General features: G+C 67.0%; 52 protein-coding genes (1 of these 52 running past the window's edge). 22 read left to right on the forward strand and 30 right to left on the reverse strand.

Translation table 11 applies throughout. The features are described from left to right. Both RBT54_RS06475 and RBT54_RS06480 read right to left on the reverse strand, forming a co-directional pair. Positions 1-274: class I tRNA ligase family protein (locus RBT54_RS06475; protein ID WP_320365340.1), on the reverse strand; the 274-nt coding region annotated here is incomplete at its 3' end. An 86-nt stretch (positions 275-360) separates the two neighbouring features. Then, the gene (locus RBT54_RS06480) at positions 361-1,290 is read right to left on the reverse strand and encodes a LysR family transcriptional regulator (protein WP_320365342.1); all 930 of its coding nucleotides are present in this window, start codon (positions 1,288-1,290) and stop codon (positions 361-363) included. A 312-nt stretch (positions 1,291-1,602) separates the two neighbouring features. On the opposite strand from RBT54_RS06480, the gene dctP reads away from it, so the two are divergent. From dctP to RBT54_RS06495, 3 genes are all read left to right on the forward strand, one after another. Continuing rightward, positions 1,603-2,697 (forward strand): TRAP transporter substrate-binding protein DctP, encoded by a 1,095-nt coding sequence (gene dctP, locus RBT54_RS06485; RefSeq protein WP_320365344.1) that lies wholly within the window; start codon positions 1,603-1,605, stop codon positions 2,695-2,697. 63 nt (positions 2,698-2,760) lie between these two features. Beyond that, entirely contained in the window at positions 2,761-3,402 is a 642-nt protein-coding gene (locus RBT54_RS06490; RefSeq protein ID WP_320365346.1) for a TRAP transporter small permease subunit, read from the forward strand. A gap of 1 nt (position 3,403) precedes the next feature. Continuing rightward, the gene (locus tag RBT54_RS06495) at positions 3,404-4,936 is read left to right on the forward strand and encodes a TRAP transporter large permease subunit (RefSeq protein ID WP_320365348.1); all 1,533 of its coding nucleotides are present in this window, start codon (positions 3,404-3,406) and stop codon (positions 4,934-4,936) included. 10 nt (positions 4,937-4,946) lie between these two features. On the opposite strand, the gene RBT54_RS06500 is transcribed toward RBT54_RS06495, so the two are convergent. From RBT54_RS06500 to RBT54_RS06510, 3 genes are read right to left on the reverse strand one after another with little or no spacing between them, the layout of a single operon-like run. Continuing rightward, positions 4,947-5,558, reverse strand: coding sequence for a hypothetical protein (locus tag RBT54_RS06500; RefSeq protein ID WP_320365350.1), 612 nt, complete (start codon positions 5,556-5,558; stop codon positions 4,947-4,949). A gap of 16 nt (positions 5,559-5,574) precedes the next feature. Next, positions 5,575-6,015, reverse strand: coding sequence for a DNA polymerase III subunit chi (locus tag RBT54_RS06505; protein ID WP_320365352.1), 441 nt, complete (start codon positions 6,013-6,015; stop codon positions 5,575-5,577). 31 nt (positions 6,016-6,046) lie between these two features. Further along, complete coding sequence (locus RBT54_RS06510) at positions 6,047-7,552, reverse strand: leucyl aminopeptidase (RefSeq protein WP_320365354.1); 1,506 nt, start codon at positions 7,550-7,552, stop codon at positions 6,047-6,049. Between the two features lie 139 nt (positions 7,553-7,691). Between RBT54_RS06510 and lptF the strand changes: the two genes are divergently transcribed. Further along, complete coding sequence (gene lptF, locus RBT54_RS06515; RefSeq protein WP_320365356.1) at positions 7,692-8,774, forward strand: LPS export ABC transporter permease LptF; 1,083 nt, start codon at positions 7,692-7,694, stop codon at positions 8,772-8,774. Next, on the forward strand, positions 8,771-9,847 hold the full coding sequence (gene lptG, locus RBT54_RS06520) for an LPS export ABC transporter permease LptG (protein WP_320365358.1): 1,077 nt from the start codon (positions 8,771-8,773) through the stop codon (positions 9,845-9,847). Before lptF ends, lptG begins: the two co-directional genes overlap by 4 nt. Positions 9,848-10,067: 220 nt before the next feature. Here lptG and rplS read toward each other — a convergent pair whose 3' ends face one another. The 4 genes from rplS to rpsP form a co-directional block, all read right to left on the reverse strand. Then, the gene (gene rplS / locus RBT54_RS06525; protein ID WP_320365360.1) at positions 10,068-10,469 is read right to left on the reverse strand and encodes a 50S ribosomal protein L19; all 402 of its coding nucleotides are present in this window, start codon (positions 10,467-10,469) and stop codon (positions 10,068-10,070) included. A gap of 98 nt (positions 10,470-10,567) precedes the next feature. After that, positions 10,568-11,338: a tRNA (guanosine(37)-N1)-methyltransferase TrmD gene (gene trmD, locus RBT54_RS06530; protein ID WP_320365583.1), complete on the reverse strand. Its 771-nt coding sequence runs from the start codon at positions 11,336-11,338 to the stop codon at positions 10,568-10,570. A 97-nt stretch (positions 11,339-11,435) separates the two neighbouring features. Further along, positions 11,436-11,954, reverse strand: coding sequence for a ribosome maturation factor RimM (gene rimM / locus RBT54_RS06535; RefSeq protein WP_320365362.1), 519 nt, complete (start codon positions 11,952-11,954; stop codon positions 11,436-11,438). Positions 11,955-11,982: 28 nt separating this feature from the next. Further along, complete coding sequence (gene rpsP, locus RBT54_RS06540; RefSeq protein ID WP_320365364.1) at positions 11,983-12,234, reverse strand: 30S ribosomal protein S16; 252 nt, start codon at positions 12,232-12,234, stop codon at positions 11,983-11,985. A gap of 227 nt (positions 12,235-12,461) precedes the next feature. Between rpsP and RBT54_RS06545 the strand changes: the two genes are divergently transcribed. The 3 genes from RBT54_RS06545 to RBT54_RS06555 all read left to right on the forward strand — a co-directional run bounded on the left by RBT54_RS06545 (position 12,462) and on the right by RBT54_RS06555 (position 15,069). Beyond that, entirely contained in the window at positions 12,462-14,003 is a 1,542-nt protein-coding gene (locus RBT54_RS06545; protein WP_320365366.1) for a hypothetical protein, read from the forward strand. A 116-nt stretch (positions 14,004-14,119) separates the two neighbouring features. Continuing rightward, positions 14,120-14,719 carry an NAD(P)H:quinone oxidoreductase gene (gene wrbA, locus RBT54_RS06550; protein ID WP_320365368.1) on the forward strand — a complete coding sequence of 200 codons (600 nt, stop codon included), beginning with the start codon at positions 14,120-14,122 and terminating at the stop codon, positions 14,717-14,719. Further along, positions 14,716-15,069 carry a DUF2069 domain-containing protein gene (locus RBT54_RS06555; RefSeq protein ID WP_320365370.1) on the forward strand — a complete coding sequence of 118 codons (354 nt, stop codon included), beginning with the start codon at positions 14,716-14,718 and terminating at the stop codon, positions 15,067-15,069. Before wrbA ends, RBT54_RS06555 begins: the two co-directional genes overlap by 4 nt. Before the next feature lie 63 nt (positions 15,070-15,132). Here the strand turns inward: RBT54_RS06555 and RBT54_RS06560 are convergent, their stop codons facing one another. From RBT54_RS06560 to RBT54_RS06580, 5 genes are all read right to left on the reverse strand, one after another. Then, positions 15,133-16,668, reverse strand: a complete 1,536-nt coding sequence (locus RBT54_RS06560; protein WP_320365371.1) for a 2-isopropylmalate synthase — start codon at positions 16,666-16,668, stop codon at positions 15,133-15,135. Beyond that, positions 16,665-17,477 carry a CDP-diacylglycerol--serine O-phosphatidyltransferase gene (gene pssA / locus RBT54_RS06565; protein ID WP_320365585.1) on the reverse strand — a complete coding sequence of 271 codons (813 nt, stop codon included), beginning with the start codon at positions 17,475-17,477 and terminating at the stop codon, positions 16,665-16,667. The genes RBT54_RS06560 and pssA overlap by 4 nt, the downstream gene beginning before the upstream one ends. 186 nt (positions 17,478-17,663) lie before the next feature. Then, positions 17,664-18,680 carry a ketol-acid reductoisomerase gene (ilvC, locus tag RBT54_RS06570; protein WP_320365373.1) on the reverse strand — a complete coding sequence of 339 codons (1,017 nt, stop codon included), beginning with the start codon at positions 18,678-18,680 and terminating at the stop codon, positions 17,664-17,666. A gap of 58 nt (positions 18,681-18,738) precedes the next feature. Next, positions 18,739-19,230: an acetolactate synthase small subunit gene (gene ilvN / locus RBT54_RS06575; protein ID WP_320365375.1), complete on the reverse strand. Its 492-nt coding sequence runs from the start codon at positions 19,228-19,230 to the stop codon at positions 18,739-18,741. Between the two features lie 31 nt (positions 19,231-19,261). Continuing rightward, a complete protein-coding gene (locus tag RBT54_RS06580) occupies positions 19,262-20,974 on the reverse strand; it encodes an acetolactate synthase 3 catalytic subunit (RefSeq protein ID WP_320365377.1) in 1,713 nt (570 codons plus the stop codon). A 117-nt stretch (positions 20,975-21,091) separates the two neighbouring features. Between RBT54_RS06580 and RBT54_RS06585 the strand changes: the two genes are divergently transcribed. The 4 genes from RBT54_RS06585 (at position 21,092) to pepN (ending at position 27,127) form a co-directional block, all read left to right on the forward strand. Next, a complete protein-coding gene (locus tag RBT54_RS06585; protein ID WP_320365379.1) occupies positions 21,092-21,619 on the forward strand; it encodes an RDD family protein in 528 nt (175 codons plus the stop codon). A gap of 155 nt (positions 21,620-21,774) precedes the next feature. After that, complete coding sequence (locus tag RBT54_RS06590; protein ID WP_320365381.1) at positions 21,775-23,496, forward strand: cation:proton antiporter family protein; 1,722 nt, start codon at positions 21,775-21,777, stop codon at positions 23,494-23,496. Continuing rightward, positions 23,493-24,389 (forward strand): universal stress protein, encoded by an 897-nt coding sequence (locus tag RBT54_RS06595; protein ID WP_320365383.1) that lies wholly within the window; start codon positions 23,493-23,495, stop codon positions 24,387-24,389. Before RBT54_RS06590 ends, RBT54_RS06595 begins: the two co-directional genes overlap by 4 nt. Positions 24,390-24,442: 53 nt before the next feature. After that, positions 24,443-27,127, forward strand: coding sequence for an aminopeptidase N (gene pepN / locus RBT54_RS06600; RefSeq protein WP_320365384.1), 2,685 nt, complete (start codon positions 24,443-24,445; stop codon positions 27,125-27,127). Between the two features lie 195 nt (positions 27,128-27,322). Here the strand turns inward: pepN and RBT54_RS06605 are convergent, their stop codons facing one another. The 10 genes from RBT54_RS06605 to RBT54_RS06650 all read right to left on the reverse strand — a co-directional run bounded on the left by RBT54_RS06605 (position 27,323) and on the right by RBT54_RS06650 (position 35,299). Next, positions 27,323-27,769: a CBS domain-containing protein gene (locus tag RBT54_RS06605; protein ID WP_320365386.1), complete on the reverse strand. Its 447-nt coding sequence runs from the start codon at positions 27,767-27,769 to the stop codon at positions 27,323-27,325. Between the two features lie 129 nt (positions 27,770-27,898). Then, on the reverse strand, positions 27,899-28,726 hold the full coding sequence (panC, locus tag RBT54_RS06610) for a pantoate--beta-alanine ligase (RefSeq protein WP_320365388.1): 828 nt from the start codon (positions 28,724-28,726) through the stop codon (positions 27,899-27,901). Between the two features lie 49 nt (positions 28,727-28,775). Beyond that, complete coding sequence (gene panB, locus RBT54_RS06615; RefSeq protein WP_320365390.1) at positions 28,776-29,591, reverse strand: 3-methyl-2-oxobutanoate hydroxymethyltransferase; 816 nt, start codon at positions 29,589-29,591, stop codon at positions 28,776-28,778. Positions 29,592-29,682: 91 nt separating this feature from the next. Next, complete coding sequence (locus tag RBT54_RS06620) at positions 29,683-30,321, reverse strand: deoxynucleoside kinase (RefSeq protein WP_320365391.1); 639 nt, start codon at positions 30,319-30,321, stop codon at positions 29,683-29,685. 31 nt (positions 30,322-30,352) lie between these two features. After that, a complete protein-coding gene (locus tag RBT54_RS06625) occupies positions 30,353-30,736 on the reverse strand; it encodes a DMT family protein (protein ID WP_320365393.1) in 384 nt (127 codons plus the stop codon). A 54-nt stretch (positions 30,737-30,790) separates the two neighbouring features. Further along, positions 30,791-31,306: a 2-amino-4-hydroxy-6-hydroxymethyldihydropteridine diphosphokinase gene (folK, locus tag RBT54_RS06630; protein ID WP_320365395.1), complete on the reverse strand. Its 516-nt coding sequence runs from the start codon at positions 31,304-31,306 to the stop codon at positions 30,791-30,793. A gap of 5 nt (positions 31,307-31,311) precedes the next feature. Continuing rightward, positions 31,312-32,685: a polynucleotide adenylyltransferase PcnB gene (gene pcnB / locus RBT54_RS06635; RefSeq protein ID WP_320365397.1), complete on the reverse strand. Its 1,374-nt coding sequence runs from the start codon at positions 32,683-32,685 to the stop codon at positions 31,312-31,314. A 144-nt stretch (positions 32,686-32,829) separates the two neighbouring features. Then, entirely contained in the window at positions 32,830-33,492 is a 663-nt protein-coding gene (locus tag RBT54_RS06640; RefSeq protein WP_320365399.1) for an HAD-IB family hydrolase, read from the reverse strand. Between the two features lie 14 nt (positions 33,493-33,506). Beyond that, positions 33,507-34,199 (reverse strand): DnaA regulatory inactivator Hda, encoded by a 693-nt coding sequence (gene hda, locus RBT54_RS06645; protein WP_320365401.1) that lies wholly within the window; start codon positions 34,197-34,199, stop codon positions 33,507-33,509. Beyond that, entirely contained in the window at positions 34,196-35,299 is a 1,104-nt protein-coding gene (locus tag RBT54_RS06650; RefSeq protein ID WP_320365403.1) for an AI-2E family transporter, read from the reverse strand. The genes hda and RBT54_RS06650 overlap by 4 nt, the downstream gene beginning before the upstream one ends. Positions 35,300-35,474: 175 nt before the next feature. Between RBT54_RS06650 and purM the strand changes: the two genes are divergently transcribed. The 4 genes from purM (at position 35,475) to RBT54_RS06670 (ending at position 39,503) form a co-directional block, all read left to right on the forward strand. Next, entirely contained in the window at positions 35,475-36,542 is a 1,068-nt protein-coding gene (gene purM, locus RBT54_RS06655) for a phosphoribosylformylglycinamidine cyclo-ligase (RefSeq protein ID WP_320365405.1), read from the forward strand. A 96-nt stretch (positions 36,543-36,638) separates the two neighbouring features. Beyond that, positions 36,639-37,007, forward strand: coding sequence for a DUF2784 domain-containing protein (locus RBT54_RS06660; RefSeq protein ID WP_320365407.1), 369 nt, complete (start codon positions 36,639-36,641; stop codon positions 37,005-37,007). A 62-nt stretch (positions 37,008-37,069) separates the two neighbouring features. Further along, entirely contained in the window at positions 37,070-38,989 is a 1,920-nt protein-coding gene (locus RBT54_RS06665) for an ATP-binding protein (protein ID WP_320365410.1), read from the forward strand. 31 nt (positions 38,990-39,020) lie between these two features. After that, the gene (locus tag RBT54_RS06670) at positions 39,021-39,503 is read left to right on the forward strand and encodes a hypothetical protein (protein ID WP_320365411.1); all 483 of its coding nucleotides are present in this window, start codon (positions 39,021-39,023) and stop codon (positions 39,501-39,503) included. A 27-nt stretch (positions 39,504-39,530) separates the two neighbouring features. On the opposite strand, the gene RBT54_RS06675 is transcribed toward RBT54_RS06670, so the two are convergent. Further along, on the reverse strand, positions 39,531-40,367 hold the full coding sequence (locus RBT54_RS06675; protein WP_320365412.1) for a Mut7-C RNAse domain-containing protein: 837 nt from the start codon (positions 40,365-40,367) through the stop codon (positions 39,531-39,533). Positions 40,368-40,487: 120 nt separating this feature from the next. Here RBT54_RS06675 and RBT54_RS06680 point away from each other — a divergent pair, with 120 nt between their 5' ends. From RBT54_RS06680 to RBT54_RS06700, 5 genes are all read left to right on the forward strand, one after another. Further along, positions 40,488-43,112 carry a GDYXXLXY domain-containing protein gene (locus RBT54_RS06680; RefSeq protein ID WP_320365414.1) on the forward strand — a complete coding sequence of 875 codons (2,625 nt, stop codon included), beginning with the start codon at positions 40,488-40,490 and terminating at the stop codon, positions 43,110-43,112. Between the two features lie 45 nt (positions 43,113-43,157). Continuing rightward, positions 43,158-43,415 carry a hypothetical protein gene (locus RBT54_RS06685; protein ID WP_320365416.1) on the forward strand — a complete coding sequence of 86 codons (258 nt, stop codon included), beginning with the start codon at positions 43,158-43,160 and terminating at the stop codon, positions 43,413-43,415. Between the two features lie 61 nt (positions 43,416-43,476). After that, a complete protein-coding gene (locus tag RBT54_RS06690) occupies positions 43,477-43,902 on the forward strand; it encodes a VOC family protein (protein WP_320365418.1) in 426 nt (141 codons plus the stop codon). Positions 43,903-44,014: 112 nt separating this feature from the next. Continuing rightward, a complete protein-coding gene (locus tag RBT54_RS06695) occupies positions 44,015-45,145 on the forward strand; it encodes an efflux RND transporter periplasmic adaptor subunit (protein ID WP_320365420.1) in 1,131 nt (376 codons plus the stop codon). Positions 45,146-45,148: 3 nt separating this feature from the next. After that, positions 45,149-48,223, forward strand: a complete 3,075-nt coding sequence (locus RBT54_RS06700) for an efflux RND transporter permease subunit (protein ID WP_320365422.1) — start codon at positions 45,149-45,151, stop codon at positions 48,221-48,223. A 95-nt stretch (positions 48,224-48,318) separates the two neighbouring features. On the opposite strand, the gene RBT54_RS06705 is transcribed toward RBT54_RS06700, so the two are convergent. The 4 genes from RBT54_RS06705 to RBT54_RS06720 form a co-directional block, all read right to left on the reverse strand. Next, a complete protein-coding gene (locus RBT54_RS06705) occupies positions 48,319-48,537 on the reverse strand; it encodes a YdcH family protein (RefSeq protein WP_320365424.1) in 219 nt (72 codons plus the stop codon). 201 nt (positions 48,538-48,738) lie between these two features. Beyond that, entirely contained in the window at positions 48,739-49,284 is a 546-nt protein-coding gene (locus RBT54_RS06710) for a DUF1415 domain-containing protein (protein WP_320365426.1), read from the reverse strand. A 42-nt stretch (positions 49,285-49,326) separates the two neighbouring features. Beyond that, entirely contained in the window at positions 49,327-50,277 is a 951-nt protein-coding gene (gene miaA, locus RBT54_RS06715) for a tRNA (adenosine(37)-N6)-dimethylallyltransferase MiaA (RefSeq protein WP_413788428.1), read from the reverse strand. A 523-nt stretch (positions 50,278-50,800) separates the two neighbouring features. Beyond that, a complete protein-coding gene (locus RBT54_RS06720) occupies positions 50,801-52,570 on the reverse strand; it encodes a diguanylate cyclase domain-containing protein (RefSeq protein ID WP_320365430.1) in 1,770 nt (589 codons plus the stop codon). A gap of 205 nt (positions 52,571-52,775) precedes the next feature. Here RBT54_RS06720 and RBT54_RS06725 point away from each other — a divergent pair, with 205 nt between their 5' ends. Then, on the forward strand, positions 52,776-53,354 hold the full coding sequence (locus RBT54_RS06725) for a YqaA family protein (protein ID WP_320365432.1): 579 nt from the start codon (positions 52,776-52,778) through the stop codon (positions 53,352-53,354). A gap of 40 nt (positions 53,355-53,394) precedes the next feature. Here the strand turns inward: RBT54_RS06725 and mutL are convergent, their stop codons facing one another. After that, positions 53,395-54,971: the 3' portion of a DNA mismatch repair endonuclease MutL gene (mutL, locus tag RBT54_RS06730; protein ID WP_320365434.1), read on the reverse strand. The gene runs 265 nt beyond the window's last position; the window shows 1,577 of its 1,842 coding nt (coding positions 266-1,842); its start codon lies off the right edge, out of view; it ends in the stop codon at positions 53,395-53,397.

A 54,971-nucleotide genomic window follows, 5' to 3' on the forward strand; every position in this document is an offset into this window, starting at 1 on the left:
CGATCTGGGTGGCGATGCCGGCGTGGTCGGTGCCCGGCTGCCACAGCGTGTTGTCGCCGCGCATGCGGTGGTAGCGCGTGAGCGCGTCCATGAGCGTCTGGTTGAAGCCGTGCCCCATGTGCAGCGTGCCGGTGACGTTGGGCGGCGGCAGCAGGATGCAGAAGGCGTTGGGGTTCGACGTGTCGAGCCCGGCGTCGAAGTAACCGCGGGATTCCCATTCCGGGTACCAGCGACGTTCGATGTCTGCGGGCTCGAAGCTTTTGGCCAGTTCCATGGTGTTGTACGCGCTTTAAGGCAAAGCGCGGATTATAGCGGATGCGCCGGTGCGGCCCGCGCGCACCGCCACGGGAAAGCCTGCGCTCAGCCGCTCGCCAGCGTTTCCCAGTCGCGCGTGGGCCACTGCGGGTCGCCGAACTGGGTCTGCAGGAACGAGATCCAGGCCTGCACCTTGGTCGGAACAAGGCGCGGCGAGGGATACACCGCGTGCATCTGCTGCACGGGCAGGGTGTGCTCGGGCAGCAGCGGGACGAGCGCTTCACGCGCGATTGCAGCCCTGGCGAGATACGCGGGCAGGGTGGCGATGCCCATGCCGGCGAGTGTGGCCGCGAGGATCGAGTCGACGTCGTTGGTGCGTAGCGGGCCGCGGACCGGGACTGCGACCGGACGGGCGTCCGCGCCGAGGTAGTGCCAGCGCTGATCGCCCTGGACGCTGCTGTACACGAGGCAGTCGTGGGTGGCAAGTGCCTCTGGTGTGGCGGGCATGCCCTGGCGCGCCAGGTAGCTCGGGCTGGCCACGGTGACCCAGGGGTTGAGCCCGAGCTGGCGGCTACCGAGCGCCGAGTCGGCCAGTCGCCCCATGCGAACCGCGACGTCGATGCCATGCTCGAGCAGATTCAGGGTGTGGTCGTCGAGCTGGAGGTCGAAGCGCACACCCGGGTTGCGCGTCATGAACTCGCGTGCCAGCGGCAGGACGACGTGGCGCCCCAGGCCAGCCGGGCACGCGACGCGCAGGGGGCCGGAGATGTCCTCACCCAGGTTGGTGACCAGGCGATCCGCCGCTTCCAGTTCGCGCTCGATGATCTTGCAGCGCTCGTAGTACAGCGCGCCGGCCTCGGTCAGCCGCATGCCGCGCGTGTTGCGGTTGAGCAGACGCACGCCTAGGCGCGACTCGAGCGCTGCGATGTGCTTGGTCACGGTGGGTTGCGAGAGTTTCGTGTCGCGCGCTGTGCGCGAGAAGCTGCCGCTTTCGACGAGGCGGATGAAAAGTTGCAGGCCAGTCAGTTTGTCCATGGCAGCGGTTCGGGAAATGCCGGATTATTAATTCGTATAGAGAATAAGCGATATTCCTTATGCGATGTTCTCGCGATTTCTGAATAAGGGCAAGATTCACCGGCGCCGATGCCCCAGGATGCGCGACGTTGGTGCGGGTTTTCCCGTATTTGAGCCGTTTTAACGATCTCGAGCATGTCCGTTCAAGGTCTGGCGAGACTGTCTCCGGCTTGGGGGCGGGCCTCGACGAGAACGGGTTTAGTTCTTGATTGCTGCGCTGCAGGAATAAGTCAGGGCTGCATGAGATTCACCACAAAAAGGGAAGGAGACACGATGAGCAAGACATTCACGCGACGCGACCTGCTCAAGACCACGGCCGCCAGCGCGCTCGTGAGCGCATCATTCATCGGTAACGCGCACGCGCAGGCGGGCACGACCTGGAAGGTGCAGTCGGTCTGGGATGCGGGTACGACCGGCTACCGGCTGTTCGAAGCCTGGTGTAACGGGTTCAAGGAGAAGTCGGGTGGCGAACTCACCATCCAGCCCTTCCCGGCGAAGGCGGTGGCGGCGGACAACAATTCCCTGTTCGACGCGGTGCGCAGCGGCGTACTGCAGGGCATGAACCCATTCACCCTCTACTGGGCGGGCAAGATCCCGGCCACCGTGTTCCTGTCCTCCTACCCGATGGGGCCGGATCAGCCGGCGCAGTGGGACACGATGTACTACGGTCTCGGCATGCTCGAGATGGCGCGCGAGATCTACGCCAAGCAGGGTCTGTACTTCGTCGGCCCCATCCATCACGACGCCAACATCATCCACTCCAAGGTGCCGATCCGCTCGGTCGATGACCTCAAGGGCAAGAAGATCCGCCTGCCGGGCGGCATGGTGGCGGAGGTTTTCCAGGCCTTCGGCTGCTCGACCGTGGCGCTGCCCGGATCGGACATCTTCCCGGCGCTCGAGAAGGGCACGATCGACGCCGCCGACTACGTGGGCCCGGCGGTGAACTACGACCTCGGCTTTCACCAGGTCACCAAGTACATCCTGTTCGGGCCCCCGGGCACGATGAGCGTGTATCAGCCGGTCGATCTGATGGATCTCACCGTCAACATGGGCGCCTGGCGCCGCCTCAACCCGAAGATGCAGCAACTGGTGGAGGATCAGGTCAGAACCTACTCGGTGACGCACTTCGTGGAGATCCAGAAGGCGAACATGGCGGCGATGACCAAGTTCCGCGAGGCGGGCTGCGAGGTGTCGCGCATGGGGCCGGACGATATCGAGAAGTTCCGCAAGGCGGCGATTCCGATCTGGTTCAACTGGGCGAAGAAGGATCCGGACGCAGCGCGCGTGTTCAAGATGCAACTCGAGTTCATGAAGAACGACTTGATGGGCTATGTGACCGACGAAGACCTCAAGGGCCAGTCGCTCTGATCTTGAGCGCTACCGGGTCGGCCCGCGTGGGGCCGGCCCGCTTCATTTGCGGAGCGGGACAAGATGTACGAGCTCAAGGGTTTCGGTTTCGTCATGCCTCATTGGGCGTACTGGGGCTGGCTGGCGGTGATGCCGCTGTTGCTGATCGCGGCTGCGCGCGCGAAAGGCGTGCTGCCGGTGGTCAAGCACGAGGAAGACGCCAGCGTTTTCGAGCGGACTGTCGACTGGCTGAGCGATCGCACCGGCATGTTCGTGGCGCTCTGGAGCGTGAACGCGGTGCTCGCCTACACCTACGAGGTGACGATGCGCTATGCGTTCAATCAGCCCACCATCTGGGTTCACGAAAGCAGCTACCTGCTGTTCGGGATGCAGTACGTGATCGCCGGCGCCTACGGTCTCCTGCATGGCTCGCACGTGCGTGTCGATGTGATCTACACCAAGCTCTCGAAGCGTGCGCGCAGCGCGGTCGACGTGATCACCTCGGTGTTCTTCTTTGCCTTTGTGCTGGTGATGATCTCGACCGGTTGGCGCTTCTTCGCCGATAGCTACAACATGAGCGAGCGCTCGCTGGAGACCTGGCAGGTGCAGTACTGGCCGGTGAAAGGCACTTTGCTGCTCGGCGCGGTGCTGATCCTGCTCGCCGGCATTTCCCATCTGATCAAGGATATCCGCCGCTTCGAGCGCGCCTGTCAGGAGCACCACTGAGATGCAGAGCACTGTTGCTGAGCGGGTGACGGGGAGCAGCTCCGCCTATCGCTACACCGTGTACGGCGTTGCCCTGGTGCTCGCCCTGGTGATGATGGTGGAGGCCGTGAATATCGCCTTCTACGACCCCTGGGGTGAGGACTACTTCCTGTTCCGGCTGCAGGGCGTGCTCGGCGCCGTCGACATGGGGCCGCTGACCTGGATCATGTTCGGGTCCTTGTTCGTGCTGCTGATGGCCGGCCTGCCGCTGGCTTTCGTCGCCGGCGGCCTGGGGGTGGTGTTCCTCTATCTGGTGGGGGACTCGGACATGCTCAACATGGTGCCGAGCCGCATCTTCCCGATGATGACGAACCCCGACCTGGCGGCGATCCCGCTCTTCATCTTCATGGCCACCATGCTTGAGCGCGCCGGCCTGATCGAGGAAATGTTCGACGCGGTGTACCAGTGGATGGGCGGTCTGCGCGGTGGCCTGGCGGTGGCGACCATTCTCGCGTCGACCATCCTCGCGGCAATGGTCGGCGTGGTTGGCGCAGCGATCGTCACCATGGGCATCATCGCGCTGCCGGCGATGCTCAAGCGCCACTACGACGAGCAGATCGCATTGGGTTCGATCATGGCCGGTGGCGCGCTCGGTGTCCTGATCCCGCCCTCGATCCTTGCCATCCTGTATGCGGTGGTGGCCCAGCAGTCGGTGGGGGAGCTTTACGCCGGTAGCGTCTTGCCCGGGCTGATGCTGTCGGGTCTGTACATCGCCTACGTGTTGCTGCGCGCTTTCCTGAACCCGGCGGTGGGTCCGGCGGTGCCGGTTTCCGAGCGCATCGATCTGGGCGCCAAGATCAGGCTGCTGCGCGGGCTGATCGCACCCATCTCGCTCGTGGTCATCGTGCTCGGATTGCTGTTCACCGGCATCGCGACGCCGGTGGAGGCCGCTGGCCTGGGCTCCTTCGGCGCGATGATCGTCGCCCTTCTGCACCGGCGGCTGACGCTGCAGGGGTTGTTCGGCGCCAGCCTGTCGACCGTCAAGGCGACGGCGATGGTGTTGTGGATCATCTTCGGCGCGTCGATCTTCGTCGGCCTCTACATCCTCAAAGGCGGTCAGACCTTCATAACCGAAACCCTGCTCGGAACCGGCCTGTCGCCGTATGGCATCCTGCTGCTGATGATGGTGCTGCTGGTGATCCTGGGCATGTTCCTGGATTGGGTGGGCATCCTGCTGCTGGCAGTGCCGATCTTCGTGCCGATCATCAAGCAGCTCACCTTCGACGGCCTGTTCGGCCTGCCCGGGCCGAGCTCGGACCAGGTGCTGGTGTGGTTTGGCGTGCTCTATCTGGTGAACATGCAGATGAGCTTCCTCAGCCCGCCCTTCGGCTATGCGCTGTTCTACATCCGTGGCGTGGCGCCGGCGTCGATCAGCATGGCGACGATCTTTCGATCCTCGCTGGTCTTCCTCGCCATCCAGGTGCTGGCGCTGACGCTGGTGGTGGTGTTTCCGGCGATCGCGACCTGGCTGCCGGGGCTGATGTACGGCAAGTAGCGGGGAGCGATCAGTTGTCCAGCGGCCGATCCGGTCTTGTGACCGGCGCGGCCGCTTGGTCGAGGAGGCTGCCGACACGGGCCGACAAGCTGGGCAGCAAGGTGGCGCGCAGGTGCGACTGCATTTCGGTCTGCAGGCGGGTGGCCAGCTGGTCCAGCTCGCGTGCCAGGATCTGCGGCATCTCGGCTGCGATCCAGTTGCCGATCTCGCGTGCGATCTCGGTGTCCAGTTCGACGAGCCTCTCGGCCAGCCTTGCCGACAGCGCGTCCTGCAGTGCGGTGGCTTCCTGGGTGGTCGCCGCAACGGTGGGCGCGGGCGCGATGGTCGGCACGACAGGGGCGTTCGGCCACGGAGGTGGGGACGGGGGCGGCCGCTCGAAGCCCGTGGAAGGATGCGTTGTCCTCGGCGGCAGATCAGCCGGCAGAGCGAAACCCTCGACGATTTCGGTGAGGATGGGCAGGTCTGCGTCATCGAGGTCTGCGCTGGCTGGCCAGTCGGGTGTGGTGGCGTCCGGACGCCTGTCGTCCATACGGTGACGGCGCAGCAGCGCGTCAGCCTGGTCGAGCAGGCTGTCGGCGCGTTCGAGCTCGTCGTCGGGAGGCAGCGCGTGCCAGTCCTTCATTCGGCCACCCTCATCGTCATAGGGCCACCCTCAGCTCGGCGTCGAAGGCCTTGATATCGCAGCCGCGCTGCTTGTATGCGCCCCAGCGCGTGCGTGCAGGGAGCCGGTCGGCCTCGGTCTGGCCGACGATTTCGACCAGCAGGCGAAAATCCTCGAAGCCCGGTGGAAGGTCGTCGGCCAGATTGAACAGCATGTCCGCATGCGGCCAGGGTGTTTCGGCGCCCGTGACCGCGAGCACGATCGGTGTTTCGCCCGCGAGTGGGGAGTCGATCGCGACATGCGGGATGAAGCTGAGCGGTTCGGCTATCCACAGCAACTGGTCGAGCCGCTTGAGCTGAGCGGCATCGGCACAGCAGATGGCGACCTTGCGACCACGCCCGTGCGCGTTGACGACCAGCTCGCGGGTGAGCGCGAGCCGGTCGGGCGTGTTGTGATAGAACTGCACGCGCGGCGCCATGAGGCCAGTGTTCCCCCGGTGTCGCGTTCGCTCAGCCGGCGGCGCCGGGGGCGCGGCCGATCAGGAACGCAGACAGCAGCGGCACCGGCCGTCCGGTCGCACCCTTGGCGTCGCCCGAGACCCAGGCCGTGCCGGCGATGTCCAGATGCGCCCACTTGTAGTCCTTGGTGAAGCGCGAAAGGAAGCAGGCTGCCGTGATCGTGCCGGCGTAGCGGCCGCCGATGTTGCCCATGTCGGCGAAGTTGCTCTTGAGCAGCTCCTGGTATTCGTCCCACAGCGGCAGTTGCCAGGCGCGGTCGCCGGATTCGGTGCCGCGTTTGAGGATCTCGGCGGCGAGCTCGTCGTCGTTGGCGAGCAGGCCGCTCGGGATCTTGCCGAGCGCGACCACGCAGGCGCCGGTGAGCGTGGCGATGTCGATCACGCAGTCGGGCTTGAAGCGCTCGGCGTAGGTCAGCGCGTCGCACAGGATCAGCCGGCCCTCGGCGTCGGTATTGAGCACCTCGATGGTCTGACCCGACATCGAGGTGACGACGTCGCCCGGCTTGGTGGCGCCGCCGCCGGGCATGTTCTCGGTGGTGGGGATGAGGCCGACGAGGTTGATCGGCAGGCCCATCTGCGCGACTGCCTTGAAGGTGCCGAGCACGCTCGCCGCACCGCACATGTCGTACTTCATCTCGTCCATCTCGGCGGCGGGCTTGAGCGAGATGCCGCCGGTGTCGAAGGTGATGCCCTTGCCGACCAGCACGATCGGCTTGGCCTTGGCCTTGCCGCCCTTGTAGTGCATGACGATGAACTTGGGCGGCTGGTGCGAGCCGCGCGCCACCGACAGGAAGGAACCCATGCCGAGCTTCTTCATGTCGTCGCGGTCGAGCACCTCGACGTCGAACTCGTACTGCTTGCCCAGGGACTCGGCGGTGTCGGCGAGGTGGGTGGGCGTGCACAGGTTGCCGGGCAGGTTGCCGAGATCCTTCGCCAGCGCCATGCCGGTCGCAACCGCATGGCCTTGCAGCACCGCGGTGTCGAGTTCGGCGGTGAGTTCGCTGGTGACCAGCAGGGCGAGCTTCTTCGCGCCGCGGTGCTTCTTGTCTTTCTTGTCCTTGTCGGACTTGAGGGTGTCGAAGCGGTAGGCGCCGTCGGCGAGGATGCGGGCGGCCTGCTGCAGGCGCCACGGCAGGCCGCGCTTGTCGAGCTCGATATCGGCCAGCGCGATCACCGCGTCCTTGGCCGGGGTGCAGGCGAGCGCCTTGGCCGCGGCGCCGAGGGCGTCGCGCCAGGCCTTGTCACCGAACTCGTCTTCCTTGCCCAGGCTGACGAGCAGTACGCGCTCGGCCTGCACGCCTGGCAGATCGGGCAGCAACAGCGTCGAACCGGCCTTGTCCTCGAGGTCGCCGCGCTTGATGAGCGCTTCGATGCGCCCTTCGGCAGAGCCATCGGCCGCGGCGGTCAGCGCCGGCAGCTTGCCACCGGCAAAGGCGCCGAGCACCAGCAGGCCGGTCTTGAGCTTGGCCGGGCTACCGGTCTTTATGGTAAATTCCATCGGCTTTTTCCTTGTGTTGATGCTTGGTTCGGACTGCCGAAGATTATGGCCCGTTCGTAACGCGAGCGTCAAAGACGCTTTCCATCGAACCCGCCGCCCTGGGCGCGGGTTTCCTCTCCGGTTCTCGACGATTCGCCCGATGATCTTCCGGCGTGCGCTGCAAAGGGAATTCGCGCAGACGGCGGCCGCAGTATTCGTCGCGCTGTTCGCGATCCTCATCTCCACCGTGCTCATCCGCCTGCTCGGCCAGGCGGCGGGCGGGCGCGTGCCTGCCGATGCGGTGGCGGCGCTGATCGGTTTTGGCGCGCTCGCACAGTTGCCGACGGTGCTCACCCTGACCCTGTTCATCGCCATCCTGGTGTCGCTGTCGCGCAGCTACCGGGATTCGGAGATGGTGGTGTGGTTCGCCTCGGGTGTGCCGCTGACCGCTTGGATCACGCCCGTGCTGATGTTCACCGTGCCTCTGGTGGTCGTGGTCGGCGCGGGCTCGCTGTGGCTGTCGCCGTGGTCGCAGTTGAAGAGCGCGGAGTATCGCGAGCGCCTCGACGCCAGGGATGACACGCACCGTGTGGCGCCCGGCGTTTTCCGGGAGTCCTCGGGCGCGCAGCGGGTGTTCTTCGTCGAGGTCGGCGCCGGGGAGGATGGCCGGGTGCGCAACGTCTTCGTCAGCGAACAGACCCGCGGCGGCGAGCTCGTGGTGATCGTGTCGGCCGAGGGCTACCTGCGCAGCGACGAGGAGGGCCGCCGCTTCGTCGTGCTGGACAAGGGGCGCCGCTACGACGGCAAGCCCGGCACGCCCGAATACCGCGTGATGGAGTTCGAGCGCTACGAGGTGATGATCGAGCAGAAGCAGGCGATCACCCAGCAGGCACGGGTGCGGGCGCTGCCCACCGAGGTGCTGCTCGCGAGCGCGGACAAACGCAGCCTGGGCGAGCTGGTCGGTCGCTTCGGCATGCCCCTGGTGGCGCTGCTCTTGGCGCTGATGGCGATCCCGCTCTCCTTCGTCAATCCGCGCGCCGGACGCGCCAACAACATGCTCGTGGCCTTGCTCGTATACCTGCTCTACAGCAACGCCATCTCGGTGTTCCAGTCGTGGGTGAGCCAGGGCAAGCTCGGCTTCGTGGCGGGACTGTTGTTGCCGCATCTGGTGGTGCTGGGGGCGCTCGGGCTGATGTTCTACAAGCGCCTGGCGGTGTCGCCCTTCTGGCGGAGGCGCACATGAGCCCGGTGCTGCTGCGTTACCTCGCGCGCGAGATCTTCGCCTCCACCACGCTGGTGCTGGTGGCCTTCCTCGGCCTGTTCGCCTTCTTCGATTTCATCAACGAACTCGAGGATGTGGGCAAGGGCGGGTACACGCTCTACCAGGCGGTGGTCTATGTCGGACTGACGCTGCCGGCCCGCGTGTACGAATTGATGCCGATCGCGGTGCTGATCGGCACGCTGTATGCACTCGCCACGCTGGCCAAGAACTCCGAGATCACCGTGATGCGGGCCTCGGGCATGTCCAACTCGGTGCTGATGCGTTCGCTCGGCCTGATCGGCGCGGTGTTCGTGGCGCTGATCTTCCTCATCGGCGAGTACGTCGCGCCACCGTCCGAGTCGGCTGCGGAGGAATGGAAGCTCACTGCCACCAAGGCCACGGTGTCGCAGCAACTGCGCTCCGGCCTGTGGGTCAAGGACGGTCCGCTCGTGATCAATGTGCGCACGCTGATGCCCGACCGCACGATGCGCAACGCCCGTGTTTATACCTTCGACGAGAACTACGCGCTGGTCTCGATCAGCGAGGCCAAGCGCGGCGAATTCGACGGCGCCGGCGAGTGGAAGTTGCTCGAGGTGTCGCGCACGAGTTTCCTCGGCGACCGCACCACGATCGAGCGCCTGCCCGAGATCCGCTGGCGCTCCGAGCTGACGCCGGAGGTGCTTGGCGTGCTGATGGTGGCGCCCGAGCACATGCCCTTCGCCAAGCTGTGGACCTACATCAATCATCTGCGCGATAACAACCAGAACGCCGACCGCTTCGAGATCGCGCTGTGGAAGAAGCTGGTCTATCCCTTCGCGGCGCTGGTCATGATGGCCCTGGCGATGCCCTTCGGCTTCATCCACGACCGCATGGGCGGGGCAAGTGCGCGCATCTTCATGGGCGTGATGCTGGGTGTGGGATTTCACCTGCTCAACGGCCTGTTCTCCAACCTCGGAATGATCAACGCCTGGCCGCCGTTCATGGCCGCGCTGACCCCGAGCCTGATCTTCCTCGCCGCCGCCGCCTGGTTGCTGCGCTACGTCGAACGGCGCTGAGCAGGGCGGCCCTGCGCGCGTGTTCATCGGTCCCCGGGAGAGCAATCCCGGTGGCGGATGTCCGGGGGCGAGGGGCTGCGGGAGGCGGGCTTGCCGGGCATACGCAAACGCGCGATATTCGCGGGCAAACCCGCTCCCACGGCGCGAGAGGCCTCGTCGCAAATGGCATCGTCAACAAAAAAAACGGGCCCGAAGGCCCGTTTGCTTCGCCTGGCGGCAATCAACCTTGCTGCTGGGCAGCGCGCTTGGCAGCGGCGGCCTTGTAGTCCAGCTTTTCCTTGATACGCGCGGACTTGCCCGAACGCTGGCGCAGGTAGTAGAGCTTGGCGCGACGGACGTCACCGCGGCGCTTCACTTCGACGCCGGCCACCAGCGGCGAGTAGGTCTGGAACGTACGCTCGACACCTTCGCCCGACGAGATCTTGCGGACGATGAACGCGGAGTTGAGGCCGCGGTTGCGCTTGGCGATGACAACGCCTTCGAAGGCCTGGAGACGCTCGCGAGTGCCTTCCTTGACCTTCACCTGGACGATCACGGTGTCGCCGGGACCGAATTCGGGGATGGTCTTGCCTTCCGAGACGCGGGCCATCTCTTCTTGTTCGAGTTGCTGAAGCAGGTTCATTGCAAAAACTCCATCGATGTTATCGGCCTTCGCCTCGATGCGTCGGCCTGGCAGCAGAGCAGGTCGAAACCTGATGCCTGCCGTTTGTGATCGGGCCTTCAGGCGCCCTGCGTGTGCAGTGCGTCATCCAGCCCGGCTTGCTCCTGCCTGAACTCGTCAAGCAGTTTCAATTCGGTCTTGCTCAGCGGCCGTGCCTCCAGCAGGTCGGGCCGGCGCAGCCAGGTGCGGCCTAGGGACTGCTTCAGCCGCCAGCGGCGAATCACTGCATGGTTGCCCGACAGCAGCACCTCGGGCACCCGCTCGTTCTCATAAACCTCTGGCCGCGTGTAGTGCGGACAGTCCAGCAGGCCGTCGGCGAAGGAGTCTTCCTGCGCCGAGCCGGCCGTATTCAGTGCGCCGGGCAGCTGGCGCACGATCGAGTCGAGCAGCACCATCGCCGGCAGCTCCCCGCCCGACAGCACGAAGTCGCCGAGCGAGAGTTCTTCATCCACCTCGCGGTCGATCAGGCGTTGATCCACGCCTTCATAGCGGCCGCACAACAGCACCAGGCCTGGTTCGGCCGCCAGCTCCATCACCACAGACTGGTCCAGCCTGCGGCCTTGGGGCGACAGGTAGATCACCCGGCCGCTGCGCCCGGTCGCCGCTTGTTGTGCTGCGCGCGCGGCGGCGATCGCCTGCATCAGTGGCTCGGCCAGCATCACCATGCCGGGGCCGCCACCGTAGGGGCGGTCGTCCACCGTGCGATGCGGGTCGCTGGTGTAGTCACGCGGGTTGTGAAAACCGAGCGCATAAAGTCCACGATCGATTGCCCGCCGCGTGATCCCACTGCCGGTCAGCGCCGAGAACATCTCGGGGAACAGGGTGATCACGTCGTAGCGACGCAATCCACCTGCGATCGGCGGCGAGGTCTCGTCCTGCACGTTCACTTCAGGTTGCTGCGGATTCACTGGCCGTCCACAGCCTGTATCACCAGTCTTTCTGCCAGCTCACCCTGATTCGCCGGGCGGCCAGATCCACATCGAGCACAAAGGCGGCGACGAAGGGAATCAGTCGTTCGACCGCGCCCTTGCCTTCGCCGTCCTGCACTTGCAGCACGTCGTGCGCCCCGGTGGACAGCAAACCACTGACCGTGCCCAGTGCTTCGTCGGCTTCGTTGATCACATCCAGGCCGACAAGGTCGCCCCAGTAGTATTCGTTTTCTGCCGGCTGCGGGAGGGCTTCGCGCGGCGCAGCGATGAAGAAGCCGTCAATGGCCTCGGCTGCGTTGCGGTCGGGTACCTCGGCGAACGCGGCGACCAGGCCCTTGCCGTGGGGTCGGCAGGCCGTGAGCGCGTACTGCTTCCACTGCGCGTCGGGCGCATCGGCGTCACGACTCAGCCACCAGTGCGGCAGCTTGCGCCACGAGGCCGGGTCATCACCGAAGGGGTGAATCTTGACCCAGCCCTGAATGCCAAAAGGGGCGACGATGCGCCCCAGTACGATCATGCGTCTTTCCGCCGCAGACCGACGTCGATCAGGCAGCAGCCTTGGCGGCCTGCTTGACCAGACGGGCAACGGTCGGCGACAGCTGGGCGCCGTTCTGCTCCCAGTAGGCCAGGCGCTCGGTGTTGATCACCAGGCCCTTTTCGGCGCCAGAGGCGATCGGGTTGTAGTAACCGACGCGCTCGATGAAGCGGCCATCACGACGATTGCGGGAATCGGCGACAACCATGTTGAAGAACGGGCGCTTTTTGGCGCCACCACGGGCAAGGCGAATGACGACCATCTGTTTTTCCTGATCGGTAGATGCGAAAAACCGTGGAGTATAGGCTAAGCCGGCTGCCTGAGCAAGGCGCGTCTGGGATTTTGCCTGGTTTTCTTCGTGGAGTGGGAAGATGCGCGCGATCAGTCTGTGAGCCGCCTCGACGATCGGGCGGTCTCGTAGGGGAAGTGCCCGGGTCTTGCATCGAAGGCGCGATAGAATGCGGGGCGCCCACATCGACTGTCTGCCACATGGAAGCCTCCTCCGCGATACCCGAAGACGAGCGAGTCCTGATCTCCTGGCTGGACGGTGAGCCGGAAGCGTCGGTTTGCGACGACCTGACTGCGTTTTCTGCGCGCCTTCAGGGGGTCCGGCAGGGCCGGACGGCGCCGGTCAGCGATGTGGTACTCGACGCGGTGGCCGGACGCGTTCTCGATATGGCCGAGCGAGTGCGAGCGCAGTTGCTGGCCGTGCAATTGCCTGTTCCGACGGATCTTTACGAGACAACCGGCCGGTTATGCGTGGCCCTGCTCGACGTCGCGGGCTGGTTCGCGGAGCGGGTCGGTCCCGAGGGGCAGCGGGCGGCTGACTGTGGCGCATTTTGCCTGAGCGGCCTCGAGCTGCTCACCGAGCTTTATGTGCTCTCCAATCTGGTCGCGGCGCCGGTGCCGGCCGGGCTCTGGCGCCTTGCGCACCGGCTCGCGCGCGATGCGGATGTGGTGGGCGCGGCAGCCGATGATGCCGGGCGCTGCGCGTATCTGCGCATCGTCTCGATCGCGACGTCCCAGCCGGAGGGCTTGACGGGGCGTGAGCTTGCGTGGACGGTCGATTTTCTCGATGCGCGCGTCCTCAGTGTGGCGGGCTTTGAGGCTGCGCCAGTCGAGAGCGGCGCCACATCCTGGTGGATCGATACGATGGCCGACCTGGCGCCGCAGGCCGTGGCAAGGCGCCCGGTGCCGGACGAACTGGTGTGCGCAGGGCGGTCATGGTTTTTTGACCCACGGCCGATGGCGCAGAAGCTGGGTGAGTGTGTGGAGTGGATCACTGCGCACATGACGGCGGCCGAGCTTGCGGGCATGGAGTGCGATGTCGAACCGCTGGCAGCGGATGACGGCGGGTTCCCGGCGGGGCTTTCGGCGCTGGAAACGCTCGCGTTGCTTCGACGACTGCGTAGTCAGTGGATGGCCACGCCGGTCAGGGAGCAGCCCCGGCGCCAGAATCAGTATGTGGTTCAGGTGTGCATCGGGCTGGGAATGGTCTGGGAGTTGGGTCAGCACCAGGGTCAGCACCAGGGTCAGCACCGGGGCCAGCATGGCCGGGCCGCGCCTGGCCAGTTGCACGAGTGGGTGGTGCTCAACGAGAGTCCAGGCGGGCTTGCGATCATGAGCGTCGCGGGTACCGCAGCGAGCGTCGAGGCGGGCGCTGCGCTCGCCTTGCGCCGTGACCCGCAGCAGCCGTGGTCGGTCTGCATCGTGCGCTGGGTGCGCAGCGAGATGCCGGGGCAGGTCGAGCTTGGCCTGCAGTTGATCGGCATTTCCTTTCAGTCGGTGAGGGTGGGGTTCCGGGGCAGGGCAGCGCAGCAGATGGCGCCGGCCCTTGCGCTGCCGGTGATGGAGCCGATGCGGCGCCACCCGGCCATGCTGGCGCCTGCGGGGACGTATGCGTCGCGGCGCTTCGTCTTCGTGCGTGACGGCACCGGCGTCTATGTGGCCCAGGCGCGGGCGCTGGGCCTGGACATGCAGACGCCGGGGGTGGAACTCTTTCAGTACGAGATTGATCCCTATCCGATCTGAGGTGTTCGCGAGCCAGGCAGATCTGGTCGGTCACGAATCGGGTCGCCTGGGGGGCAGGCCGGTGAGTGCGGGGCCGACAGGTATAATTCGCGCCCCGGAACCGGAAGGTCTACGCCATGCAAGAAATCCTCGTCCTTTATTACAGCCATCGCGGGTCGGTGCGCGCACTGGCGGAGCATGTTGCCGCGGGTATTCATCAGGTGCCCGGCGCGCGCGCGCGCGTACGCACGGTGCCGCGGGTGTCCGCGGTATGCGAGGCGGTCGAGGATGAGATCCCTGCCGACGGGCCGCCCTACGTGGAGATCGACGACCTCGAGCAGTGCATCGGCCTGGCGTTGGGTAGCCCGACGCGCTTCGGCAACATGGCAGCACCGATGAAATATTTTCTGGATGGCCTCAGTGGCGCCTGGGTGAATGGCGTGCTCGAGGGCAAGCCCGGGTGTGTATTCACTTCATCGGCCAGCCAGCACGGTGGGCAGGAAAGCACGCTGCTGAGCATGACGATTCCACTGTTTCATCACGGCATGCTGGTACTCGGTCTGCCGTTCAGCGAAAGTGCACTGGGGCGGACACGCTCCGGAGGCACGCCCTACGGCGCGAGTCACGTCTCGGGCCCCGATGGCGACGCGGTGTTGACCGAGGATGAGATCGAACTCGCCCAGGCCCAGGGCAGGCGCTTGGCCGAGGTGGCGTTGAAGCTGGCGGGGTCACGATGAGCGCGCAACTGCTGTCGCGAATTTCGAGCGTGGCCCTGCTGTCGCTGATTGCCCTGTGCGTGGTCTGGGAAGGGTGGCTGGCGCCTTTGCGCCCTGGCGGCTCATGGCTGGTGCTCAAAGCCCTGCCCTTGCTGCCGGCGGTTTTCGGTGTGCTGCGCGGTCGGCGCTATACATCCCAGTGGCTGTCGATGCTGTCGCTGCTGTACCTCACCGAGGGCGTGCTGCGTGCGAGCGACCCCGGCCTGGTGGGTGCCTTTGCACTGGTCGAGGTGGCGTTGTCGGTCACGCTGTTCACCAGCACCATGCTTCATGCCCGTGCGGCGGCGCCCTCGCGCCAGCGCATGGACTGAGATCGTCGCAAACACGACAACAGCAGACCCGATTGATGGGACCGCTGTTGTCTGATATACGCGTCACACCTGTGGATTGAGCCTTTCCGCGCCGGCGTGAAGCTTGTTCAGGGCGTTGAGGTAGGCCTTGGCCGAGGCGACGATGATGTCGGTATCTGCGCCCTGACCGTCCATCACGCGGCCGTCGCGCGACAGGCGCACGGTGACTTCGCCCTGTGCGTCGGTGCCGGTAGTGATCGCATTCACCGAATACAGCAGCAGCTCGCTGCCGCTTGCGGCGACCGACTCGATCGCCTTGAAGGCGGCATCGACGGGGCCGGAGCCTTCGGCGCGGGTGTGCGATTCGGTGCCGCCGATCGACAGGGTGATCTCGGCGACTGGCGTCTCACCCGTCTCCGAGTGAAAGCGCGTCGACAACAGACGATACTGTTCGGGCGCCGGCGTGACCGACTCGTCGCGCATCAGCGCGGTGAGGTCCTCGTCGAAGATCTCCTGCTTCTTGTCGGCGAGTTCCTTGAAGCGGGCGAAGGCCTGGTTGAGATGGTCCTCGCTCTCGATCTCGATGCCGAGCTCCTGCAGGCGGGCGCGGAAGGCGTTGCGCCCGGAGAGCTTGCCCAGCACCAGCTTGTTGGCACCCCAGCCCACATCCTCGGCGCGCATGATCTCGTAGGTCTCGCGGTGCTTGAGCACGCCGTCCTGGTGGATGCCGGACTCGTGGGCAAACGCGTTGGCACCGACGATGGCCTTGTTGGGCTGTACCGGGTAGCCGGTGATCTGCGACACCAGTTTGGAGGCCGGTACGATCTGAGTGGCGTCTACGCCGGTCTCGACCGGGAAGATGTCGGCGCGGGTGCGCACCGCCATCACGATCTCTTCGAGCGAGGCGTTTCCGGCGCGCTCGCCGAGGCCGTTGATCGTGCATTCGACCTGGCGGGCGCCGGCACGCACCGCGGCGAGCGAGTTGGCCACGGCCAGGCCGAGGTCGTTGTGACAATGCACCGACCACACCACCTTGTCGGCATTGGGGACGCGCTCGATCAGCGTGCGTACGGTGGCGGCAAACTGCTCGGGTACGTTGTAGCCGACGGTGTCGGGGACGTTGATCGTTTTGGCGCCGGCCTTGATCACCGCTTCGAAGATCCGCACCAGGAAGTCGATCTCGGAGCGGCCGGCGTCCTCGGCAGAGAACTCCACGTCGTCGGTGTATTCGCGCGCCCAGCCGATCGCCTTGACCGCCTGCGCAACGACCTCGTCGGGCGTCATGCGCAGCTTCTTCTCCATGTGGATCGGGCTGGTGGCGATGAAGGTGTGGATACGGCCGCGGGCAGCAGGGGCGATTGCGTCTCCCGAGCGCCGGATGTCCTTCTCGTTGGCGCGGGCCAGCGAGCAGACGGTCGAGTCCTTGATGGCCTCCGCGATCGCGCGCACGGCCTCGTAGTCGCCGTTGGAGGCGGCGGCAAAGCCGGCCTCGATCACGTCCACCCGCATGCGCTCGAGCTGGCGCGCGATGCGCAGCTTCTCGTCGCGCGTCATCGAGGCGCCCGGGCTCTGCTCGCCGTCGCGCAGGGTGGTGTCGAAAATGATCAGCTTGTCTTTCATGGCTTGCTCCCGGGGTCGGATGAAGTGCCCTCTTCGGGCGCGGCTGAGTTGTCGTTGTCTTCAGTGGCAGCAGTGGCCACGGGTTGATCCTGCCGGTTCAGCTTGCGTTTGCGCCAGCGCACTGCGGCAACCACGTAACCAGACGCTGCATAAGCGAGGAAGAGGCCGAACAGGATGCCCGGCGGATAGCTGGAGATGAGCGCGAACGCCAGCACCAGCGCGATCAGCACGATGAAGGGCACGCTCTTCCTGAGGTTGATGCTCTTGCCGCTCCAGAACAGCACATTGCTGACCATGGACACGCCGGCGAAGATCGTCAGTGCGGCCGCGTACCAACGCAGTTCGTCGCCGCTGAAGCCGTTGTCCAGACCCACCCAAACCATGCCCGCCACCAGCGCGGCGGCGGCCGGGCTGGGCAGGCCCTGGAAGTAGCGTTTGTCCACCACGTCGATGTTGGTGTTGAAGCGTGCGAGGCGAAGTGCGGCGCCTGCGCAGTAGATGAAGGCCGCGATCCATCCGAGCTTGCCGAGGTCCTGCAGCGCCCATTCGTACATGACCAGGGCCGGCGCCGCGCCGAAGGAGACCATGTCGGAAAGCGAGTCGTATTCGGCGCCGAAATCGCTTTGGGTGTTGGTCAGCCGCGCAATCCGACCATCGAGTCCGTCGAGCACCATGGCGATGAAGATCGCCACCGCTGCATACTCGAAGCGGTCGTTCATGGCCTGCACGATGGCATAGAAGCCTGCGAACAGTGCCGCAGTGGTGAACAGGTTCGGAAGGATGTAGATGCCGCGGCGACGCTTGTCCATCAAGGGCTGCGGGATGTGATCGTTGTGGGGCACGTTGGGGTTCGCCTCCTTGGGTTCCTGAGCGCCCATTCTAGCGCACGCGGGATGCGGCGGATTCCCGGGCGCGCGCGGAACACGCGTGTGCGAGGCGCAAAAAAGCCGGCGCCGCGGATGCGGGGCCGGCCTTGGAGCACAAGCCGCGGTCGATCAGTTCTTCGACTTGTCGACCAGGGCCTTGGCCTTGATCCACGGCATCATGTCGCGCAGCTGGCCACCGACCTTCTCGATCTGGTGGTCGGCGTTCAGGCGGCGGTAGGCGGTCATGCTCGGGTAGTTGGTCTTGCCCTCGAGGATGAACATCTTGGCGTACTCGCCGGTCTGGATGCGCTTGAGCGCATTGCGCATGGCGGCGCGCGACTGCTCGTTGATGACTTCGGGGCCGGTCACGTACTCGCCGTACTCGGCGTTGTTCGAGATCGAGTAGTTCATGTTGGCGATGCCGCCCTCGTACATCAGGTCGACGATCAGCTTGAGCTCGTGCAGGCACTCGAAGTAGGCCATCTCGGGCGCGTAGCCGGCTTCGACCAGGGTCTCGAAGCCCATCTTCACCAGCTCGACCGCGCCGCCGCACAGCACGGCCTGCTCGCCGAAGAGGTCGGTCTCGGTCTCTTCGCGGAAGTTGGTCTCGATCACGCCGCCCTTGGTGCCGCCGTTGGCAGCCGAGTACGACAGGGCGATGTCCTTGGCCTTGCCCGAGCAGTCCTGGTAGATCGCGATCAGGGTCGGCACGCCGCCTCCGCGCAGGTACTCCGAGCGCACGGTGTGGCCGGGGCCCTTGGGGGCGACCATGATCACGTCGAGGTCGGCGCGCGGCACGATCTGGTTGTAGTGCACGTTGAAGCCGTGCGCGAAGGCGAGCACGGCGCCCTTCTTGATGTTCGGCTCGATGTCGTCGCGATAGACCTGCGGCGCGGTCTCGTCCGGCAGCAGGATCATGACGACGTCGGCAGCCTTGACGGCTTCGCCGATTTCCTTGACGGCCAGGCCGGCGGCCTCGGCCTTCGACCACGAGCTACCGTCCTTGCGCAGGCCGACGGTGACGTTCACGCCGGAGTCGCGCAGGTTCTGGGCGTGGGCGTGGCCTTGGGAGCCGTAGCCGACGATGGTGACCTGCTTGCCCTTGATCAGCGAGAGGTCGGCGTCCTTGTCGTAGTAAACCTTCATGTCTTTCCTTTGGATCGGGATGTGGAGCGGGGGAGGGTGGGCTTCAGACCCTGGAGCTTCAGACCTTGAGCACGCGGTCGCCGCGGCCGACGCCGCAGACGCCGGAGCGTACGGTTTCGAGGATCAGGGCGGGGTCGAGGGCGCCGATGAAGGCGTCCAGCTTGCCCTGGTTGCCGGTCAGCTCGACGACGTAGGACGCGTCGGTGACGTCGATGATGCGGGCGCGGAAGATGTCGGCGGTGCGCTTGATCTCCTCGCGATCCTTGCCGGTGGCACGGACCTTGACCAGCATCAGTTCGCGTTCGATGTGCGCAGCTTCGGAGATGTCGACCACCTTGACCACCTCGATCAGCTTGTTCAGCTGCTTGGTGATCTGCTCGATGATGTCATCCGAGCCGGAGGTGACGATGGTCATCCGCGACATCGAGAAGTCTTCGGTCGGCGCCACGGTCAGCGATTCGATGTTGTAGCCGCGGGCCGAGAACAGGCCGGACACGCGCGACAGCGCGCCGGATTCGTTTTCGATCAGGAGGGAGATGACGTGACGCATGGTGTTGTGTTCCGGATTCGGTGGGAGGCGATCAGAGGTCTTCGGCCGACAGGATCATCTCGGTGAGACCCTTTCCGCCCTGCACCATCGGATAGACGTTCTCGGTCTGGTCGACCTGGAAGTCGAGGAACACGAGCTCGTCCTTGTGGGTGGTGAAGGCCTCGCGCAGCGCACCTTCGACGTCGGCGGGCTTGTCGATACGAATGCCGACATGGCCGTAGGACTCGGCCAGCTTGGCGAAGTCGGGCAGCGAATCCATGTAGGACTCGGAGTAGCGGCCGCCGTGGAAGAGCTCCTGCCACTGGCGCACCATGCCCAGGTAGCGGTTGTTGAGGTTGCAGATCTTGATCGGCAGGCGGAACTGCTTGCACGTCGACAGTTCCTGGATGTTCATCTGGATCGAGGCCTCGCCGGTCACGCACGCCACCTGCATGTCGGGATTGGCGAGCTTGGCGCCCATCGCATAGGGCATGCCCACGCCCATCGTGCCCAGACCACCGGAGTTGAGCCAGCGCCGCGGCTTGTCGAAGCCGTAGTATTGCGCCGCCCACATCTGATGCTGGCCGACGTCGGAGGTGATGATGGCGTCGCCGCCGGTGACTTCCCACAGCTTCTGCACGACGAACTGCGGCTTGATGATCTCGTCCGAGTTCTTGTAGACCATGCACCTGCGGCTGCGCCACTCCTCGACCTGCTTCCACCACGCGGCCAGCGCCTCGGGGTTGGGGCGTGCCTCGCCGGATTCGAGCTGGCGGATCATCTCGTCGAGCACTTCCTTGACGTCGCCGACGATGGGCACGTCCACCTTCACGCGCTTGGAGATGGAGGACGGGTCGATGTCGATGTGGATGATCTTGCGCGGCTCCTCGGCGAAGTGCGCCGGGTTGCCGATCACGCGGTCGTCGAAGCGGGCGCCCACGGCGAGCAGCACGTCGGAGTAGTGCATCGCCATGTTGGCTTCGAAGGTGCCGTGCATGCCGGGCATGCCCAGGTACTGGCGGTCGCTGAAGGGGTAGCCGCCTAGGCCCATCAGGGTGTTGGTGATCGGGTAGCCGAGCAGGCGCGTGAGCTTGGTGATCTGCGCCGCCGCGTTCGACAGCACGACGCCGCCGCCGGTGTAGATCATCGGGCGCTTGGCTTCGAGCAGCAGCTGCACCGCCTTCTTGATCTGCCCCGAGTGGCCCTTGACCACCGGGTTGTACGAGCGCATCGAGATCTCTTTCGGATACTCGAACTCGCAGCGATGCATCGACACGTCCTTCGGGATGTCGACCAGCACCGGGCCAGGGCGGCCGGTACGGGCGAGGTAGAAGGCCTTCTTCATCGTCACGGCGATGTCGCGCACGTCCTTGACGAGGAAGTTGTGCTTCACGCAGGGGCGGGTGATGCCCACGGTGTCGACTTCCTGGAAGGCATCCTGGCCGATGGCCGCGGTGGGCACCTGGCCGGAGATGATCACCATCGGGATCGAATCGCAGTAGGCGGTGGCGATGCCGGTGACGGCGTTGGTCGCGCCCGGACCGGAGGTCACCAGTGCGACGCCGACCTTTTCGGTACTGCGTGCGAAGCCGTCGGCGGCATGGACCGCTGCCTGCTCGTGGCGCACCAGCACGTGCCGAACCTGGTCCTGCTGGAACAGTGCATCGTAGAGAAAGAGGACCGCGCCGCCGGGGTAACCGAAGACGTACTCGACCTTTTCTTCCTGAAGGCACCTGATTACAATTTCGGCTCCGGACAGCACCATCGCGTACTCGCTCGTCTTTAGGGGTTTGAATAAACGCATAACGTTACCGGCGGCCGATGTTTTGGTCAAGGCTGCATCCCGTCGTGCGAGTCGCACGCATCTTTTCCGGAAAACTTCATGACCCGCAGGACGAGCAGGGCCGGCACGGCTCGGCAAGCACGGCCCGATTCCAGTTCAACGTCCTCGCCGACCGAAGCCGCTGCAGCGCGACCGGTCGCCGAACTCGCAGGCTTGCGCCGGCGCCTGGCCTCGATGCTTTACGAATCGATGTTGTTGCTCGGTGTCCTGGCGCTGACCTTCCTCGTGCCCTATCTGATTCTGGGTGCCGTCGCCAGCTTCACGCCGCCGGGCTGGTTGCTGTGGCTCCATGTGTTCGCGGTGCTGGGTGTCTACTTCGTCTGGTTCTGGCAGCGTGGGGGGCAGACCCTGGCGATGCAGACCTGGCGCCTGAAGATCGTCGATGCGTCCGACGGACGGATTGCCGGCCGCGGGCGCAGCTGGCTGCGTTATGCGCTGGCCTGGCCCTCGGTGCTCCTGGGTGGCTTCGGCCTGCTGTGGGCGCTGGTCGACCGTGACCGCCAGTTTCTGCACGATCGTCTCGCGGGAACCTGCATCGTGCTGCTGGCGGCGGCGCCGAAGCATTGAAGCGACGACCCGTCCCAGGCCAGCCCCAGCCTCGGCGTAATCCATTAACATTCGGTCCAATATTGCGTTGATTCGCACTCAGCCGGGCACCGGGTAGCCCAAGCTGGCGGCGAATCTCGTCCGACGTCCTTTCACCTCGTGATCAGGAGAAGTCGATGGCCGACATGCTGGCCCACGGACCGTATGCCGAGTTCGCGCTGCTGCTGATCATTTCGGCGATTGCTGGCGCGATCGCGGTGCGCCTGCGCCAGCCGGTGCTGATCGCCTACATCGTCGTCGGCATCCTGGTGGGCCCTGCCGTGTTCGGCATCGTCAAGGCCCACGACCAGGTCGCGTTGCTGGCCGAGATCGGCGTCACCGTGCTGCTCTTCGTCGTCGGCCTCAAGCTCGACCTGCATCACATCCGCCATATCGGCCCGGTCGCGCTCGCCACCGGCCTCGGCCAGCTCGGCTTCACCATCGTGTTCGGCTTCGGGCTCATCCTGCTGATGGGCAAGAGCATGATGGAGGCGCTCTACGTCGCGGTGGCGCTGACCTTCTCGAGCACCATCATCGTGGTCAAGCTGCTGTCGGACAAGCGCGAGCTCGACTCGCTGCACGGGCGCATCGCGGTGGGGTTCCTGATCGTGCAGGACGTCGCCGTGGTGCTTGCGATGATGGCGATGAGCGCGCTGCGCGGTGCGGGCGAGGCCGCGATCGTGGAGGTCGCCGGTTCATTGGCGCTGCGCCTGCTGGCTGCAGCGGCGCTGATGTACGTGCTGATGCGCTCCGTGTTGCCGCGCCTGGTCGGGGCCATGGCGCGTTCGCAGGAGCTGCTGCTGATCTTCGCGATCGCCTGGGGTACCGGGCTCGCTGCGCTTGGCGAGTGGGCCGGATTCAGCAAGGAGGCGGGGGCCTTCATGGCGGGCTTTTCGCTCGCCTCGACGAGCTATCGCGAGGCGATGAACGCGCGCCTGACCGGTATCCGCGACTTCATGCTTTTGTTCTTCTTCATCGATCTCGGCGCCAAGCTCGAATTCTCCACCCTCGGTGACGAGATCTGGCCTGCGGTGGTTCTGTCAGTGTTCGTGCTCATCGGTAACCCGCTGATCGTGATGGCGATCATGGGCTACATGGGCTATCGCAAGCGCACCGGTTTTCTCGCCGGGCTCACCGTGGCGCAGATCAGCGAATTCTCGATCGTGTTCGTCGCCATGGGCATCACGCTCGGCCATGTCGGGGTCGAGGCGCTCGGACTGACCACGCTGGTCGGGCTGGTGACGATCATGATGTCGACCTACATGATCCTGTTCTCGCAGCCGCTCTACGACAGCCTGGCGCCGCTGCTGGGCGTATTCGAGCGCAAACGGCCGTTTCGCGAGCTTGCGGTTGAGCGCCAGGGGCGCCCGGCCGGCCAGCCCGACATCATCATCTTCGGCCTCGGCCGCTACGGCGCGCGGCTGATGCGCCAACTGCGCAGCGCGGGCATCGAGGTGCTGGGCGTGGACTTCGACCCCGAAACCATTCGCGAGCTGCACAAGCTGCGCCAGCCGGTGCGCTACGGCGACGGCGAGGATCCGCACTTTCTCGAGTCGCTGCCGCTCCCCCACGCGCGCTGGGCGATCACGACCTTCCCGCAGTGGGAGTCCAACCGTGCGTTCCTGAGTGCGCTCAAGGAGGCCGGCTTCGAGGGACGCATTGCGGGCGTGGTGCGCGACGACCTGCATGCCGAGGCGCTCGGCGCGGCCGGCGTCGAGCGCGTGCTCAACCCCTTCAACGACGCCGCAGATTACGCCGCGCGCAGCTTCGCCGCCGAGATCGCCTTCGAGGACGTGCATCGGCGCGATGACGTCGCGCCTTCCGTGCCGGTAACGCCTGTCAAGGAGCCTGAACGATGACCCCCATCCGCAGCATTCTTGCCGCCACCGATCTTTCGCCGCTTGCCCGTCATGCCGTGGTACGCGCCGCGCTCGTCGCCGCCGAACTCGGGGCGCGGCTTTCGCTGCAGCATGTGGTGAATGTCGGTGCGCTGGATGCGCTGCGCCATCTGATCGATCCGGGCTCGGCGGACCTGCAGCAGAAGCTGCTCGACGAGATGCGCGGTGAGGTGACGGCGCTCGCCGCCGAGCTCGCGGCGCGTCACGGTGTGCAGCCCGAGCTGCATCTGGTAGTGGGCAATGTGCTGGCCGAGATTGACAGCCACGCCGATGCGATCGATGCCGACCTGCTGGTGATGGGCGCGCGCGGCGCGGGATTCATCCGCGAACTGCTGATCGGTTCGACGACCGAGCGTGTGCTGCGCAAGACCACGCGCTCGCTGCTGGTGGTCAAGCAGATGGCGCACGAGCCCTACCGGCGGGTGCTGGTACCGGTGGACTTCTCGCCGCGCTCGCGCGAGGCGCTGCGGCTTGCCCAGCGCGTCGCGCCGCAGGCGGAATACGTGCTGCTGCACGCCTTCGAGGTGCCGTTCGAGGGCAAGCTGCGCTATGCCGGCGTCGAGGAAAATGCGCTGTCCAGCCTGCGCGTCAATTCGCGCCGTGAAGCCACGGCGAAGATGAACGAACTCGTCGCCGAGGCGGGGGCAGACGAGAACCGCGTGCGCCGTATCGTGGTCCATGGCGAAGCGACGACCCAGGTGCTCGAGCATGAACAGGCTCAGGACTGCGACCTGATCGTGATCGGCAAGCGCGGCCAGGGACTGATCGGCGAAATGCTGCTCGGCAGCGTCACCAATCACATCCTCACCCAGTCCTCTGGCGACGTGCTCGTGGCTGATCGCGCTGGCGCCTGAGGCGGCGTACACTCGCGCCCTTGTTGCGCCGATCTGGCACAGATGGAGAAAGAATGAGAACTGAACACGCCCCGACAATCCAGCGCGCCGACTACCAGCCGCTGCCGTGGACGGTAGACACCGTCGACCTGCACTTCCGCCTCGACGCCGATGCCACGCTCGTCACCAACCGCATGCGCTGCGTGCGCAACCGGGGCGCGGGCGAGGGGCCGATCCGGCTGTGGAGCGAAGCGCTCGAGCGCGTGTCGCTGAGCGTCGATGGCGCGGCGCCCGCGGCGATGCGCGAGACCGAGGGCGTACTCGAGATCGACGCGAGCGGCGATGTGGTGACGGTCGAGGTCGTCACCCGCATCGACCCGCGCGCCAACACCACGCTGTCGGGCCTCTACCTGTCGAATGGCGGTTTCTTCACCCAGTGCGAGGCCGAGGGGTTTCGCCGCATCACCTGCTTCCCGGACCGCCCCGATGTGATGGCGCGCTTCACCGTCACGCTGGAAGCCGACCGCGAGGCCTGCCCGGTGCTGCTCTCCAACGGCAACCTGGTCGACCAGGGCGTGCTGCCGGGAGGCCGCCATTACGCCAAGTGGGAGGACCCTTTCCCCAAGCCCTCGTATCTCTTCGCGCTGGTCGCGGCGAAGCTGGTCGCGCTCGAGCGCACCGTCACCACGATGTCGGGCCGCGAGGTGCTGCTGCAGGTGTGGGTGGAGGAAGGCAACCTCGACCGCGTCGAGCACGCGATGGATTCGCTGGTGCATTCGATGCGCTGGGACGAGGAGACCTTCGGCCTGGAGCTCGACCTCGACCGCTTCATGATCGTCGCCGTGGCCGACTTCAACATGGGGGCGATGGAGAACAAGGGCCTGAACATCTTCAACACCAAGTTCATCCTCGCCAAGCCCGACACCGCCACCGACCTCGACTACGAGAACGTGGAGAGCGTGGTCGCGCACGAGTACTTCCACAACTGGACCGGCAACCGCGTCACCTGCCGCGACTGGTTCCAGCTCACCCTCAAGGAAGGCCTCACCGTCTTCCGCGACCAGCAGTTCTCCGCCGACATGCTCGCCCGTGCCGCAGGCCCCGAGGGCGCGGCCTCGGCGCGCGCGGTCAAGCGCATCGACGACGTGCGTGTGCTGCGCGCCGCGCAGTTCCCCGAAGATGCCGGGCCGATGGCGCACCCGATCCGCCCCGACAGCTACCAGGAGATCAACAACTTCTACACCGCGACGGTGTACGAGAAGGGCGCCGAGGTCATCCGCATGCTGCACACCCTGCTCGGGCAGGAGGGCTTCCGCAACGGCATGGACCTGTACTTCAGTTACCACGACGGCCAGGCGGTGACCTGCGACGAGTTCGTCGAGGTGATGTCCGAGGCCAACAACGGCTTCGACCTCGACCAGTTCATGCGCTGGTACGAGCAGGCCGGCACGCCGCGGGTGCAGGCGAGCGGGCATTGGAACGCGGCCGACGGCAGCTACACGCTGACGCTGGCGCAATCGACGCCGGCCACGCCCGGCCAGCACGCCAAGCTGGCGCTGGTGATTCCGGTCGCGGTGGGCCTGATCGGCCCGAACGGGCGGGATTGCCCGCTGCAGCTAGAAGGCGAGTCGCAGCCCGGCGCCACCACCCGCGTGCTCCGGCTGGTCGAGGACACGCAGACCTTCCGCTTCGTCGGCCTCGCTGAAGAGCCGGTGCCCTCGCTGCTGCGCGGCTTCTCGGCGCCGGTGATCCTGGAGCTCGACGAGGACGATGCGCGCCTGGCCTTCCGCATGGCGCACGACGCCGACCCCTTCAACCGCTGGGACGCTGCGCAGCGCTACGCCGAGCGCGTCGCGCTCGCGCTCGCCGCAGACCCGGCCGCTGCGGTGCCCGAGGATTTCGTTGCCGCCTTCCGCACGCTGCTCAACGACGCCGCGCTCGATCCTGCCTTCCGCGCCCAGGCGCTCGCGCTGCCGGGCGAGGCCTATCTGCTCGAACGCATGTCCCTTGCCGATCCAGGCGCGCTGCGCCGCGCGCTGATCCGCCTGATGCGTGCGCTCGGAGGCACGCTCGCCGCCGACTGGCTGCGCGTGTTCGACGCGATGCAGGTGCCCGGCGAGTACCGCTACCACCCGGGCGATGCAGGCCGTCGTGCGCTCGCCAATCTGGCGCTGCGTTTCCTCGCCGCGGTGGGCGACGCCGATGGCCTGCAGCGCGCCGAGGCGCGCTTTGCCGCGGCCACCAACATGACCGAACGCTTCGGCGCGCTCGCGGCGCTGGTGCAGAGCGCCAGCCCGGCGCGCGCTGCCGCGTTGCAGGCCTTCCACGACCGTTACCACGACGACGCCCTGGTGCTCGACAAGTGGTTCGCGCTGCAGGCCGGCGCCTGGATGTGGGGTGCGGACGGCGAACCCGCGCTGGCGCGGGTTCAGGTACTGCTGAGCGACCCTGCCTTCAGCCTGTCGAACCCGAACAAGGTCTATGCGCTGCTCGGCACCTTCTTCCGCGCCAACCCGGGCGAGTTCCACGCCGCCGACGGCAGCGGGCATGCTTTCTGGGCCGAGCAGGTGATCGCGCTCGATGCGCGTAATCCGCAGGTCGCCGCACGCATGGCGCGCGCGCTGGAGAACTGGCGCCGCTTCACGCCGGCGCTGCAGGCCAGCATCCGCCCGCAGCTCGAGCGTGTGCTCCGCGCCGAGGGACTGTCGCCCGATGTTGCGGAGATCATCGGCAAGGCGCTGAAGCAGACAGAGGCTTGAGCGGGACGGTCGTGGGAGCGGGCGGATCCGCTCCCACGCCGAGGGATGCGCTTGCCGGAATCAAGTTGCGCCCTCACGGCCGAGGTCATGCCGGGGGAAGACGGTTAACGCAGAAACGCCGGGCCGACCCTGTCGTCGTCACCCGGCGTTTTCGTTGGCGCATGTGACCGCGGCCCGCACCTGGCGGGCGGGCGCTCACTCGGCCGCGAGATCGCCTGCGATGTAGCTTTCGAGCTGCTTGATCGTCTTCTCGTGCTGATTGACGATCGACTTGACCATGTCGCCGATGGTGACGATGCCGAGCACCTTGCCACCCTCGACCACCGGAATGTGGCGGAAGCGCTTGGCGGTCATGGTGGCCATCACATCATCGGCGGTGCCCGAAAGGCCTACCGTGTAGGGTTTGTGCGTCATCAGGTCGCCGACCTTGACGTCGCGCGACCCCAAGCCCTTCAGAACCACTTTGCGGGCATAGTCGCGCTCGGTGAAGATGCCCACGAGCTTGTCGCTTTCGGTGACCAGAACGCAGCCGATGTCGAACTGGGCCATCAGCGAAAGCGCGTCGAAGACCGAGTCGGTCGGGCGCACCGCGTGGAAAGCGCTGCCCTTCTGGTCGAGGATCTGCTTCACGGTCGTCATCATTGTCGTACTCCCCCTTCGTTGTTGAAATGCGCGCCGCAGCGAGCGGGCGGCTATTTATTGTCGAGTATTCGGTTTTTAACCAGAAGCGCGTGCGGATGCAAGGGTGGGCGTACCCTGACCAGCCCCGCCTCAGATTTCGAGGTTGTCGATCAGGCGGGTGCGGCCGAGCCTGGCTGCGGCCAGCACCACCAGTGGATCGTCCATGTGTACCGGCGGCTGCAGGTCGGCGCGGCGGCGCACCGCGACGTAGTCGGGCTCCCAGCCGGCGGCGGTGAGCTCGGCCATGGCGTCGGTCTCGAGCTTGAGCAGGTCATGGTCGCCGGCGCGAACCGCGTCGCGGATGCGGTTGAGCAGGCGATAGAGCAGGGGGGCACGCGCGCGCTCGTCCGCGCTCAGGTAGCCGTTGCGTGAGGACAGCGCCAGGCCATCCGCGGCGCGCACGGTCTCGCCCGGCAGCACTTCAATCGGCATCGCCATCTCGCGCACCATGTTCGACAGCACCATCAGTTGCTGGTAGTCCTTCTTGCCGAACAGCGCGATGTCGGGCTGGACGATGTTGAGCAGCTTCATCACCACCGTCGCCACGCCACGGAAATGACCGGCACGGAACTCACCCTCGAGGATCGAAACCTGGGCCGGCGCCGGATCGACGTGGTAGCGCTGCGGCTGCGGGTACATCACGCTCTCGTCGGGCGCGAACAGATGCGCCACACCGGCCGCCTGCAGCTTCTCGCAGTCGGCGGCGAAGGTGCGCGGGTAGCGATCGAAGTCCTCGCCAGCGCCAAACTGCAGACGATTGACGAAGATGCTGGCGATCACGCAGTCGGCATGCTCTCCGGCCTGGCGCATCAGTGCGATGTGGCCTTCGTGAAGATTGCCCATGGTGGGCACGAAGGCAACCTTGCCGCTGCGCTCGCGGGCTGCGCGCAGGCTGTCGATGGTGTCGTGGATCTGCATGGTGTAGGTAGTCGTCAGGTACGAAGGGACTGGCTGCTGGGCCGGGGAGTCAGTAGCAGTGCTCCGCGGCGGGGAAGCTGCCGTCCTTCACCGCAGCGGCATAGCGCGCCACGGCCTCTTCGATGCTTGCGGCGCCGTCCATGAAGTTGCGCACGAAGCGCGCGGTCTTGCCGGGGAAGACGCCGATCAGGTCGTGCAGCACCAGCACCTGGCCGTCGCAATCGGGGCCGGCGCCGATGCCAATGGTGGCCATGTTCTTCAGGCTGGCAGTGATGTCGGCGGCGAGCGTAGCGGGAACCATCTCCATGACCATCAGCGCGGCGCCGGCTTGCTCGAGGGCGTGTGCGTCGGCCTTGAGCCGTGCCGCACCTGCTTCGCTGCGGCCTTGAACGCGATAGCCGCCGAGCTGATGCACGGCCTGGGGCGTGAGCCCGATGTGCGCGCACACCGGTACGCCGCGCTCGACGAGGAAGCGCACGGTCTCGGCCATGAACTCGCCGCCCTCGAGCTTGACCATCTGCGCACCGGCCGCCATCAGGCGCGCAGCGTTGCGCATCGCCTGTTCGCGGCTCTCGTGGTAAGTGCCGAAGGGCATGTCGGTGACGATGAACGGACGGGCGTTGGCGCGCGCCACGCATTCGGTGTGGTAGGCCATGTGCTCGAGCGTGACCGGCAGCGTCGATTTCTGGCCTTGCAGCACGTTGCCGAGCGAATCGCCGATGAGAATCGAGTCGACACCAGCGCGGCCGAGCAGGGCGGCAAAGCTGGCGTCGTAGGCGGTCAGCATGGCGATCTTGCGGCCCTCGGCGCGCATCTTGCCGAGCTCGAAGAGATTGACGGGCTTCTGATCCTGGAGATAGCTCATTCATCGCTCCTGAAGGGAGGGCGCAGTGTTTACCAAACTGGTGCGTTGCACAAGCCTGTTTCCCCCAAATTAGTGGGGCTCCGGACCGGGTTTACCCGGCATAACCGAAGAATTCGCGGTAGCTGCGCATGTCGCGCAGGCGCTCGAGCAGCAGCTCGAAATCCTCGTCACGGTCTACCGGGTTGAGCTGTCCAGCGTCGACAATGAAGAGCGGAGCGGCGTCGTACTGGTAAAAGTAGCGGGTGTAGCGGTCGGCGACCTGCTGCAGGTAGAGCTCGGTGATGCGGCGCTCGGCCTCGAGCCCGCGCTTGCGGATGCGCTCCATCAGCGTGTCGGGCTTGGCCTGCAGGTAGATAACCAGGTCGGGGCTGTGCGTGGCCGTCGGGCGAACGCTGTCGTGGATGCGGCGGTAGAGTGCGAGCTCGTCATCGGAGAGGTTCTGCTCGGCGAACAGGCGGTCCTTGTCGAACAGGAAATCGGAAACCACACGGCGGCCTTCGCCCACCGTGCCCAGCCCCGCGAGCTGGTCGATGCGCTGGAACAGGAAGGACATCTGGGTCGCCATCGCCCAGCGCTCGGGGTGCTGGTAGAAGCGGGTGAGGAAGGGGTTGGACTCCGCCTGCTCGAACAGCGTGTCGGCCTGCAGGCGTTCGGCCAGGCGCTTTGCGAGCGAGGTCTTGCCCGCGCCGATCGGGCCCTCCACGACGATGTAATTTGCCTTGTCCAGCATGCGTGGCTGCCCCCGGGTTTGCTGCTCCGCGCTAGCTGCGGAAGATGAAATAGACCGCACCGAGCATACACAAGGCGGCCCACAGATAGTCAAGCTTGATCGGCTGCTTCATGTACAGCACGACGAAGGGCACGAACACCAGCAGGGTGATCACCTCCTGCATGATCTTGAGCTGGGCCAGGCTCAAGGCCGTGGCGCCGATGCGGTTCGCCGGCACCTGCAGCAGGTACTCAAAAAGTGCGATCCCCCAACTCACCAGCGCGGCCACATACCAGGCCTTGCCCTGCATGTTCTTGAGGTGCCCGTACCACGCGAAGGTCATGAACACGTTCGAGGCCGTCAGCAGGAGCGTGGTCTGCAGCCAGACCGGATTGGCGGCGAAGGTGCTGGTGGCGGACTGGAGCCAGGCGGGCATGGTGAGCGTGGTGCGTTGGAATCGCGGTGTCTGGTCCAGGGGCGCGCCGGTGGCTCAGCCGCGGGAGTCTCCGGGCGCGGCCGGGATCATCCTGCTGATCGCCTGGTCAGCAACCGTCGGCAGCAGCGCGGCGACCGTACCAATACCGGGAATCACCGTGTCGGGTGCGATCTCGGCCAGCGGCTGCAGGGTGAAGGCGCGCAGATGCATGCGCGGGTGCGGGACCTGCAGGCCGGGTTCGTCGATGATGCTGTCGCCATGGAGTAGCAGGTCGAGGTCCATCGTGCGCGGGGCCATGTGGAAGTTGCGCGTACGTCCACCTTCGTGCTCGATGGCGAGCAGGGCGTCGAGCAGTGGGCGGGCGGCGAGCGCGGTGTCGAGTGCGATGACGGCGTTGATGTAGTCGGGTTGCGCGCCGACACCGACCGGCGCGCTGCGGTACAGCGCGGACTGCGCCGCCACGCGCGTGCCGGGCAGGGCGTCGAGGCGCTCGAGCGCAAGCGCGAAGGCGGCGGTCGGATCGCCGAGGTTGGCACCGAAGGCGACGAAGGCACGCACGGGGCTGGGCATGGGGCTCAGGCGTCGTCGATTGCCGGCGCAGTCTCGGTCGCGTCGGCCGATGCGCCTGCGGGCTTGCGGCGCTTGCGGCGGCGCTTCTTCGCCGCAGGGGCGGCGTCGGCCGGGGCCTGGCGGATCAGCGCCTCGCGCTCATCATGGCCGGCGTGGGCGAACTCGTCCCACCAGTCGACGACCTCCATCGGAATCTCGCCCGCCTGTGCGCGCAGGTGCAGGAAGTCCCAGCCGGCGCGATAGCGCGGCTGTTCGATCACGCGATAGGGGGTCTTGCCGGCGCGCTTGTCGAAGCGTGGCTGCAGCGCCCAGATGTCCTTGATGTCGCCGGCGATGCGGCGGGTGATCGCAAGCTTGCCGGCCTGGGCATCGAGCACCTCGTCCATTGCCTCGAACAGGGCTGGCTGGCTGTGGTCGCCGGCAGCCTTCTTCTTTTCCCAGGTCTTGAGGACCTCGTTCCACAGCAGCGTGGAGAACAGGAAGCCGGGCGACACGGACTTGTCCTGGCGCACGCGCTCGTCGGTGTTCTCCAGCGCCAGGGTGACGAAGCGCTCGCCCATCGGCTGCTCGAGGATCACGTCGAGCAGCGGCAGCAGGCCGTGGTGCAGGCCCTCTTCGCGCAACTGCTGCAGGCACTTCATCGCGTGACCGGAGAAAAGCAGCTTGAGCATCTCGTCGAACAGGCGCGCGGCCGGCACGTTCTCGAGCAGCGTGGCCATCTCGCGGATCGGCGTGCGTGCCGCGGGGTCGAGGCTCAGGCCGAGCTTGGCGCCCAGGCGCACCGCGCGCAGCATGCGCACAGGATCTTCGCGGTAGCGCGTGCGCGGGTCGCCGATGACGCGCAGCGTCTTCTGCTGGATGTCGGCGACGCCGTGGTGGTAGTCGACGATGGTCTCGGTGCCGGGGTCGTAATACAGCGCGTTGACCGTGAAGTCGCGCCGGGTGGCGTCTTCCTGCTGGTTACCGAACACGTTGTCGCGCAGTACGCGACCGTGTTCGTCCGTGTCGGCGGTTTCGGCGTCCTGACTTGCGCGGAAGGTGGAGACTTCGATGGTCTCCGGTCCGCTCATCACGTGCACGATCTTGAAGCGGCGGCCGATGATGCGCGAGCGGCGGAACGCTGCGCGCACCTCCTCGGGCGTGGCGCTGGTGGCGACGTCGTAGTCCTTTGGCGGCTGGCCGATCAGCAGGTCGCGCACCGCGCCGCCGACGACGAAGGCCTTGAAGCCTTTCTCCTGCAGCACCGCGCACACCTTGCGCGCCGCGGGCGACAACTGCTCGCGGCGGACACCATGGCGTTCGACGGGAATGATGGCGGGTTCGTGGCGTGCAGCGGTCGCCGGGCGCTTGAAGACCTTGCGCAGCAGCTTGCGGATCATCGGAGTTGGAAGGGTTTCTGCATGAGGCCGCAATGATAACCGAAGCATTCGTCCGGACGAGGGGCAGGATCGGCTCTCATCGGGGCAATCGAGCCAGGAAAGACTGCTGGACGCTCGTGAGCGGCGTCACCTCGGGCGCGGGATTCAACGCAGCGAGATCACTGGCCAGCCCTTGTCCTGGGCGTGGGCGCGCAAGGTGTCGTCGGGGTCCACCGCCACCGGATCGGTGACGCGCCCCATCAGCGGCAGGTCGTTGTGCGAGTCGCTGTAGAACCAGCTCCGTTCGAAGCTGCCCAGGTGCAGGCCGAGCGACTCCAGCCAGTTGTCCACACGCTCGATCTTGCCCGCCTTGAAGGCCGGCATGCCGCGCGGCTTGCCGGTGAAGGCGCCGCTTTCCTGCGCCGGGATGGTGGCGACCAGGTGGGGGATGCCGAACTCGCGCACGATCGGGCCGGTGACGAAGGCATTGGTCGCGGTGACCACGGCGACCAGCGCGCCGCTGTCGAGGTGCTCCTGCACCAGCGCGCGCGACCTGGCAGTGATCATCGGCATCACCGAAAGATCCATGAACTCGCGGTGCCAGGCGTCGAGTTGCTCACGTGAATGGCGCGAGAGTGGCGCAAGCTGGAAGTCGAGGAACTCGAAGATGTCGAGCGTGCCGGCCTTGTACTGCTCGTAGAACTGGACGTTCTTCGCCTCCTGCACTTCACGGTCGAGCACGCCCTTGCCGATCAGGAATTGCGCCCAGGCGAAGTCGGAGTCGCCGACGAGCAGTGTGTTGTCGAGGTCGAAGAGGACGAGATTCATTGTGGCTCCGTTGTTCAGATTTCGAGCCCGTGCTGGATCATTTCGCGCAGCAGGGGCAGGGTGATGGGGCGTTTGCGCTCGAGCGAGGCGGCGTCGAGCGCGTCGAGGACGCTGCGCAGGCTGGACAGTTCGCGGCGGCCGTGGCGCAGCAGGAAGTCGACCACCTCGTCGGCTAGGCGCAGCCCGCGGCGCTCGGCCAGCGTGGCGAGGATGGCCGCGCGCGAGGCGTCGTCCAGCGGCTGCACCTCAAAGATCAGGCTCTGGCCGATGCGCGTGCGCAGGTCCTCGCGCAGGCGCAGCGCGAGCGGGGCGGCGGGGCCGGACAGCAGCAGCGACTGGCCGTTGGCGCGCGCGCGATTGAAGGCGTTGAAGAGCGCAATCTGCGCGTCGGGCGCGAGCTGGTCCACGTCGTCGATTGCGAGCAGGGCGTCGGCGGTTTCCGGCAGGCTGTCGTCGACATTGGCGGCCGCCAGCAGGTGCGCGGGTCGTCCCGCCTCGCGTGCCATCGCCACGGTGGCGCGCAGCAGGTGGCTGCGGCCGCTGCCTGCGCCACCCCACAGGTAGATGTGGCGTGCCGGCAGTTGTGCGGCGGTTGCAGGGGCTGCGAGCAGGGAGACGGTGGCGACCAGTTCGGCGTTGGTGCCGGCGACGAAGTTTTCCAGCGTGGGAGGGGCGTCGGGGCGGATGTCGAGGACGAGCTGTTTCATCGTGTGGCGCGGTCCTCGCTCTGCGCGCCAGGCTCGCTGCCCAGATACACGGGGCTGGTGAGCCAGGCCCCCTGTACTTCGCGCAGCCCGACCAGCAGCGCCGCGCTCACCGGCAGCGCGACCAGCACGCCGACGAAGCCGAACAACTGGGCGAAGGCCATCAGCGCGAAGATCACCGCGAGCGGGTGCAGGCCGATGCGCTCGCCCACCAGATACGGTGTCAGCAGGAAGCTTTCCACCAGTTGCCCCAGGCCATAGACCACCGCCACACCCACCAGCGGCGGCCAGCCTTCGGCCTGCAGCAGCGCGGCGAGGATGGCGAGGACCAGGCCGCCGCCGAAGCCCACGTATGGGATGAACACGAGCAGGCCGGTCAGCACGCCCACCGGCAGCGCGAAGTTGAGCCCGGCGAACCACAGTCCGACGCTGTAGAACACCGCAAGCAGCATCATCACCGACAGTTGCCCGCGCAGGAACTCGGACATCACCGAGTCGATGTCGTTGATGATCCGCATCGTGCGTGGCAGCCACGGGCGCGGCACGATGCGCTGGAGTGCATCGAGGATGCGCGGCCATTCCTGCAGCAGGTAGAACATCACCATCGGAATCAGGAACAGGTTGGCGACGAAGCCGAGCAGTGCCATACCGCCAGTCTTGAGGTGGCCGAGCACGATCGACACGATGTCCTGCGCGTTGGCCCAGTTCTCGGCGATCAATTCGCGGAACTGAACGGCATCGAGCTGCAGCGCGATGCCGAGCCGTGCCTGCAGCACCGGCGCCACCTGCGCGTTGAACATCTCGACCAGGTCGGGCAGGCGGCGGATCAGCATCATCGCCTCGCGATACACCATCGGCACCAGGATCAGCGCCAGCGCAATCAGCACCAGGCCGAGCGCGATGATCACCAGCAGCACCGCGAGCGCGCGCGGCACGCGCCGCGCCGCCATCCAGTTCACCGCCGGGTCGCAGATGTAGGCGAACACCGCGGCGATGACGAAGGGGGTGAGGATGGGGCCGAGCAGCCAGAACAGGCCGGCGATCGCCAGTGCGGCCGCGGTCCAGGCGAAGGTTTGCAGGTGATCGGCGCGGGGAGCGTTCATTTCAAGTAAAATCGCGGACTTGGCGCGGGGCGAAAGGCCCGCGAAACACGTAAATGTAGCCACTTGGCGTTGCGGCCTCAAGCACGGCCTGCCGCCGGGCGGTCTTCGTCCAGCACGCAGTCCGGCGTTCGTGCCGGAACTCGGCCCAGTCTATTTCGAGCCCAAAGGAATGATCTTGAGCGACAACCATCCTGCCCCTCTTGAACCCCAGGCGCCCTTGTCCTACCGCGACGCGGGCGTGGACATCGATGCTGGCGACGCGCTGGTCGACCGCATCAAGCCGCTGGCCAAGCGCACGATGCGCCCCGAGGTGCTCGGCGGCATCGGTGGCTTCGGCGCACTGTTCGAGCTGTCGAAGAAGTACAAGGAGCCAGTGCTGGTGTCCGGTACCGATGGCGTCGGCACCAAGCTCAAGCTCGCCTTCCAGTTGAACAAGCATGACACCGTTGGTCAGGATCTGGTGGCGATGAGCGTCAACGACATCCTGGTGCAGGGCGCCGAGTCGCTGTTCTTCCTCGACTACTTCGCCTGCGGCAAGCTCGACGTCGACACCGCCGCCGACGTGGTCAAGGGCATCGCCCGCGGCTGCGAGCTGGCTGGCTGCGCACTCATCGGCGGCGAAACCGCCGAGATGCCGGGCATGTACCCGGAAGGCGAATACGACCTCGCCGGCTTTGCCGTCGGCGCGGTGGAGAAGGCCGACATCATCGACGGCAGCAAGATCGTGCCGGGTGACGTGGTGCTCGGCCTGGCCTCGAGCGGTGCGCATTCGAATGGTTACTCGCTGATCCGCAAGATCATCGAGCGCGCCGGCGCCGACATGGACGCGCCCTTCCACGGCCGGCAGTTCCGCGACGTGGTCATGGAACCCACCCGCATCTACGTCAAACCGATGCTGGCCGTGATGCAGGCGATGCCCGGCGTGGTGAAGGGCATGGCCCACATCACCGGCGGTGGCATCACCGAGAACGTGCCGCGTATCCTGCGCGACGAGCTCACCGCCCGCATAGATGCCGCGACCTGGACCTTGCCGCCGCTGTTCCAGTGGCTGCAGAAGGAAGGCCAGGTCGACATGCAGGAGATGTACCGCGTGTTCAACTGCGGCATCGGCATGGCGGTGGTGGTGGCCGCGGCCGACGCCGATGCGGTGGTGGCCAGGCTGCAGGCCGAGGGCGAGACGGTGTATCGCATCGGCCGCATCGATGCCCGCAAGGACGGCGAGGCGCAGACCATCGTCGGCTGAGCGCGCCGCTCACCTCCGATCCGCCGGCCAGGACGTCCTCCGGCCGGCAAGCAGACCCGGCCGCGTGCCGGGTTTGTCGTTCATGGGAGCGCGAACATGATTCACCGCCTCGCCGCCGACGCCGTGCTGCTGCTGCATCTGGGCTTCATCCTGTTCGTGCTGCTCGGCGGCCTGCTGGCCTTGCGCTGGCGCTGGGCACCGCTGGCGCATCTGCCCGCTGCGGCCTGGGGCGTGTATGTCGAACTCAGCGGTGGTCTGTGCCCGCTGACGCCGCTGGAGAACCGCCTGCGCATCGCCGCGGGGGAGGCAGGCTATACGGGCGGTTTCATCGAGCATTATCTGCTGGCGCTGATCTACCCGGCCGGCCTCACGCACGAGATCCAGTACGTGCTCGCAGCCACCGTGGTGGGCGTGAATGGGCTCGCCTATGCCTGGGTGTGGGGCAGGCGCCGCCGACGGGAGTAGCATTGACGGCATGAGTGTCCCGGCTCGATGTCGTGACCTGAACTTGTGCACAGAGGTTTGCGATGGCCGTCAATGCAATCCCGGTGGATCAACGCGTCATCGACATCGACTCGCGGCGATTTGCCTCGATCGAAAAGGCGCTGGTGGAGCTCATCACCAACAGCGACGACAGCTATGCGCGACTCGAGCGCGCCGGCCAGACGGTCACCGGCCGCATGCTCGTGCAGTACGAGCGCCACCGGCGCGGCGCGCTGCTGACCGTGGCCGACGAGGCCGAGGGCCTGCCCTTCGCCAAGGCCTGCGCCATCCTCAGCTATGGCGGCGCCCACAGCCTGCTCGCGCAGGGCATGGCGGGTGGGCGCGGTTATTTCGGCCGGGGCCTCAAGCAGGCGATGTTCGGGCTCGGCAGCGGCTGGCTGGAGACGATCCACGACGGCCGATTGGCGCGCATCGAACTCTTCCGCGGAGAGGATGGCGCCTACCTCTATGACGACGGCGGCCACGATCGCGAGGCGACGGCCGCCGATCGCGAGCGCCTTGGCATCCCTGCAAACGGCACCCGGGTCGCGATCGTCGTCGACAGCCCGCAGGCCAGCATCTCGCAGTTCGGCGCGCTGGTGCATGCGCTCGCCGACAACATCTACCTGCGCGACGTGCTCGCGCGGCGGCACGTCGAAGTGGCGCACCTCAAGGATGGCGTCGAGGTCGAGCGCAGCCCCCGGGTGCAGTTCGAGGAGCCGCCGTCCTTCGTGCTGCTCGGCCCCGAGCTGCCCGGGCAGTTCCAGTACGAGCACCAGAGCTGGCCGTTCACGCTGACCTTGAAGCGCGCCGTGGACGACGTCGAGCTCACGCCGCGCGGCGACGAGCGCACCAGCGGCCTGCTGGTGCTGTCGGGCACCGCAGTACTGGATTGCCAGTTCTTCGACCACGAGAACCAGGTGGGCACCGAGTATCTGTTCGGCACCGTGCGCTGCCCGGCGCTGGTCGAGAAGCTCGCCGAGGGCGAGGCCGTGATCAGCGACGAGCGTGCTGGGCTCAACCGGAAGGCGCCGATCGTGGCCGCCTTCTACCGCGCGGTGAGCCGGCTGATCGCGCCGCATGTGCAGGCCGAGCAGGAGAGGCTGAGGCACCTCGAGCGCGCCACCACGTCCGGCCGTACCGCGCACATGATCGAGCATCTGCTCGAGCGCATGAACCTGGCGGCGATCCATGATTTCGGCATCGTGCGTCCTCCCGCGGCGGTGGCGCATGAGGCGCCGGAAGAGGCGGCGGCCGACCCAGCGCCGCTGCGCTTCACCACGCCCTTCTACTACCGCAGGCCCGACCACCCGTTCCACGTCCGATTGCTGATCGATCCGCAGCAGCACGGTGTCGACACCGTGCTGACCGTGGACGCCACCCTGAGCGAGGGCCTGGACATCGAGCCGGCGCCGGGGCCGATCCCGGTAGCCACACTCGGCAACGCGCGCGAGCTGACCTGGACCGCGAGGGGCGCAGCGCCGGGCGTGCGTGGCGAGCTCGTCGTGCGCGCGGGCAGCTACCTCGCCTGGAGCGAGATCGTGATTGCCGAGCACGCCGCCGGCCACGCCCATCACCCTGCGCCCCGCCATGATCCCCGGGCGGGTCACGCGCGCCGGCACCACCCGCCCAGGGACCACGGCGAGGCGATGTTCACCGGCTATGCGTTCCGCTATCTGGGCAAGGAGGCCGACCGCGCGGTGTACAGCCCCGAGGAGCGCAAGATCCTGATCAACACCGCCGCGCCCACCGTGCAGCTTTACGTCGATGGCCGCGGCAACTTCCGCGACTCGGCGCGCTTGCTGCTGGCGGAGCTGTTCCTCGACGTGATCGCCGACGAACTCGCGCGTTATCGCATCAGCCATGCCGGCCGGGCGGGCGATGTCGAGGCCTTCCTCGCCGCCAAACGCGAGATCGTCTGCCGCTACGGCAGCGACATCCATCTGTCCTTCATGGCGGCCTGAGCGGGCAGCACAGGCTCGAGAATCGGGAGTGATGCAGATGCGTGCAGTGTGGGCGAGCGGTGTGCTGGCGGCGGCCTTGTTCGTCGGCGTGTTCATGTACCTGCTGCCGCTCAAGCCGGGCGTCATCGCGCTGCAGTTCGCCTGGCACCCCCAGACCTTCGGCGGGATCATCCACCTGTGGTCGGACGCCGATCTTGCGCGCTACCGCAGCCATCTCCCCGTCGATTTCGTCGTGCTGCTCGCCTACGCCGCCTTCGGCTGGTTGCTGGCGACGCGCACGACCGTGTTTCTGCCGCTTGCGGCCTCCATGCGGCTGGTCGCGCGCCTGTGGTTGCCGCTGGCGGCGGTGTTCGATGCTGCGGAGAACGCCTTTCACTGGTGGCTGACCGAGATGCCGCGTTTCGACACGCCGGCGACTTACCTGATGTCGACCACCTGCTCGGCGCTCAAGTGGGGCTTGCTGATCGGCTTCGGGGTGCTGGTGCTGTATGCGCTGGCGCGGGCCGAGGACTGAGTGCGCGCGCGAAGGTGGAGCGCGCCGTCATTCCTGCGGCGCACCGCCGGCAAGCAGGCGGTCCACCACGGCGCGCATCCGCCGCCAGTGCGATCCCTCCCAGAACACGCGCTGGCATCGGTCGCAGGTCGAGAACCGGTCGTGGCGCGCACGCACATCCGCTGGCAGGCGATGGGCGGCGTCGGCCTTGTCGATCGGGCGCAGCGGCGCATTGCATTCCAGGCACAGGGAAAAGGGTCTTGCGCTGCGGGCGAGGTCGAGACGCTCGAAGATCTCCGCAGCCTGCTGCTCGGGCTTGAGCGCATGCACGAAGCAACCATGCGTGAGCTCGCGGCGTTTGAGCAGTTCGCGGTCGCGGGTAAGCGCGATGCGGCCTTCGCGGGCGGCGAGGGCGACGAGTTCGGCGTCGTCGTAATGGTTGTCGTAGAGTGTGTCGAAACCGGTCAGGCGCAGCAGCCGGGCCAGCCCGCCGAGGTGGGCGTCGGCGATGAAGCAGGTCACGCGCAGCGGCGTGGCGCGCACGCGCAGCAGGGGCGTGACGTCGAAGGTCTCGAAGCGCGGATAGACCGACACCCGGTCGCCGTTGGCCAGCAGGCGATCGAAGCCGACCGATTCGCCATTTACCAGCACCAGCTCGACCTCGGTATGCGGCACGCCGAGTGCCTCGATCATGTGCTTGACCGTGGCGGCGCGGGCGCAGCGGGCCTCGAACGCGCGCTGCCGGTGAGCCGGCGCGAGGAAGTCGTTGAGTTCCTCGTAGAAGCGGAACACGGCAACGACCGGCGCAACGTCCAGGGCGGGGTCGGGAGTGGGGCGCGCGCCGGGGGCCGCGTCGGGGTCTGGTAGGGGGGCCGGGGAGGGCATCGGCAAGCCTCGTGTCGGGCAGTCCGTCACGGATCAAGCATAGCGCGCGCAGCGCGAGGCGCTGATGCGCCAATCCTGCTGGTAGGCTCGAACCTCCATCTTTTTTTCGTGGGTGTGTGCATGAAGTGGACGCCTGATCAACGTGCATTGCTGCTGCGGCTGGCCGAGTCGGGCGAGCTTTGCCGCGACCAACTGGCGCACGCGAGCGGGCAGGGGGCGCTGCAGCCGACCGCCGCCGAGTGGCGGGCGTTGCTCGATCGCATCCTCGCGTTCGGCGGGGCCTTGCTGCTGACGGCTGCTGCGGTGTTCTTCCTGGCCTACAACTGGGACGCGATGCATCGCTTCGCCCGCCTCGGGGTGGTGACAGGGGTGCTCGCGGCATGTTGCGCTGGCGCACTGTTCGCGCGACCGCCGGGTGTAGGCTGGCGCGCGGCCCTGTTCGGGGCGTGCGTGGCGACCGGCGCGGTGCTGGCGCTGGTCGGGCAGACCTACCAGACCGGGGCCGACGTGTGGCAGTTGTTCGCGGCCTGGGCGGCGCTGATGCTGCCGTTCGCGTGGCTGTCGCGTTCGAGCGCGAGCTGGGTGCTGTGGCTGGGGGTGGCCAACCTCGCGTTGATGCGTGCGTTGTCGCAGTCGGTGTGGTGGGGCTTTTTCGACGCGCTCTCCAACGCGCATGCCCTGCTCGCGATCGCGGCCTTCAACCTGATCGTGTTGCTGGTCTTCGAGGGCCTTGCGCGCAGGCTGATCGTGCGCCCGACGCGCTGGATGCACCGCCTGGCGGCGCTGGGCGTGCTGGCGCCGCTGTGTGCGGGTGCCGTGCTCGGCTGGTGGGAAAGCGAATTCCGTGTCGTGGCTGCGACTTTCTCGATCGTGGCGGGGTTGGCGGCGGCCATTTACCACCGGGTGAGGCGCGACCTGCCCATCCTCGCGCTCGCGGTGTATGGCGGGATTGCGGTGCTGGCCGCCGGCCTCGTCAAGCTGCTGCGGGTGGAGAGCTTCCTGAGCATGAACCTGGTGGGGCTTTTCATCATCGGCGCATCGGCCGCTGCCGGCATGTGGCTGGCGGGGCTGCATCGGGCGGTCAGCAGCCGGCGGAGGGGCGAGATGAGCGGCTCCGTGATTGCAGCGCCGGTGCAGCCCGCCGATGCCCTGCGGGCGCACGGTGTCGTCGATGACACGCAGTACGATCGGCTCGTGGCCGTGGCACAGGTGCCGTGGTGGCTGATGCTGTTGCAGACGCTGGCGGCGTGGGTGGCGTCGGTGCTGATCCTGTCGTCCTTCATGCTGCCGCTGTCCCTGCTTGGCGACCACGCGCTGGTGAGGGCGATCGCGGGGGTGGTGCTGTGCGCGGTGGCCGTCGCCCTGTTTGGTCGCGACCGCCTGTTTACCGGACAGATGGCGCTGGCGTTCTCGCTCGCGGGTCAGGCCCTGGTGGTGTCGGCGACGGGGTCGGGCTGGGGGGCAGTCTTCGACGGTGGCCGGCTGTGGGCGGCGACTGGGCTCGTGGTCGCGGCGGCGATGATGTGGCCACGCTCGACGTCGCTGCATCGCAGCCTGTGCGCGCTGCTGATGGCCTTTCATGCGGGGGCGCTGATCGGCGAGGGGACCGGGCTGGCGGTCTATGGCGCGGGCCTGGCGGCGGCTGTCGCCACGCTGTGGTTGTCGCGGCCGCAGTGGGCGGGTGCGCGCAACGGTGGCCAGCTCGCGGCGCTCACGCGGGGCGGCACGGTGGCAGCGCTGGCCTTGCCGGCCGTCGTCGGCATCGTGGGCGAGGATGCCTGGCGCTTCGCGCTTGCGGGCGGGTCGCCCTTTGCGCCGCAGGCGGACGTGCTGTCGATCGGGGCGGGGCTGGTGTTCGTCGCCGTGGCCGGATGGCTCACGACGACGGCTGACGTACGCACGCGCCGGGCCGCGCTGGCGGCGGCGCTGGTGCTCGCCATGTTGTCGCAACCGGCGCCGGGGCTGCTGGTCGCAGCCAGCCTGGCGCTGGCCTGCTTCCACGGCGCGCACCGCGGCTTTGCGGCGCTCGCGCTTGCCGCGGCGGTGGCCTATGTCGGCGAGTACTACTACCGGCTCGACACGAGCCTGCTGGTGAAGTCCGCCTTGATGACGATCAGCGGTGGGGTGCTGCTCGCCCTGCGCCATGCCTTGCGGGCGGCAGCCCGGCCGATGGGGGCGGCCGGCGATGGGGCACGCTATCAAACCCCCCATTCGAGAGGTGAGGGCGGCGCGATGAAAGCCGGCGCCGAGCTTCGTCTCGCAGTGGTGGCCGCCTTTGCGCTCCTGGTCGGGGCGACCGTCCATTCCGTCATCCGCCTCGAGCGCGTGCTGGACGAGGGCCGCGTCGTGCTGCTCGAGCTTGCACCGGTTGATCCGCGCTCGTTGATGCAGGGCGACTACATGGGCTTGCGCTTTGCGATCGATGACGCGTTGCCGAGTCGGAATGGCGCGCCCATCGGGCCGCCGCCGCGCTTCGCTCATCTGGATGTGGATGCCGAGGGCCGCGCACGACTCGCTGGCGTTGGTGAGGAACTGCCCGTGTCGTCCGCATCGGTCGCGCTACGCATCCGCGTGCGTGACCGAGCGCTGAGCGTGGGGCCGAATGCCTTCTTCTTTCAGGAAGGGCAGGCTGCGGTTTTCGAGGGCGCACGCTGGGGCGAATTTCGCGTGGGGGCCGACGGCACTGCGCTACTCACCCATCTGCGGGACGAAAAACTGCTGCGCCTGGGGGCGCCGCGGCCTTAGCGCGTGCTATGAATGGTGAACCGAACCTGCCTGTGGAGCGCGACCATGAAGATCCGTCCTGTGCTGATGATCCTTGCTGGCCTGGCGGCGACGGCTGCCAGTGCGCTGGTGCTCACGGCTGCGCCTGCAGTGGCCGATGGCGTTGTCCCGCCTCTGCTGGGGGTGCAGCCCGATGCGTGCGTGTGCTCGCGCGGGGTCAATCTCGGCAGCGAGCGCACCGCGGAGTCGATGCTGTACAACTGCCAGTGTGGCGCGCTGCAATGCGTCGTGCATGCACAGTCCGGACAACTGCAGTGCCGTTGAGTCCCGGCGCGGCAGACGACCCGCTCCGTTCCTCACCCGCATCACCACGAGGAGCCGCAGCATGAAGCCCCGCATCAGCGTCATCACCCTCGGCGTAGACACGCTCGAGCGCGCACTCGCCTTTTATCGTGACGGGCTCGGCTGGCCGACGAAGGGCATCGTTGGCCGCGAGTTCGAGCATGGGGCCGTTGTGTTCTTCGATCTGCAGCCCGGCCTCAAGCTGGCGCTGTTCGCGCGTGCGAGTCTTGCCCACGATGCCGGCGTGGCGGTGGGTCCGGCGAGTGCAAGCGAGTGCGTGCTCAGCCACAACGTGGTGGCGCGCGGCGATGTCGACCTCGTGATCGCGCGTGCGCGTGCGGCGGGGGCGAGGATCCCGCAGCCGGCGCGGGACACCTTCTGGGGCGGATACGCGGGCTACTTTCAGGACCCCGACGGGCATCTGTGGGAGGTGGCGTGGAATCCGAAGTGGCCGTTGCCGGAGGATTGAGCGTCCCGTGCATGGTTTGGTAGAGGTCGCGGAACCGGACAGCAGATGCTTTTGTCCCTACACTTCTGGCTGTTCGCCGGCCCTCCTTTCACAGCCCTTCCGCTAACCGCCCATGCCTTCAAGTCGTCGTCCAATCATTGTTTTCAGCCTAATCGGCCTGGCTGCGCTGGCAGGCTATGCCTGGCATGCGAATCGGGCACCGGACCCGGCGACGGCGCCGTTGGCCGCCGCCCCGGCTGCGGGTGCAGGCGGGGGTGGGGGCGGTGCGCAGGCGGCTCCGGTCGTGGTGGAAACCCACATCGTGGAGACCCGTACGCTCGCCGACGACGTCACCGCGGTGGGCTCGCTGGTCTCGAACGAATCCGTTGTGCTACGCCCGGAGGTCTCCGGCCGGATCGAGGCGATCCGCTTTCGCGACGGCGAGACCGTGCGCCGTGGTGCGGTGCTGGTCGAACTCGACGCGGCCGTGGAGCGCGCCGAACTGCAGCAGGCGCGCGCCAACCTGACCCTGGCCGAATCGAACTTCCGGCGCACGCAGGATCTGTTCGGGCGCAAGTTCGTCAGCCAGAGCAGCCTCGATGACGCGCGCGCCAAGCTCGAGGTGGCGCGCGCCGGTCTCGCGCTGGCGCAGGCGCGGCTGGCGCGCATGCAGATCCGCGCGCCCTTCGACGGCGTGGTCGGCATCCGCAGCGTCAGCCCGGGCGACTTCGTCCAGGACGGCGACGCACTGATCAACCTCGAGGACATCGCCACGCTCAAGCTCGACTTCCGCCTGCCCGAGCTCTACCTCGACCGCGTGCGCCCCGGGCAGACGCTTGAGTTGTCGAGCGACGTGCTGCGGGGCGAGGTCCATACCGCGACGGTGGAGGCGATCGACCCGCTGGTCGATTCTCAGGGCCGCGCTGTGCGCCTGCGCGCCAGCCTGCGTAACCCCGACATGCGCCTGCGTCCCGGGGTGTTCGCCCGCGTGCGCCTGATCCTGGCCGAGCGCACAGAGGTGCCGGTGGTGCCCGAGGCCGCGCTGGTGCCGGCGCCGGGCAATACGCAGTTCGTTTATCGGGTGGAGGACGGCAAGGTCCAGCGCGTGAACGTGACCACCGGCCAGCGCCGCGATGCGATGGTGGAAGTGGTCGACGGCCTGGCGCCGGGCGCGGTGGTGGTGGTCGCCGGCCAGCTCAAGCTGCGCGACGGTGCGGCGGTGAAGGTGGCCGCGGTGCCGGCCGGTGTGGCGCGGGCGGACTGAACCATGGTCATTTCCGATCTCTGCATCCGCCGCCCGGTGTTCGCCACCGTGCTGTCTCTGCTCGTGCTGCTGGTCGGTCTGATGTCGTACTCGCGGCTCACCGTGCGCGAGTACCCCAACATCGACGAGCCGGTGGTGACGGTCGATACGCGCTACCGCGGCGCGAGCGCCGAAATCGTCGAGTCGCAGGTGACGAAGCCGCTGGAGGACTCGCTCGCCGGTATCGAGGGCGTCGATGTGCTGTCCTCGATCAGCCGCCAGGAGCGCAGCCAGATCACGGTGCGTTTTCGAGTCGAGCGCAATGCGGACTCGGCTGCCGCCGACGTGCGCGACCGCGTGTCGCGCGTGCGCCAGCGCCTGCCCGACGACATCGACGAGCCGGTGATCGCCAAGGTCGAGGCCGATGCCAGCCCGATCATCTGGGTGGCGTTCTCGTCCGACCGCCATGACCCGATGGAGATCAGCGACTTCGCCAACCGCGTCATCAAGCCGCGCATGCAGACGCTACCCGGTGCGGCCGACGCGCGCCTGTTCGGCGACCGGCGCTCGGCGATGCGGGTGTGGCTGGACCGCGACCGCCTGGCCGCCTTCGGCCTGACCGTGCAGGAAGTGGAAGACGCGATCCGCCGCCAGAACGTGGAGCTGCCCGCTGGGCGTATCGAGAGCCGCGAGCGCGAGTTCGCCGTGGTGGCGCAGACCGACCTGACCGAGCCCGACCAGTTCGGCGCCATCGTGCTGCGCCAGGGCGACACCGCGGACGCCTACCCGGTGCGTATCCGCGACGTGGGGCGAGTCGAGGTGGCGCCCGAGAGCGAGCGTACGTCGGTGCGCTTCATGGGCCGGCCGGCGGTGTCGATCGGTCTGATCAAGCAGTCGGTGGCCAATCCGCTCGACCTCAAGCGTGGCCTGGACGAAATGCTGCCGCGTCTGCAGGCCGAGCTCCCGGAAGGCATGTCGATGACCATCGCCAACGACACTACCGTGTTCATCGAGCGCTCGATCGACGCGGTGTTCTCCACCATATGGGAGGCCGTGCTGCTGGTGGCCGCGGTGTGCCTGTTCTTCCTGCGCAACTGGCGGGCAATGCTGGTGCCGCTGGTGACGATCCCGGTGTCGCTGGTGGGCGCGTTCACGCTGATGCTGGTGCTCGGCTTCTCGATCAACACGCTGACGCTGCTCGCGCTGGTGCTGGCGATCGGGCTGGTGGTGGACGACGCGATCGTGGTGCTGGAGAACATCTATCGCCACATCGAGGATGGCATGGAGCCGGTCGCCGCGGCTTTCAAGGGCGCGAAGGAAATCGGCTTCGCGGTGGTGGCGATGACGATCACGCTCGCGGCGGTATACGCGCCGGTGGCGTTCATGACCGGGCGCACCGGCAAGCTCTTCACCGAGTTCGCGCTCACACTCGCCGGTGCGGTGATCGTGTCCGGCTTCGTCGCGCTGACGCTGTCGCCGATGATGTGCTCGAAGCTGCTGCGTCACGAACCCAAGCACGGCCCGATCTACAACGGCATCGAGCGCTTCCTGTCGTGGCTCACCGAAGGCTACCGCGGCGTGCTCAAGCTCGCGCTGAGTGCGCGCTGGCTGGTGATGCTGGTGTTCGCGATTGTGGCGGGGAGCTCTGTCTGGCTGATGGGCCAACTGAAGAACGAGCTCGCGCCGCTCGAGGACCGTGGCCGGGTGATCGGTATGTTCACCGGTCCCGAGGGCGCCACCCTCGACTACATGTCGCGTTACGCCGAGGAGATCGAGCGCATCTACGCCGGTCTGCCCGAGGTCGATCGCTACCTGGTGATCGCCGGCAACCCGACGGTGTCGCAGGGCATCTCCTTCGTCGGCTTCAGCGACTGGTCGGAGCGGGCGCGCAAGGCCGGTGAGATTGCAGCCGAACTCCAGCCCCAGATGCGCGCCGTGCCGGGCGTGAACGCCTTTCCGATCATGCCGGCTTCGCTTGGGCAGAGCGTACGCTCGCGGCCAGTGAGCTTCGTGGTGTCCACCTCGGAGAGCTACGACGAACTCGCACGCGTGGCCGACACCTTCCTTGGCGAGATGCGCGACAACCCGGGCTTCGTGTCGCCGGACACCGACCTCAAGCTGACGATGCCTGAGCTGGCGGTGGAGGTGGACCGCGACCGTGCGGCCGACCTCGGGGTCGAGGTCGATGTGATCGCGCGCACGCTCGAGAGCATGCTCGGCGGTCGCCAGGTCACGCGCTACAAGCAGGATGCCGAGCAGTACGACGTGATCGTCCAGGTCACCGCCGACGAGCGCCGCGACCCGCGCGACATCCGCGACATTTACGTGCGTGCGCGCAACGGCGAGATGGTGCCGCTGACCAGCGTGGTGAAGGTGAGCGAGCGGGTGGCCCCGCGCGAACTCAACCACTTCGGCCAGCGCCGCTCGGTGACGATCTCGGCCAACCTGGCGCCGGACTACGCCCTGGGCGAGGCGCTGCAGTGGATGGACGACACCGCGGCGCGCATCCTGCCCCCGGGCTACAGCACCGACTACGATGGTCAGTCGCGCGAATTCAAGACCAGCTCGGAGAGCCTGGCACTGGTGTTCCTGCTTGCGCTGGCCTTCATCTATCTGGTGCTGGCCGCGCAGTTCGAGAGCTTCCGCGACCCCTTCATCATCATGCTGACGGTGCCGCTGTCGATGACCGGCGCGCTCGGTGCGCTATGGCTGACGGGCGGAACGCTCAACGTCTACAGCCAGATCGGCCTGGTGACCCTGGTGGGGCTGATCACCAAGCACGGCATCCTGATCGTGGAGTTTGCCAATCAGTTGCGCGAGCAGGGGCGTGCGCTGGGTGAGGCGGTGGTGGAGGCGGCGGTCCTGCGCCTGCGCCCGATCCTGATGACGACCGGGGCGATGGTGCTGGGTTCGCTGCCCCTGGCGCTGGCGACCGGTGCAGGCGCCGAGAGCCGTCAGCAGATCGGCTGGGTGATCGTGGGGGGCCTGCTGATCGGCACCTTCTTCACGCTGTTCGTGGTGCCGACCGTATACACGCTGCTGGCTCGCCGTGAGCGGGCCGAACTTGCTGGTGAGCCTGGCCTGCAGGGGGCCGACTGAAGGGGGCCGACTGAGGGGGGCCGACTGAGGGGGCAACGGGGGGCCACCTGCGGGGGCGAGCGTCAGTTGGCGCTCGCCGGACACGGCAGTTCGGGTCAGTTTGCGCCGACCTTGCGCAGTTGGGCGTAAACCTTGTCCTTCACCAGCAGCTTCTCTTTCTTGAGGTCTTCGAGGTGCTCGTAGGTCGAGACTTCGGTGTGGGCTTCGATATCGTGGATCTGTTGGTCGAGCGCGTCGTGCTGGGTGCAGAGTTCGGCGAACTGCGGGTCGGTGGCCTTGAGGCGGGTCATCAACTCTTTGTATTCGGAAAACATGGGAGCCTCCTGAGCGTCGGCGTGGTGGAAAAGTCGTCTGTGTCGAAAATCAGTCTACTCCCCGTGCAGGCGCCTTGCCAGCACGGGGAACACACGCCAGGCGAATATCTGCGGGTGCCGGGTCGCATCAGATCAATGCAAAAAGTGATTGATTCCAGGGACTAATTTTGTTGATGCCCGGCCCGGCGCAGTCTGTTCTGCTCAGCCGAACAGGTAGGGGAACAGGCGCTTGCGTTCCTCGGGGCCGAGCGCCTTCATGCGCGCGATGTTGCGCTCCGGGATGGCGTCGACGTCGGCGTAGTGCTCGACGGCCTGCTCCAGGCTTTCCTCACGGATGATGTGCAGCAGGGGCCAGGGCGAGCGGTTGGTGAGGTTGCCCGGATCGTCGGCCTCGGTGTCGGCGAACTGGTACTGCGGGTGAAAGCTCGCCACCTGCAGATCACCCTCCCAGCCGAACTGCGCCACCCACAGGTCGACCGCGTCGAGGAAGTCGTTGTAGTCGGCAAAATCCTCGAGCATGTCGGGGATGGCGAGCAGCGTGGTTTCGAGTTCGGCCGCAGGGGTGTCGGACAGGCGCTCGAGCTCGGCCTGCAGGTCGTTGAGCAGGGCCTCTTCGTCGGTGGCGTGGCTCACCGCGATGCGAACGCGCTTTTCGCGGCGCGGGCGGGCGGCAAACGGGCAGAGGTCGAGGCCGATGACGACCTCGTCGAGCCATTGCTCGACGTCGGCAATGATCTGTTCATCCATGGGGGCAGGCTCCGGTCAGGTGTGGACGATGGGTGAGGTGTGTCAGGCGGGGTCGTGCAGCTGGCGCAGCGCCGCATGCAGCACGGCCTGAGGCAGGTCTGGGCGCAGGCAGTCGAGTTCGACATAGCCCGGCCAGGTCTCGCGGAACTGGCGCTGCCAGGTGAGCTGGCGCTTGGCGAGCTGGCGGGTGGCGGCGATGCCCTTGAAGCGCAACTCGTCGTAGCCGATGTCGCCGTCGAGGTATTCCCAGGCCTGGCGGTAACCGACGCAGCGCATCGACGGCATGGCGGGGTCGAGCCGGTAGCGGGCGCGCAGTTGGCGCACCTCGTCGACGAAGCCGGCGTGCAGCATGGCGTCGAAGCGCTCGGCGATGCGTGCATGGAGCACGCTGCGCTCCGAAGGCGCGAGCGCGATCGGCAGCAGGCGGCAGGGCAGGGTGTCGTCCTCCTTCTTCGCGTAGCTCTCGGCGAGCGGACGGCCGGTGAGACGCACGATCTCGAGTGCACGCTGGATGCGCTGCGCGTCGCCCGGCTCCAGGCGCGCGGCGGCCACCGGGTCGAGGCGGGCGAGTTCCGCGTGCAGCGCTGGCCAGCCGCGCGCCGCGGCGTCCTCGTCGATGGCGCGGCGCAGTTCGGCGTCGGCGGCGGGCAGGTCCGAGAGCCCATCGCGCAGCGCCTTGAAGTACAGCATGGTGCCGCCCGCGAGCAGCGGAATGTTGCCGCGCGCGCCGATTTCCCCCATCAGCCGGATCGCGTCGGCGCGAAAACGCGCGGCGGAATAGCTGTCCGCGGGCGAGACGATGTCGATCAGATGATGCGGACAGGTCGCCCGTTCCTCAGCCGAGGGCTTGGCCGTGCCGATGTCCATGTCGCGATACACCAGCGCCGAGTCGACGCTGATGATCTCGATCGGCAGGGCTTGTGCGAGCGCCAGCGCGCTCGCGGTCTTGCCGCTGGCGGTGGGGCCGAGCAGGAGCAGGGCAGGGGGAGACAGGGCGGAGGGGGCGGTCAAGCTCAGGGGGCGTGCAAGGAATCCGGGGGGCGCTAGGCGGGACGACCAAGGCCGGCCGCAGAGAGCACGGCATTGGAATAGAGGCAGGCAGGAGTGGGGCAGGCAACAATGGCGCTGATTATCCCCCAGCTTGCCGCCGAAGGTAAAAGGCGATCATCGCCTTCGTGATGCCTTTCAGCGTGCTGCCTTGGGTGGGGCCGTAAGGCGGCCTGCGTGCCGGTCTCAGCGGTAGGCGCGCAGCATCGAGTGCGTCATGTTGTCGAGGGGCCGAGCGTCGACGAGCGTTCGAGGGCATCGATGACGTGGGCTTGAGCTGGGATGGAAAGGGCGTATGCCGGACTGCGGTTGAAACCAACAGAAGCCGCGTGCCTGCTCAATTACAGCCTGTTCGAGAGTGAGACATAGTTCCGCGTCGATGCGCGCTGCTCAATCTTTGAGCAGCGGCGGATAAGCCTGTACTTACAGTCGCTTGCGTGGCTTATCCACAGCTTGTCCCATGCACTGCTCACGGCCGCTGGGGAAAACGCACGACGCTGTCGGCTGCAGACGCGGTGGAGCGCTGCTTGCGCGCATACATGGCATGGTCGGCATGGCGCAGCAGGCCTTCCGGGCTGTCGCCGTCGTCGGGAAACAGCGCGCAGCCGATGGCGCCGCCGGCGGTGAGATCGATCGTGCCTGCCTCCTCGATCGCGACCGGTTTCGCCAGTACGTCCTCGACATGCCGGCGCACCTGCTCGAGCGCGTCGCGATCGGCGATCGGGTCGACCAGGATCACGAATTCGTCGCCGGCATAGCGTGCGACGAAGTCCTCGCTGCGCACGCTGTGACGCAGGCGCTCCGCGATCTCCTGCAGCACGCGGTCGCCGGCGTCGTGGCCGAGCGAGTCGTTGATGTCCTTGAAGCGGTTGAGGTCGATGAACAGGACACCGAGGCGAGGTTGGCGGCGGTCGGCACGCGCGCGTTCGATGCGGCGCGCGAGCTGCTGCGTCAGCGCCTCGCGGTTGGCGAGGCCGGTCAGGCGGTCGGTGCGCAGGCGGGCCTGCATGCGTTCGAAGCTGTGGGCGAGTTCGCCGATCTCGTCGCGGCGCGACAATCCGACCGGGGTGTCGAGGTCGCCGTCGCCAATGCGCCCCGCAGCTTCGGCCAGCCGGCGCAGGTCGCGGGCAACCCAGCCGATGATGCCGAGCCCGATGCCGATGGCCACCAGCACCGCGAGCGCGGCGAGCACGATGGTGCGGCGTACGTTGTCGGTGACGCCACCGAGGTAGTCGCTGGCGGGCATGGTGACCACGGTGATCCAGTCCAGCCCGGCCTTGTCGCGGATGCGGTCGAACGCCGCGTGCACCAGGTTGCCGCCGGCGTCCTTGAACTCGAACACGCGCGGCAGGCGCTCGTCACCGCGGTTGGCGATACGTTCGCGCACCGTTTCGTAGGTGGCCTTGAGCAGCGGGTGGTCGCTGGCGTCCGCGGAGATCCGCCCGTGGCGACCGTCGGGCAGGGTGATGACGTTGGCGCTGGCCGAGGAGGCAATCAGGTTGCCGTCGGGTTCGATGATGAAGGCGACGCCATTGGGCGACACCTCGAGCCGGCTGACGAAATCGTTGAGGGCCTTGAGCGAGACGTCGGTCGCGACCACGCCCGCGAATGCGCCGCCGGGTGCGAGTACCCGCCGTGCCCGCGTGGCCACGAGCTGCAGGGTGCCGAAGTCGATATACACCGAGGTCCAGGTGTGGCCGCGGGCGTTGCGGCCGTCCGCATACCAGGGGCGCTGGCGCGGATCGAACAGGCTGCCTTCGCGGCGGACGAAGTTGAGCGCGCCGTCGAGTCCGGTCACGCGGTAGATGGCGCGGTGTTCGTCGGCCTGGAGTTTCATGCGCAGCTCCACCTCCTCGTCGGAGTGGCGGAACAGGCCCAGGCCCTGGCCGGCTTCGTTGCCGTAATAGACGTAGTTGTTGGGGTCGGTGTGGATGGCGGTTGCCACCCAGAAGCGGTTGCGCAGTTCGTGGAAGTCGTCTTCGATGTTCTTCGGTGCCGGCATGCCCTCCGGAAAGGCCGTTTCGAGTACGGCGCTGGAGCCGACGACATGGCGGTCGACGGCCTGCGAGATCCGCCCGACCACCTCGAGCAGCAACTGGGACGAGATCGTCGATACCGCGTTGCTGCCTGCGCTGTACGAGAGTACGCCGAGCGCGAGGGCCAGGCCCACGACCAGGACAACGTAGGGAACGATCAGCACGAGCCGCAATGGCAGCTTCTGGGGGCGCAGGAACGACATTCCAGGGACCTGGTTGGGTGGGCGTGCGGGTTGAGGGAAGACTGATTCTCTCTCGTGGCTCGATGCACTGCAACATGAAATCGTGATATCCGGGCGATGGCGATGAGGCGTGAGCCGTGCTGCCGGTCGCAGCTGCGGCCGAGCGGGTATCATTGCGCCCTCGAAGTCGGGCCGGGTGCCCGACATCCTTGATTGAGGGCTTGTCTTGAAGATCTTTTCGGCGCTTTACGAGCGGACGATGCGCTGGTCGCGGCATCCACGCGCACCGTGGTTTCTGGGTGGGCTCAGCTTCGCCGAGTCGTCCTTTTTCCCGATTCCGCCTGACGTGATGCTCGCGCCGATGAGTCTGGCCAATCCTCGCCGCGCATGGTGGTTCGCGCTCATCACCACCCTGGCTTCGGTGGCGGGCGGGCTGTTCGGTTACCTGATCGGCTATTTCGCCTTCGATCTGATCGAGGGCTGGCTGCGCGCCAGCCGCTATTGGGGTGCGTACGAGCAGGCGGTCGCGTGGTTCGACGTCTGGGGCTTCTGGGCGATCTTCGTGGCGGGGTTCTCGCCCATTCCATACAAGGTATTCACGATCGCCGCCGGCGTCGCACACATGGCGCTGCTGCCGTTTACGCTGGCCTCGCTGGTCGGCCGTGGAGCGCGCTTCTTCCTCGTCGCCGGGCTGATGGCCTGGGGCGGTCAGCGCATGGAGGCGGTGCTGCACAAGTACGTCGATCGCCTGGGGTGGGCGAGCGTTGCCGCGGTGGTGATCGGCGTGTTGATCTATCGCGTCTGAGCCGGGCGTGCCCGGTCCGGGCGCGACTCGCGGGCGCGCCTCACTGCCCGCGCATGAAGAAGCGGTCGAGATCGGCCATGCTGAGCTGGGTCCACGTGGGCCGGCCGTGATTGCACTGGTCGGCGCGCTCGGTGGCCTCCATGTCGCGTAGCAGCGCGTTCATCTCGGGAATCGTGAGCTGGCGGTTGGCGCGCACCGCGCCGTGGCAGGCCATGGTCGCGAGCAGCTCGTTGCGGCGGGCGGTGACGACCTCGGTGGCGGGGAACTCGCGCAGCTCCTGCAGCAACTGGCGCATCAGTTCGGCCACCGGGGCGCTCGCCAGCAGCGCGGGCACGCTGCGCACCGCCAGCTCCTGCGGGCCGGCGACCCCGACCTCGAAGCCCATGCCGGCGAGCACCTCGGTGCATTCCTCGGCCGCCGCCATGTCCTTTGCGCCCACCGAGAACACCGCTGGAATGAGCAGGCGCTGGACCGCCGGGCGGCCGTCGATCACGGTCTTGAGCTTTTCGTAGAGGATGCGCTCGTGCGCGGCGTGCATGTCCACCAGCACGAGGCCCGCGGCGTTCTGGGCCAGGATGTACACCCCGTGCAGTTGAGCAAGTGCAAAGCCGAGCGGCGGAGTGCCGTCGCCGGCAGGATGGCTTTGCGGGGGGGCGGGCGCCGTGCGCGGTGATGCGCCCTGTGCAGGACGCGCACCGGCAGCAAAGTCGAAGTACGAGCGGCTCGCCGACTCCATTGCCAGCCGGCCTTGTTGCGGGACAGGCGGCGGCCAGGCGCCGGTGCCGGTTTGAGTTGCCTCCGACCCGGGCCAGCGCGCGAGGCCGGCCGCGTGCGCGACATCGGATGCACCGGGCTGCGCCTGAGCTGCCGTCGTCGGCATTTGCGTGCCGTGTTCGGCCCGCGCCGCACCGCTCTCGGCGAGCACGCGCTTGAGCGCGTGATAGACGAACTGATGCACCGCGCGGGCTTCGCGAAAGCGCACCTCGATCTTGGCCGGGTGCACGTTGACGTCCACCCCCGCGGGGTCGAGTTCGAGGAACAGCACGTAGGCCGGATGGCGGCTGCCGTGCAGGATGTCGGCGTAGGCCTCGCGCACGGCGTGGGTGAGCAGCTTGTCGCGCACGAAGCGGCCGTTTACGAAGAAGAACTGCGCGTCGCGGCTGGCACGGGAGTAGGCGGGCAGGGATGCGAAGCCCGCGAGCCGCAGCACGCCCGCATCGGCCTGGACTTCGCGGGCGTGTTGCACGAAATCGTCGCCCATCAGCGCGCCGACCCGCGCAATGGCAGGGCCCGGCGGCAGGCGGTGGATGACGCGGCCGTTGTGGGTGAGCTGCAGGCCGATGTCTGGGCGGGCGAGGGCGACGCGGCGGAACATGTCGTCGCAGTGCGCGTATTCGGTGCCCTCGGTCTTGAGGAATTTGCGCCGCGCGGGGGTGTTGTAATAGAGGTCGGCGACGTCGACCACGGTGCCCTGGTTGAGCGCGGCGGGCGCGGGCTCGCTGCCGGCCTCGATGCGCCAGGCGTGGCTTGCGTCTTCGGCACGGCTGGTGATGCTGGTGCGCGCCACGGCGGCGATCGCGGCCAGCGCCTCGCCGCGAAAGCCCATCGTGCCCACGC

It is taken from the genome of Thauera sp., assembly GCF_034003485.1.
Classification (GTDB): Bacteria; Pseudomonadota; Gammaproteobacteria; order Burkholderiales; family Rhodocyclaceae; genus Thauera.

What these genes read in the sequence shown, in the direction of transcription:
- RBT54_RS06505 (WP_320365352.1), bottom strand. Translation starts at nt 6,015, where the DNA reads ATGGCGCCGCGCGTGCAGTTCTATCACAACACGCCCGACCGGCTCGCG.
- RBT54_RS06510 (WP_320365354.1), bottom strand. Translation starts at nt 7,552, where the DNA reads ATGGAATTTACCATAAAGACCGGTAGCCCGGCCAAGCTCAAGACCGGC.
- panB (WP_320365390.1), bottom strand. Translation starts at nt 29,591, where the DNA reads ATGAGCTATCTCCAGGATCAGAAGCCCGTCAATCTCTTCGAGCTCGGC.
- RBT54_RS06695 (WP_320365420.1), top strand. Translation starts at nt 44,015, where the DNA reads ATGCCTTCAAGTCGTCGTCCAATCATTGTTTTCAGCCTAATCGGCCTG.
- RBT54_RS06480 (WP_320365342.1), bottom strand. Translation starts at nt 1,290, where the DNA reads ATGGACAAACTGACTGGCCTGCAACTTTTCATCCGCCTCGTCGAAAGC.
- RBT54_RS06595 (WP_320365383.1), top strand. Translation starts at nt 23,493, where the DNA reads ATGACCCCCATCCGCAGCATTCTTGCCGCCACCGATCTTTCGCCGCTT.
- RBT54_RS06555 (WP_320365370.1), top strand. Translation starts at nt 14,716, where the DNA reads ATGAGCGCGCAACTGCTGTCGCGAATTTCGAGCGTGGCCCTGCTGTCG.
- RBT54_RS06670 (WP_320365411.1), top strand. Translation starts at nt 39,021, where the DNA reads ATGCAGATGCGTGCAGTGTGGGCGAGCGGTGTGCTGGCGGCGGCCTTG.
- lptG (WP_320365358.1), top strand. Translation starts at nt 8,771, where the DNA reads ATGAGCCCGGTGCTGCTGCGTTACCTCGCGCGCGAGATCTTCGCCTCC.
- RBT54_RS06560 (WP_320365371.1), bottom strand. Translation starts at nt 16,668, where the DNA reads ATGAAAGACAAGCTGATCATTTTCGACACCACCCTGCGCGACGGCGAG.
- RBT54_RS06680 (WP_320365414.1), top strand. Translation starts at nt 40,488, where the DNA reads ATGAAGTGGACGCCTGATCAACGTGCATTGCTGCTGCGGCTGGCCGAG.
- RBT54_RS06495 (WP_320365348.1), top strand. Translation starts at nt 3,404, where the DNA reads ATGCAGAGCACTGTTGCTGAGCGGGTGACGGGGAGCAGCTCCGCCTAT.
- dctP (WP_320365344.1), top strand. Translation starts at nt 1,603, where the DNA reads ATGAGCAAGACATTCACGCGACGCGACCTGCTCAAGACCACGGCCGCC.
- RBT54_RS06590 (WP_320365381.1), top strand. Translation starts at nt 21,775, where the DNA reads ATGGCCGACATGCTGGCCCACGGACCGTATGCCGAGTTCGCGCTGCTG.
- rplS (WP_320365360.1), bottom strand. Translation starts at nt 10,469, where the DNA reads ATGAACCTGCTTCAGCAACTCGAACAAGAAGAGATGGCCCGCGTCTCG.
- RBT54_RS06675 (WP_320365412.1), bottom strand. Translation starts at nt 40,367, where the DNA reads ATGCCCTCCCCGGCCCCCCTACCAGACCCCGACGCGGCCCCCGGCGCG.
- lptF (WP_320365356.1), top strand. Translation starts at nt 7,692, where the DNA reads ATGATCTTCCGGCGTGCGCTGCAAAGGGAATTCGCGCAGACGGCGGCC.
- RBT54_RS06620 (WP_320365391.1), bottom strand. Translation starts at nt 30,321, where the DNA reads ATGCTGGACAAGGCAAATTACATCGTCGTGGAGGGCCCGATCGGCGCG.
- ilvC (WP_320365373.1), bottom strand. Translation starts at nt 18,680, where the DNA reads ATGAAGGTTTACTACGACAAGGACGCCGACCTCTCGCTGATCAAGGGC.
- RBT54_RS06650 (WP_320365403.1), bottom strand. Translation starts at nt 35,299, where the DNA reads ATGAACGCTCCCCGCGCCGATCACCTGCAAACCTTCGCCTGGACCGCG.
- RBT54_RS06585 (WP_320365379.1), top strand. Translation starts at nt 21,092, where the DNA reads ATGACCCGCAGGACGAGCAGGGCCGGCACGGCTCGGCAAGCACGGCCC.
- panC (WP_320365388.1), bottom strand. Translation starts at nt 28,726, where the DNA reads ATGCAGATCCACGACACCATCGACAGCCTGCGCGCAGCCCGCGAGCGC.
- RBT54_RS06490 (WP_320365346.1), top strand. Translation starts at nt 2,761, where the DNA reads ATGTACGAGCTCAAGGGTTTCGGTTTCGTCATGCCTCATTGGGCGTAC.
- pssA (WP_320365585.1), bottom strand. Translation starts at nt 17,477, where the DNA reads ATGGACAAGCGTCGCCGCGGCATCTACATCCTTCCGAACCTGTTCACC.
- RBT54_RS06640 (WP_320365399.1), bottom strand. Translation starts at nt 33,492, where the DNA reads ATGAATCTCGTCCTCTTCGACCTCGACAACACACTGCTCGTCGGCGAC.
- wrbA (WP_320365368.1), top strand. Translation starts at nt 14,120, where the DNA reads ATGCAAGAAATCCTCGTCCTTTATTACAGCCATCGCGGGTCGGTGCGC.
- RBT54_RS06625 (WP_320365393.1), bottom strand. Translation starts at nt 30,736, where the DNA reads ATGCCCGCCTGGCTCCAGTCCGCCACCAGCACCTTCGCCGCCAATCCG.
- rimM (WP_320365362.1), bottom strand. Translation starts at nt 11,954, where the DNA reads ATGATCGTACTGGGGCGCATCGTCGCCCCTTTTGGCATTCAGGGCTGG.
- RBT54_RS06705 (WP_320365424.1), bottom strand. Translation starts at nt 48,537, where the DNA reads ATGTTTTCCGAATACAAAGAGTTGATGACCCGCCTCAAGGCCACCGAC.
- RBT54_RS06660 (WP_320365407.1), top strand. Translation starts at nt 36,639, where the DNA reads ATGATTCACCGCCTCGCCGCCGACGCCGTGCTGCTGCTGCATCTGGGC.
- ilvN (WP_320365375.1), bottom strand. Translation starts at nt 19,230, where the DNA reads ATGCGTCACGTCATCTCCCTCCTGATCGAAAACGAATCCGGCGCGCTG.
- RBT54_RS06720 (WP_320365430.1), bottom strand. Translation starts at nt 52,570, where the DNA reads ATGTCGTTCCTGCGCCCCCAGAAGCTGCCATTGCGGCTCGTGCTGATC.
- RBT54_RS06605 (WP_320365386.1), bottom strand. Translation starts at nt 27,769, where the DNA reads ATGATGACGACCGTGAAGCAGATCCTCGACCAGAAGGGCAGCGCTTTC.
- RBT54_RS06500 (WP_320365350.1), bottom strand. Translation starts at nt 5,558, where the DNA reads ATGAAGGACTGGCACGCGCTGCCTCCCGACGACGAGCTCGAACGCGCC.
- RBT54_RS06685 (WP_320365416.1), top strand. Translation starts at nt 43,158, where the DNA reads ATGAAGATCCGTCCTGTGCTGATGATCCTTGCTGGCCTGGCGGCGACG.
- folK (WP_320365395.1), bottom strand. Translation starts at nt 31,306, where the DNA reads ATGCCCAGCCCCGTGCGTGCCTTCGTCGCCTTCGGTGCCAACCTCGGC.
- RBT54_RS06690 (WP_320365418.1), top strand. Translation starts at nt 43,477, where the DNA reads ATGAAGCCCCGCATCAGCGTCATCACCCTCGGCGTAGACACGCTCGAG.
- pepN (WP_320365384.1), top strand. Translation starts at nt 24,443, where the DNA reads ATGAGAACTGAACACGCCCCGACAATCCAGCGCGCCGACTACCAGCCG.
- rpsP (WP_320365364.1), bottom strand. Translation starts at nt 12,234, where the DNA reads ATGGTCGTCATTCGCCTTGCCCGTGGTGGCGCCAAAAAGCGCCCGTTC.
- pcnB (WP_320365397.1), bottom strand. Translation starts at nt 32,685, where the DNA reads ATGATCCGCAAGCTGCTGCGCAAGGTCTTCAAGCGCCCGGCGACCGCT.
- RBT54_RS06665 (WP_320365410.1), top strand. Translation starts at nt 37,070, where the DNA reads ATGGCCGTCAATGCAATCCCGGTGGATCAACGCGTCATCGACATCGAC.
- RBT54_RS06580 (WP_320365377.1), bottom strand. Translation starts at nt 20,974, where the DNA reads ATGGTGCTGTCCGGAGCCGAAATTGTAATCAGGTGCCTTCAGGAAGAA.
- hda (WP_320365401.1), bottom strand. Translation starts at nt 34,199, where the DNA reads ATGAAACAGCTCGTCCTCGACATCCGCCCCGACGCCCCTCCCACGCTG.
- RBT54_RS06700 (WP_320365422.1), top strand. Translation starts at nt 45,149, where the DNA reads ATGGTCATTTCCGATCTCTGCATCCGCCGCCCGGTGTTCGCCACCGTG.
- RBT54_RS06710 (WP_320365426.1), bottom strand. Translation starts at nt 49,284, where the DNA reads ATGGATGAACAGATCATTGCCGACGTCGAGCAATGGCTCGACGAGGTC.
- RBT54_RS06545 (WP_320365366.1), top strand. Translation starts at nt 12,462, where the DNA reads ATGGAAGCCTCCTCCGCGATACCCGAAGACGAGCGAGTCCTGATCTCC.